A 57671-nucleotide genomic window follows, 5' to 3' on the forward strand; every position below is an offset into this window, starting at 1 on the left:
AATACGGCATTCAATAGCATGCCCGTTGATTGAAAGGTCTTCTTGTTTGAAAGGCAATTCTTTTCCTTCGGCTACTAAGATCTGAAGTGCAACCAGGTCTGTTCCGGTGATCATCTCCGTTACCGGATGCTCTACCTGCAGACGGGTATTCATTTCCAGAAAGTAAAAATTGAGATGTTTATCCACCAAAAACTCAATGGTACCTGCCCCAATATAATCACAAGCCTTGGCTGCTTTAATGGCTGCTTTTGACATCTCTTCCCGTAACTCAGGGGTCAGTAAAGCACATGGGGCTTCCTCGATCACTTTTTGATGCCGACGCTGAACCGAGCATTCCCGATCGTATACATGAAAGGTATTTCCATGAGTATCAGCGATGATCTGAAATTCCACATGACGCGGTTCTTCTAAATATTTTTCGATGTAAATGCGGTCATCTCCAAAGGCATTGCGTGCTTCCGACTTAGCGGCTTTTATGCTTGCTTCGAATTCTTCTTTCTTGTGCACAATACGCATCCCTTTTCCACCGCCGCCTGCAGCAGCCTTCACCAAAATGGGATACCCGATCTCATCGGCTACCCTCCGCGCTTCTTCAATATCCTTGAGTTCGCTCTTCAAGCCCGGAGGTGTGGGCACATTGTGCTGGCTCATCAACTCCCGGGCTTCGGTCTTATCTCCCATTAAGCTGATAGCCTTGGGTTTTGGCCCTATAAAAATGATGCCTTCTTTATCGCATCGTTCTGCAAATGCGGCATTTTCACTTAGAAATCCATAGCCCGGATGAATGGCATCTGCACCGGTTTGTTTTGCGGCATCTATGATCTTATCGATCACAAGATAGCTTTCTGAGGAGGCGGCCTCTCCAATAAATACAGATTCATCAGCATGGAGCACATGGGGAGAATGAGCATCCGGACGAGAATATACTGCTACTGTTTTAATTCCAAGTTCTTTACAGGTATGAATTACTCTGAGCGCAATTTCGCCCCTGTTAGCTATAAGAATCTTCTTTATTTGAGCCATAAAATCCGATTTTAGTTTTTTCTAATGATAGGACTTTACGCAATGATTCTCCACGTAGATTAGCGGTATTAACTGGCTGATTTCATTTCCATAAAAACACGGGGCAGAATAGACAGCTTCTCCGTGTAATTAAGATATGCCCGGGTATCAAAAACGTTGTATTCGTTTTCTTCGATCTTGTTCAGGATGCGGCTGTAATTATGGCGAGCAAGATAAACCGGCAGCCGGCTGTCACTTGAAAGCATAGAAATTCCTATATCCGCACGTCTGTAATATTCCCGGGCACGTTCGATCTGAAACTTCATCAACTCTATAAAGTTTTCATCTTTCCGGTTTTGAAAGAGTTGCTGTTCTGAAATATCAAATTGCTTTAATTCATCCTGCGGTAAATAAATTCGGCCTCTTTGCAAATCCTCCCCAACATCCCGGAGAATATTGGTAAGCTGCATAGCAATTCCCAAATCAACCGCATAATCAAGTGCCTTAGGATTCGTGTAGCCAAATACTTCGCTGGTCATCAGACCAACCACAGAGGCAACTTTATAGGAATAGTCATATACCTCTTCAAAATTCTCAAAACGTGATTTAACCAAATCGGTCTTTACCCCATCCATCAGCAGTAAAGGAAGTTCAATGGAAATATCATATTGAAGGAGCGTATCTGAAAATGCTTTAAGGATAGGGTCGTTTGCACATTCGCCGTTGTATACTCGAATGAGATGATCCTTGAAGGTGCTTAATTTTTCTTCAACCTGCTCCACCGTAATAGCCTTATTAAGAATCAAGTCTTCGGCCTCATCCACCAAGTCATCGAGATATCTGCAAAGCCCATAGATCGCAAAGATCCCCCTCTGCTTTTCATTGGGAAGAAATCTCGTGGCCATGTAAAAGGTCTTGGCGTGCTCTTTTGTGATAAGCCTGCAATGCGAGTAGGCTTGCTTCAAACCATCATCCTGAAGATCTTCGATCACCGACCGGTGAAAGGAAGTCTTCTCATACAGAGGTCTTAGTAGGTGATATGGAATACTCAGCAGGTTCGTCATAATCTTGATGTCTTTTAGCTAAAGCTCAAAAACATTTAAAAACGTTCCCGGCATTTATAATTATTTGGTAATAACATTTTCAGAAGGATATATTTATACTTGTTTATTGAAATGGTTATATTAATCGTTTAATATATCTTAATCTAATTAACCCATACAACAATTACAGCTAAATAATTAAGCCAAATGAATAAAAAAGTAACAATCTATGAGGTTGCTAAACAGGCTGAGGTCGCAATTTCTACTGTTTCGCGCGTATTGAATGGGTCAGAAAATGTATCAGAGAAGACAAAAGAGAAGGTCCAAAAAGCAATCAAGGAATTGAATTTCCGTCCCCAGGTTAGCGCCCGAAAACTGGCTAGCAAAGAGCCTCAAATGCTGGCAATTGCTGTTCCTTCATTCACCACCCCTTATTTTAATGAAGTACTGAAAGGTGTAAAGGATGAGATCAAGAAAATGGATCTCGATATCATTATGTACAATACCGGGTCGAAAGACCCGGAGGAAGGTGTTCAAAACTTTTTTGACAGAGGCACCGCCGACGCCGTTATCCTTCTTTCCATCAATGTGAGCGACCGTGTTCATGAATTGATGCAGGCTACCCAAACACCGGCCGTGCTGGTAAACTCATCGCACCCCTCCTATAATTACTTCATGCTAAATGATTACCAGGGTGGATACTTAGCCGGTGAACATTTGGTGAAGCAGGGATTTGAAAATCTTGGAATGATAACTACCATTGTGGAGTCTCAAAGTTCCAAAGAGCGTATGAGAGGCTTCAAAGATGCCCTCAAAAATTATAAAATGAAGATCGATGAAGAGCTTTTTATGAGTGGCGATACCACTAAGCATGGTGGCTTTACAGAAGAAGCCGGTTTCGAAGCCATCTACAAGTATGAAAAGCTGGGCAGGTTCCCGGATGCTATCTTTTGCTCTAATGATACCCAGGCCGTAGGAGCTATTTATGCGCTTTCAAAATTAGGCATGCGCGTACCAAACGATATTGCCATTATGGGTTATGATAATATCAAGCTCAGCAAATATCTTGACCTGACTACTGTTGATCAAAAGATGTATACCATTGGCGTTCAAGCAACGAAAAGGTTGGCAGAAGTGATTGAAAAACCAAGTGATGAGCTTTATCAAACGACTATTAATCCGGTTCTGGTACAGCGCGGTTCAACCCAAAACATGAAGAAATAAAAATAGTGAGCACCTCTTTTTCAGTTCAGGAAGCATTAGATAACTGCATCACCAAAACTTCGGTTCCCGGCTACCCAACCCCCTATAAAGGCAAAGTTCGGGAAGTGTATGATCTGGGGAATGAGAAACTCGGGATCGTAGTAACCGATCGGATTTCCGCTTTTGACTTTATCATGAAGCAGGCGATCCCGTTCAAAGGACAGATCCTGAATCAGCTTGCCGCCTTTTCGTTTGAGAAGATAAAGGATATTGTAGCAACGCATGTTATTGATGTGCCGCACCCAAACGTCACCATTGCCAAAAAGTGTGATACGGTTCCTATTGAAGTGGTTGTACGTGGTTACCTCACCGGACATGCCTGGCGAGAGTACAGATCAGGCAAGCGAACCCTTTGTGGTGTTGCAATGCCTGAGGGGCTTAAAGAACATGATAAATTCCCGACTCCAATTCTAACACCGGCCACGAAAGCGGAAGAAGGTCATGACGAAGATATTTCCGAAAAAGAGATCCTCTCCCGCAAGATAGTAGACCCGGAGCTTTGGAATAAGATCAAGGATACCGCCTTTAAGCTGTTTGAACGCGGAACAAAAGTTGCCGCTGAACAAGGATTGATCCTCGTGGATACGAAGTATGAATTTGGTGTATTCAATGGAGAACTAACGCTGATAGACGAAGTTCATACCACCGATTCTTCCCGGTATTTTTACCTGAAGGGTTATGAAGAACGACAGATAAAGGGCGAGCAACAAAAACAGCTTTCCAAGGAGTTTTTACGCGAATGGCTGATGGAGCATGACTTTCAGGGCCTTGAAGGTCAGGTCCTGCCCGATCTTCCCGACGAATTTCGTATGCAGGTTTTTGAACGGTACGCAGAATTATTTAAGATGCTGACCGGAAAAGAATTCCAGCCTGTAGTGGAAAAAAACCTGAACGAGAAACTAATCAAGATTTTTAAACATGCTCAAAGCTAACCTGAAAGAGAAATTTGAGCTTTTTGATGAATACTGGACTCCAAAGATCATCGGGGAATTAAATGATCAGTTTGTAAAAATCGCCAAACTGAAAGGGGAATTTATTTGGCATGATCATGAACAAGAGGATGAGCTGTTTTATATCGTGAAAGGATCACTCCTGCTTAAATTCAGGGATAGAAATGACGTTTTACTGAAAGAGGGCGAACTATTTATCGTCCCCGCAGGAGTGGATCACCTTCCCATTGCAGAAGAAGAATGCTGGGTGATGTTGATGGAACCAAAGTCAACGCAACACACCGGTTCAGCTCAAACGGAAAACACGGTTTCCATAGAAGATCAGGAATGGATTTAAGGAAAAGGAACTAAGCATGTATGATTTTCACAAGGATAAAGACCGGTATTTCAACATGCAGTACCAGACTTCAAAAGAATATATTCTTCCTTTTGTTAAGGATTTCCTTCCTAAAAGAAAACCTTTACGTATTCTTGAGATCGGCTGTGCGGAAGCCGGAGTTTTAAAAGCATTCACAGAACTCGGACATCACTGTGTGGGCATAGAACTTTCTCCACATCGCGTGAAACTGGCCAGGGAATTTCTTTCGGAGGAGTTTGAAAGGGGGCAAATTCGGTTTATTGCGGAGGATATCTTCAATATCGAGCCTGACAAAGAATTTGAGGAATTGTTCGACCTGGTGATCTTAAAAGATGTGATTGAACACATTCACGGGCACGAACGGTTTATTGTTGAGCTGAAGAAATTTATCAAACCTGACGGACACGTTTTCTTTGCCTTTCCACCCTGGTACATGCCTTTTGGGGGGCATCAGCAGCTGGCTGATAATAAATTTTTGAATAAGCTTCCCTACTATCATATTCTCCCGAATAGTTTATACCGGTTAATATTGAAAGCCGGAGGCGAAAAAGATGAAAAGGTTGAAGGACTGCTCGATATCAAAAGCACCCATCTTACCATTGAAGGGTTTCATAAGATCGTTCGCACTAATGGATGGAAGATCAATCGCAAAAAATATTGGCTCTTCAATCCCATTTATCAATGGAAGTTTGGGCTTCAACCAAAAGGATTGATAACTCCATTTCAGCATATTCCTTTCTTAAGAAATTTTTGGACTACAGCCGCATACTTCTTGATTTCAACGGATAAAAATCCATAATTAGCCGTTATGGAACAGCACATTAAGTTCAAGCGAATTCGCCCGAGAATTTATGTTGAAACTGATCTTTCAGTACAGGAGATCAACCTGCGGATCAAAGATTACCTCAATAAAGATGAATGCCGGTGTGGAGGAGAATCTACTGAAGGATATGCCACTTTTTGGCCTCCTGAAAATGAACAGCATTTTTGGTCTCCACAACTTACCATCACCTTAGATACTGAGGAAAGCTTAACCAAAGTACGTGGTCTTTATGGGCCAAAGCCTTCTGTGTGGACTATGTTTGTGTTCTTCTATGCTGTTATCGCTTTTGCGATACTCATTGTGTCTATGATCGGACTTTCTTTTTGGTCGTTAGGCCAACCCGCAACCGTCCTTTGGTTTGTTCCGATATTAACTTTGGTTTTTCTCAGCCTTTATCTTGTAGCCTACTCAGGACAAAAGTTGGGACACCGGCAAATGACCAATCTGCACCGGGCGCTGGAACATTGTCTGCAACGAGAAATAGAGCCGATCTGATTAGTATCTGCTAAAACAACTCTTTGGCTACCTCATACACCGATGCTGATTTCCCCATCGAGTAATAGTGAAGACTTGGCACTCCAAATTCCATCAACTCTTTGGATTGTTGGATAGTCCATTCTATACCAACTTGACGAACCTGATCGCGATCTTTACATTTTTCCACTTCTTTAGTGAGCTCCATCGGCAGATCCACATGAAACAGCTGAGGCAAGATCGTGAGCTGCTTGGAGGAAGTGATAGGCTTTAAGCCCGGGACGATCGGGAGTGTAATACCATTATCACGACATTTCTGTACAAAATTAAAATACTGTTGATTGTCAAAAAACATTTGGGTGACGATATAATCCGCACCCTTCTGCTGCTTTAGCTTCAGATATTTGAGATCGGTTTCCATATTGGGAGCCGCAAAATGTTTCTCGGGATAACCGGCTACGCCAATGCAAAAATCCGAAGGTTTAGCGTTCTCCAATTCTTCATCCAGATAAATGCCCTTGTTCAAGTCCACCACTTGCTCGATCAGCTCTGAAGCATAAGCATGCCCATCCGGCTCCGGAACAAATTCCCGCTCCGGTTTTCGGGTATCCCCCTGAATTAGTAACACATTATCGATGCCCAGGAAATTGAGATCGATGAGAGCGTTTTCGGTATCTTCTTTAGAGAATCCTCCACAGATAATATGAGGCACTGCATCCACTTTGTAGTGGTTTTGAATAGCCGCACAAATACCAACAGTCCCGGGACGTTTACGCACCGTTTTCCGCTCCAAAAGCCCGTTATCATGCTTTTTGTACACATATTCTTCCCGGTGATAAGTCACATCCACAAAAGGCGGATTGAATTCCATCAGCGGATCCATATGATCAAAAAGGGATCGAATGTTTTGTCCTTTAAGCGGCGGAAGCACCTCGAATGAAAACAAAGTGTTGCCATTCGCTTTCTTAATGTGTTCGGTTACTTTCATGATGAATAAGGGTCGTAGTCTAAATTAGGAGAAAGCCATTTCTCGACTTCCTCTTTCGTGCATGATTTTCGTTGAGCATAATCAATCACCTGATCCTCGCCAATATTGCCAACCCGGAAATAGCGTGACTCCGGATGCGAAAAATAAAATCCGCTCACGGATGAGGCCGGGTACATCGCAAAAGATTCAGTGAGTTTGATCGATGTGTTCTTTTCTACCTCCAGCAGATCAAATAGAATGCGTTTTTCAGTGTGATCGGGACAGGCCGGATAACCCGGAGCGGGACGAATTCCGGAATATTTCTCAGCAATCAATTCTTCGTTGCTGAAACTTTCTTCATCGGAATAGCCCCAGAATTCCTTTCGGACTCGCTCATGCATGCGCTCCGCAAAAGCTTCCGCAAGTCGATCGGCCACGGCTTTCACTAATATGACGTTATAGTCATCGTTCTCTGATTCAAACCTTTCGATAAGTTTTTCGATACCAATTCCGGCCGTGACGGCAAAAAAGCCAATGTAGTCGGTAATGCCCACTTCATGAGGTGCGATATAATCACTTAAACTTGAATTTGGCTGCCCCGATCGCTTCTTCGTTTGTTGCCTTAAAAAATGAAATTTGGTCTTTATTTCGGATAGATCCGCTCCTTCAAATAGTTTTATATCATCTCCGTAAGCTGTTGCAGGATAAAACCCTATAACTGATTTAGCTTGCAATAAATCCTTCTCAATGATCTCATCCAGTAAAGCCTGCGCATCATCAAAAAGAGACTGCGCTTGCTTTCCAACTTCGTCATCCTCCAGGATATCCGGATATTTACCCGTCAGCATCCAAGTTCTGAAAAACGGCGACCAGTCGATGTAATTTCTCAGTTCTGAGATCGGATAATCTTCAAATACCTTATTCCCAAGAAATGATGGCTTGGGCGGTTCATATCCTTCCCACTCTATCTTTGTTTTATTTGATCTTGCTTCTTCAAAGGGCAACAATTCCTTCTTATTCTGCCGATTTTCATGCAGTTCCCGCAGTTCGGCATATTCCTTTTTGATCTCCGCTTTCACTGCTTCCCTTTTCTTCGGGTTGATGATATCACCGGCCATAGCAACCGCCCGGGAAGCATCCAGCACATGTACCACGGAGCTGTCATATTCCGGGTCGATCTTCACAGCGGTGTGAAGTCTGGAGGTCGTGGCTCCACCGATCATGAGTGGCAGATCCATACCCCGCTTTTTCATCTCCCGTGCCACAGTGATCATCTCATCCAGTGAGGGCGTTATCAAGCCACTGAGTCCGATGGCATCCACCTTATGCTTTTCGGCTTCATCCAGAATTTTATCGGCAGGAACCATTACTCCAAGATCTATTACATGGTAATTGTTGCAGGCCAAAACTACGCTTACGATATTCTTTCCGATATCATGAACGTCGCCTTTCACAGTGGCCAGCAATACTTTAGGCTGATCACTTGTATCTTTATTTTGCTTCTTTTCTTCTTCTAAAAACGGAGTGAGATAGGCTACTGCCTGCTTCATCACCCGTGCACTTTTTACTACTTGGGGCAAGAACATCTTCCCGGCTCCAAACAGATCACCGACCACATTCATACCGTCCATCAGCGGACCTTCGATCACTTCCAGCGGACTCCCGATCTTCTGCCGGGCTTCCTCGGTATCTTCTTCCACAAACTCATTGATACCCTTAACCAGCGAATACTTCAAGCGCTCTTCCACCGATTTCTGCCGCCACTCATCGTCCTGTTTCTTTTTGACGGATGAACCTTCACCTTTATACTCCTCAGCAATTTCCAGCAGTCGTTCGGTGGCATCATCCCTCTTATCAAATAATACATCCTCAACACGCTCAAGTAGATCTTCAGGAATATCATCGTACACTTCAAGCTGAGTCGGGTTCACAATTCCCATATCCATTCCATGCTCGATGGCGTGATACAAAAAGGCAGAGTGAATGGCTTCGCGAACGCGATTATTCCCCCGAAAGGAAAACGATACGTTACTCACTCCTCCGATCACATGTGCACCGGGTAGATTTTCACGGATCCATTTGGCTGCCAAAAAGAAATCCAGTGCATTCCGCCGATGCTCTTCCATCCCCGTTGCCACCGGAAAAATGTTGGGATCGAGGATAATATCAGAAGGATGAAAACCAGCTTCTTCAGTCAGCAGTTTGTAAGCTCTTCCGCAAATTTCTTTTCGTCGCGGAAGCGTGTCAGCCTGACCGTCTTCATCAAAAGCCATGCAGATCACCGCAGCTCCAAACCGGCGAACGATCTTGGCTCGTCGCAGGAATTCCTCTTCCCCATCTTTTAAGCTAATTGAATTGACTACGCCTTTGCCTTGCATACATTTAAGTCCGGCAAGGATCACTTCCCATTTCGAGGAATCTACCATGATCGGGATCTTAGCGATATCGGGATCTGAAGCAATGAGGTTGAGGAAATTGGTCATTTCTTCGGCACTGTCCAGCATGCCTTCGTCCATATTCACATCCAGGATCTGCGCCCCGCCCTGCACCTGATCCAGCGCGATCTTCAACGCCTTGTCGTAATCTTTTTCTTTGATGGTATTCAGAAAGCGTTTGGAGCCGGTTACGTTGGTCCGCTCTCCCACATTCACAAAGTTCGAATCTTCGGTGATGATGAGAGGTTCAAGTCCGCTAAGCGTAAGAGGTAAAGTCTTCATTTAGTTACAACAATATTTAAAATTCCATCCCATCATCCGACGAATCCAGGTTCGTCTGACGATTTGTTGCCAAGGTCTGTGCCTTTTTGATTCATCGGACGACTTCTCGGCCTGTTCAGAATTTATGGCCTTAGCTTCAGTCGTCAGATGAAGCTCTTGGTTGTGTTTGCAATTCCAGCTCATCATCTGACGGCTCAAAGCCCCTCTGACGATTTGTTGCCACGAGCTTTGCCTTTCAAATCCATCAGACGACTCCTGCGCTTGATTCAACTTTCTTAACCTCACTTCAGTCGTCAGATGGAGAACGAAGTTTATTTCTTTTGGTTGGAAATTCATCATACCACCATACCTTTACTTTTAACTTTTCGGGGGTCGTAATCTTTTGCCAGTTCAGCCATTTTGGTGATGTGTGCCGGCGTGGTGCCGCAACAACCGCCGAGGATATTCACCAGGCCATCTTCTAGGTATTCTTTTACCTGACTTCCCATTTCATCGGGTCCTTCATCATATTCCCCGAATTCATTCGGCAGTCCGGCATTGGGATAGGCGCTAATGAAAAATGGAGATCGATCGGATAGATTTTGCAAATATGGCTTGAGCTGCTTGGCTCCCAACGCGCAGTTGAATCCCACACTTAAAATCGGTGCATGAGAAATAGAGATCAAAAACGCCTCTACGGTCTGTCCGGAAAGAGTCCTGCCCGAGGCGTCCGTAATGGTCCCGGAAACCATGATCGGCAATTCTTCTCCCCGCTCTTCAAACAATTCCTGAATGGCGAATAGTGCGGCTTTGGCGTTTAGCGTATCGAAAATGGTTTCTACCAGCAGTACATCTGCACCGCCATCCATCAGTCCGCGAGCCTGTTCTTTGTAGGCCTCCGCGAGTTCATCGAAGGTGACGGCGCGGTAGCCGGGATCGGTGACTTCCGGCGAGATCGAAGCCGTTTTATTTGTGGGTCCCATGGAACCGGCTACAAAGCGCGGTTTATCCGGGTTTTGCTGGGTGAATTTGTCCGTGGCTTTGCGTGCAATCTCGGCCGACTGCTTGTTCAATTCGTAGACAATGGATTCCAATCCATAATCAGCCTGAGCGATGCTCGTTCCGCTAAAGGTATTGGTCTCCACGATATCAGCTCCGGCTTCTAAATATTCTTCATGAATAGCCTGAATGATATCGGGCCGGGTTAGGCTGAGCAGGTCGTTATTACCCTGTAGGTCGTCGGGATGATCCGTAAATCGCTCACCACGAAAATCGGCTTCCTTAAGCTTATAGCGCTGAATCATGGTTCCCATGGCGCCATCAAGGATCAAAATGCGGTCTTGTAAAACGTCTTTAATGTTCACTCTTTTCCGTTTGAGATTGGCTTATACAGAAAGAGTCGGTGAGGGATCAGCTCGCTTATCTTTCCCCGCACCTAAGTTGTTTTGTGCGGAGTGGGATTTGGCACCTGTCCCGCCCATAAACTATTATGGCGGCATGGTTGCCAAGACGTCAAAGGGCCCATCCCTCGGTCTTTCTTTATAAGCATTCAATAAATTCGATCGGAATATAAAGCATGTAAGCACACAGAGCAACTCTTTTGAATTCCGAACACTCAATATTGAACAATGAATCTTGAACGGTTTTTGACAACGTCATTCCCGCAGAGGCTGCTTGGCGGCTAAGGCAGGGCGGGAAACTAATGGTTGGCCAAACTGAGCAACTTATATAAAACCCCAATGTTGTCACTCCGAGCGGTAGATACTGATTTGTGTTTAGAATGGTTTTCGCGAGGAGTCTCAAGAGCTAATTTAGCAAGATGTAGTAAACGTTGAGATCCCTCGTGATTGAAAGTAACTCCTTTACTACTCACTACGCACTCGGAATGACAACTTTGGAGTTATTGGTTTGCGAATTCGGCCTTAGAGAAAAGAGCAGAATGAAGACTGCTTTAGCTTTTTTTCGAAGCCGCCCCGACTGCTCAGGGTTGGTTCTTTTGTCGGTACATAAGAATATGAATATGAAGCTGGAGCTTCCAAGACTGCATTACGAAGCCGGAGCTTCGTAACGAGGTTAAGAAGTATGATTTGCTGGTCGTATTATCCCTGTTTGAAGTTTGAGGCTGAGCCTCAATTGGGCATTCCGGAGCGGAGCACCGGAACGAGATTAAGCTGGAGCTTCAAGGACTACATTACGCCATATGAATACCCAATCTACAACTCCGTCCTTATCCCAAAATGCACCTTCCCATTTGCAATGCTTTCCTCCGGAGAAACGGCATAAGTAAATTTCAGTCTACCAATGCGGGTTTGGTAGCTGAGGCCAAATCCTGTTGAGGTTAGCGTGTTTGTCGTTTGGAATTGGTTGTTGATTTCAGTCAGTAATTTAGGTCGATGATATCTTCCAACCGCACCGAAAACAAATAAGTAGGACTGCCGATCCAATAAGAATTGGTATTCTACATCTCCCCAAAGTAATTGTCCGGCCCGAAATTGTTCTTCGGCGTAGCCACGGAAGGAATTCGCCCCACCAAAGCGGATCAGGTCGTTAATAGTCACCCGGTCGGCTTCCAGCAAAAAGCCTTGCATCGACAATGCAATCACACTTTGATCAAAAATGGGAATATACTGCCGGGCTTCCAGGTGAAGGGTGTTTTGAATGAAAGATCCGGTTGAATCTTCCTGCAGGTTTTTGTTTGCGATACCATAACTCACCGAAAGCTGATTTCCTGAAGTCGGCACATCAAACCGGTTCAGATTGGTGTATTCGAACCCGAGTCGGGCCGTGCGTTTCCGGCCGTCGGGCTCTACGATCACCGGCACATTTCCTCCCGATGTACTCGCCTGAAACCCGATACCGCCCGTCAGCTTGAATCCTCCGGAAATGCGGTAATATCCTCCCAGCTCAAAATCGCGCGATTGATAGGTGGTATCATTCTGGTAAAACTGAAAACCTGCCGAAACCCCGACGGGAATCTCCCCGATCCAATCCTGGGAAACCCCCACTTCCAGCTCGCTGGTTTCCGGTCGCAGTCGCTGGTAGTGGAAATTGATTCCGTTCCCCTGCGTAAGCACATTCCACAACGAAAGCTCCACATCGCCCACAATTTGCCCGTTTCCGGCAGCATCGGGCACGTAGCCTAACAGTCCGTCAAACTGATTCAGCGAACGTTCCTGAACCTCAAATACGATGACCGGCTCACCTTCCCGTAACAAGATCTGTCCCTCTCCTACGAAATTAAACAACTCAGCCGCATTCAAGTTGGATCGCAAAAAACGCAGGTAATTCGGGGTGATGAGCTCTCCAGTCTGAAACCGTGATACTTTCTTCAAATACCTCCGGTCATTGGCTTTGGCTCCTGAAAAATAGATATCCGTAGCCATGGCTTTCTCTCCAGTTTCAATATTTACATACACTGAAACCGAACACTCTTCATACTGCGGGTTGAACCGGAGGATCTCTGCTCTTGCAAACGGAAAGCCTTCCACTGCTAAAACATAAAGCCGCGATTCGATCTGCCGCTGTAATTGCTGCTGTGTAAATCGGATTCCGATATTTTGAGTAATCGTTGTGTCTCGCTCCCCGGAATAACGCCACTGAATTTCCTGAAGATCAAATGCACAATTTCTGTTAATATAAGCTCTGTTTTGCCGGATAGAGTCGATCGAAGCATTCAAATATCCATCTGCGAAAAGCCATTGTAACAATATGACTCGCGGGGGATCTGACTGCGCCGATAGCTTTAGCTGAACCGAGTCAGGAAGAGCGATCTTGGAATCATTTTCATAGACATGGAATCCGGTTTCCTGGGCCTGAAGAAATCCCGATGCAAAAAACATCACTCCAAAAAGTAATCCGCATAATTTGCTGTGCATGGTCGAAATCTACGCCGATTTTTTGTTTTGTGCAGAGAGATTGGAGTACGGATGAGGCGGATTGTGCGGATAATCACGGATTCAATTAGGTTACTGCTCAACGAGATTGAATGCCCTGATTTTAGCTTTTGACCATCCGTATCAAAATTTCATTAGGTAAAGTAAATCGACTCTCCAGAGTCGATAGTAGTAAATAACATGCGAATCTGGAGAGATGCGCTACTTTGTTCTCTAAATCAATGATCAGAAAATACCATAAAAACCTCTATCCAGTTGTTATTTTAGTGATACTGTCTATCGGAGGTTGGGATTGGAATCACTAAAAAAAGTAGCATAAAAAATTTCACCTTACCATCAATCCATTGCAATTAACTCGTATATTTGTGTTCTTTTTAAACAATTATCTGACTAATTCCTCACGACCTATACTTATTGAATGAAGAATAATTATTTCGACCTAATCGACCAGACGTACCACTTCCCTCAGAATGGTTTTGAACTGGTTGACGGAACCTTGCATTTTAACGGCGTTGACCTCCAAAAACTGATCGAAAAATACGGCACTCCTTTTAAAGTGTCCTATCTGCCTAAAATTCGTGAAAAAATTAATAACGCACGCCAATATTTTAATAAGGCTATTCAGGAAAACAACTATTCCGGACGATATGAGTTTTGCTATTGTACGAAATGCTGTCACTTCAATCATGTGGTGCGAACGGCACTAAAGGAGAATGTATCGCTGGAAACTTCCTCCTCTTTCGACATCGACCTGATCGAAAAACTTCACCAGAAAGGTGTTTTTGATACCAGCAAAACCATCGTCCATAACGGCTACAAAACGGATGATTATATCAAAAAGATCGGCCGGTTAATAAGTAATGGATTTTCTAATTCCATCACCGTGCTGGATAACATCCGGGAACTGGATAAACTTATGGAACTGGAAATCGATCAACCCATTAAGATCGGACTGCGAATTTCAATTGAGGAAGACCCGCAGGCAGCATACTACACCTCAAGGCTGGGTATCAATAAGCGGGAGATCGTGGATTTTGTGAAGAAGAACATAGTGGGTAATGATCGCGTTGAACTTACCATGGTTCACTTTTTCGTGGATTCCGGAGTAAATGACACCATGTATTACTGGAATGAATTCAAGAAAGCACTAACCCAGTTTACGGCCATAAAGAAAGAATGTCCCTCGGTAACAGCCTTAAACATCGGCGGTGGATTTCCTATTCAAAACAGCCTCAATTTTGATTTTGATTACGAGTATATCACCGGGGAGATCGTGCGCAATATCCAGGAAGCTTGCAAAGATGCTAATGTCGATGAACCGGATATTTACACCGAGTTCGGGAAATTCACTGTGGGCGAAAGCGGAGCGGTGATCTTTCAGGTGCTGGAACAGAAACAACAGAACGATACCGAGCTCTGGTACCTGGTTGACAACAGCCTGATGAACACGATACCTGATGCATGGTCTATTAATGAGAAATTCATCCTGCTTCCGCTCAACAAATGGCAAAATCAGTATAAGCGGGTGAATATCGGAGGCATCAGCTGCGATCATTCCGATTATTACAACTCTGAAGAATTGAACCAACAAGTGCTTCTTCCTGCTTATGAGGATAATGAAGAAGAACCATTATACATCGGATTTTTCCATACAGGAGCTTACCAGGATTCCATAAGCGGATACGGTGGAATCAAGCACTGTCTCATTCCTTCCCCAAAACACATTGTGGTCGATAAAGATGAAAACGGCAACTTATTTGATTATGTATACCGCGATGAACAAACGGTAGATAACATGCTTAACATATTGGGATACAATGACTAAAGATAAACATATATTTGCCGGTATTGACGGTGATCATAATAAATATGAGAATGCCAAAGTTCTCCTACAATCTATCCCCTACGATGGAACCAGCACCTGGGGTAAAGGCGCGGATGAAGGATTTGAAGCCTTTCTGGATGCTTCCGAGAATATGGAGATCTACGATATTGAAACGGACAGTGAAGTTTATAAACAGGGTGTTCATATTATCGATCCCATTTTGGAAGATGCTTCACCCGAAGCTGTATTTGAAACCGTATATAAAAACACGCAGCAACTATTAGCTTCCCACAAATTTTTGACTTTTTTTGGCGGAGAGCATTCCATCAGTATTGGGATCATCAAGGCTTTTTATGAAGCACACCCCGATATCACCATTCTGCAATTGGATGCACATACCGACCTTCGGCCGGAGTATCATGGCTCCCCATACAATCATGCTTGTGCGGTTTACGATGCCTCACAGCACGCAAATTTAATACAAGTAGGTATACGAAGCATGGATTCCGGTGAACTTGAATATCTGGATCGAGACAAATGTTACTTTGCGGAAGAGATGTTTGGTCAAACCGATTGGATGGAAGACTCCATCAGTAAAATGACCGATAAGGTATACATCACCCTGGACCTGGATGTATTTGACCCTTCCATCATGCCTGCTACAGGAACACCCGAACCCGGAGGAATGCAATGGAATCCTATGATTCAGTATTTACGAAAAGTATTCGAACAAAAGAATGTATTGGGATTCGACATTGTAGAACTTGCTCCTATCGAAGGTTTAAGCGCACCGCAATTTCTTGCTGCCAAACTCTACTATAAAATGCTAAGCTATAAATTTGAAATTCATGAGTAAAAAAGGACCTGTTTCCAATTTTATAACCCATCACTACCGACATTTTAATGCAGCTTCATTGATTGATGCCGCAAAGGCTTACGAGGATCAGCTAAATAATAATGCAAAGATGATGATCACTCTGGCCGGGGCTATGAGTTCCGCAGAGCTTGGTCTTTCTCTGGCTGAGATGATCCGGCAGGATAAGGTGCATATCATCACCTGCACGGGTGCCAATTTAGAAGAAGATGTGTTCAACCTGGTAGCTCATGATCATTACAAACGCATTCCAAATTATCGGGATCTGAGTCCTGAGGACGAGCAGGAATTGTTGGATAATCATTTCAATCGGGTGACCGATACCTGCATCCCTGAAGAAGAAGCCATGCGAAGAATTGAGGACCACTTGGTAAAACGTTGGGTCAAAGCCTCCGAAAATGGTGAGCGATATTTCCCCCACGAATATTTTTATGATTTGCTTTTGAGCGGTGACCTGGAAAACGATTATCAGATCGATCCCAAAGATTCCTGGCTGCTGGCTGCTGCCAAAAAGAACATTCCTATTATTGTGCCCGGCTGGGAAGATTCTACCTGCGGCAATTTCTTTGCTTCTCATTGTATTGAGGGAGAAACCAAACCCAACGCCATGAAATCAGGGATAGAATACATGATGTTTTTGGCAGACTGGTACGAGAAAAATTCTGAAAATGGTATAGGATTTTTCCAGATTGGCGGCGGCATTGCCGGAGATTTCCCTATTTGTGTGGTCCCGATGATGGAGCAGGATCTTGGTAAGAAGGATACTCCTCTGTGGTCCTATTTTTGTCAGATCAGTGATTCCACCACCAGCTACGGTTCATACTCAGGAGCTGTGCCCAATGAAAAGATAACCTGGGGTAAACTGGGAATAGACACGCCAAAGTTCATCATTGAATCGGATGCCACTATTGTAGCTCCGCTAATTTTTGCGTATCTGTTGGATTGGTAACATTTGAACGAATTAAAACAACAGCGTGGCCATTACCGAAAAAAAGATATCTACCGAACAGGCGCTTTATATATATAAGAACCTCTTACTCCCCCGGCGAATTGAAGAACGCATGCTGATGCTGCTCAGGCAGAATAAAATCAGCAAGTGGTTTTCAGGCATTGGTCAGGAAGCCGTTGGCGTAGGCGTTGCTCTTTCAACAAAGCCGGATGATTACATCTTACCAATGCATCGTAATCTGGGAGTTTTTACCGGGCGCGAAGTCCCTCTCTATCCGCTTTTTTGTCAGCTTTTCGGAAAAGCCGATGGATTTACCCAAGGCCGTGATCGTTCGTTTCATTTTGGTATCCCGGAACACAAGATCATAGGAATGATCTCTCACCTTGCGGCAATGATGCCTGTGGCCGATGGACTCGCACTAGCCAAAAAACTGAAAGGAGAAGACGCTGTTGCGTTTTCTTTTTGTGGGGATGGTGCCACCAGCGAAGGTGATTTCCACGAAGCACTGAATCTCGCCGCCGTCTGGAAGCTTCCGGTGGTTTTCATTATTGAGAATAATGGTTACGGACTCTCCACTCCCACTTCTGAGCAATATGCATGCGAGCATCTGTCAGACCGAGCTATAGGTTATGGTATACACGGTTTTAACATAGACGGCAACAACATTTTTGAAGTGATGGAAACCGTAAGCAAAGCACGAGAACTTGCCCTAAAGGGTGAGCCGGTGCTCATTGAAGCCAAAACTTTCCGTATGCGAGGGCACGAAGAAGCCTCCGGTACGCATTACGTCCCCGATGTCCTGTTTGAAAACTGGGCTGAAAAGGATCCCATTCTCCGGTTTGAAAAATATATGGAGTCGGAAGGATTATTTGAAAAAGATGACTTTAAGAAGATCACCAAAGAGATCGATCAGTCCTTCAAAAAAGAACTTGATAAAGCTTTGGCTGCACCCGACCCCGAATTTGATGAAGCTCGTGAATATTCAAAAGTGTATGCTGCTGAACCTCAACAACTGCCGACACATAAGGACGGTGTGACTTACGAGCATCGTTTTGTGGATGCCATCCAAAGCTCACTCCGTCAAGCGTTTGAAGAAGAAGACCGATTCCTGATCATGGGACAGGATATCGCCGAATACGGTGGGGTATTTAAGATCACTGAAGGGTTTTTAGAGCAATTTGGTAAAGACCGGATTCGGAATACTCCGATCATAGAATCCGGGGCTCTTGGGGCCGCCATGGGTTTAGCTTTAGAAGGATTTAAACCTGTAGTTGAAATGCAATTTGCTGATTTCATTTCCTGCGGTTTCAATCAGATCGTGAACAATATTGCTAAATCCCATTACCGGTGGGCTCCTCCTCTCAATATCACCATCCGCGCGCCTCACGGCGGTGGCGTTGGAGCCGGGCCTTATCACTCCCAGTCGGTGGAAGGCTGGTTCATGCAAATTCCCGGTTTAAAAGTGGTGGTTCCCGGAACCGTTGAAGATGCCATGAATCTGCTGTATAGCTCGCTTTATGATCCAAATCCTGTGCTTTTCTTTGAGCATAAGAAACTCTATCGAAGCCTGAAATCTCAAATTCCCGATAAAGCAAACTACGAACCGCTTGGGAAAGCGAAAATCCGACGCGAAGGAACCGATGCCACCATAATCACTTATGGAATGGGCGTACAATGGGCATTGGAGATAGCTTCAGAATATGAACAGAAAGGCATATCGCTGGAAGTTTTAGATCTTAGAACGCTGCTTCCGTTAGATAAAGAATCTATCCGAAATACGGTTCAGAAAACCGGGAAAGTACTGTTGCTTCAGGAACCTTCGCTAACTTTAGGCCCTCTAAGTGAAATTTCTGCCATTATTTCCGAAGAATGTTTTGAGTGGCTGGATGCTCCGGTCATGCGCTGTGCCTCCATGGACACACCTATTCCCCACGATAAAAATCTTGAAAATGGGTTCATGGCCAGTGCCAAACTTGATCAACAGCTCCAAAAGCTTTTGAATTATTGATGTAGCAGAGATTCTGCAACAACCTTCATTGTTTCATTAATTTTGAAACATTATTATTTGTTTCATCTTTATTGAAACATAAGTATTATCTGATAAACAAGGATAAATCAATGGTTGACAAACAGTACATATTGATGGGCGATGTAGTCTCTAGCAAAGACTACGATTCAAATATGCTCCAAAAGCAATTGAAGTTCCTGACCAATAGCTGCAATGAGACTTTCGAAAAAGAGCTCCTCTCCCCTTACACCATCACACTTGGGGATGAATTTCAGGGCATACCGCAATCGCTGCAAACGTCCATAGAAACCTTGTTCTTTTACGAGGAAGAATGTCTGCGGCACTCGCTCGATTTCAAGCTGCACTACGTGGTTCATCATGGAGAAATTGAAACGGAAATCAACCCGGATATTGCGTATGAAATGATGGGACCGGGTCTCACCAAAGCAAGAGAATTACTAAGTTCAAAAAAAAGAGACCGCAAACGATTTCAGTTTTTGCTGGATGACGAAACCCTTTCGCTTCAGGTGAGCCGATTATTTGAAGTACTGGATAGCATAATATTGTCATGGAAGAAAGATGATTTCCAACTAATACTGGATATGATCAACAATGAGAACAATGCAGAAGTGGGTGAAAAGAATGACAAGAACCGGGATCAGATCTGGAAACGACGAAAAACCTTGATGATCCACGAATATAACTTATTGAAGAAAACCATTTTTACATTAATTGAGCAAACATGAATTGGGTCTTGCTATTTATTTTTGCTTATATAGCAATGGAATTGCTAACCAATCTTGCTTTCCATTTCATTGTGAAATGGTTAAAAGGAAGCAAAGACAGCAAAATTCAGCGCAGAAGAGAAGTTTTTAAAGGAATCTTAGAACGTTTATTCCTGATCACTGGACTACTTACCGGCTACCCGCAAGTCATCATCGCTTTTGGGGCTTTAAAGATTGGAACGCGGTTTCAGAAAAATAACAAAGTATCCAACGACTACTTTTTGATCGGCAACTTTATATCCTTATTGGTCGCTATTCTATTTGTGTTTCTAATCCCGAAATTGATCAGTTAAAAAATGGCAAATCAATTTTTAACTAAAACCCGAGAATTGGGTAAGTAAATGGATTTCCCAAGTAGGGCTTTTCTGAGATCATCTTATCATCCGGATTTAAAAAAGAATTGAATCGTATGACGTCAGCATCTCTTTTTGGAATGGAGATTGTATAATGAACCGAATCTGCTGTGCTTCTCACATTGGAAGCCATATTTACTTCTGCGGGAACGGTAAAATGTTCGAAAAATGAAGTTATGGTCCGTACCTGAATATCAGAAATACCCCTTTGCGTAAATGGTGTCAACTGAAAGTGATCGGCTCGGGGCTCTTTGGCTTCTCCCAAATCCCATCTCATGATCAAATCTTCAGGTTGTAGCCAGGTTTGGGTTGGATTCTCGTCATTGGTCAAAATTAGAATCCACTCCGATTTCTTTTCTAATGCCGAAGTTGATAGCACGACATTAATTTGATTTCCGGATTCGCTAAAGGCAAGATTATAGTTACCCCAATCTACTTTAAAAGAGATGTTATACTTAGCTACAGACTGAGCGTGAGAAACGGCTTCTTCAAAATCATTTTTTGTTTTTTCAAGGAAGGGTGACATTTCTTCTACAAATGCACTGACAAACATATTCTCGCTGAATTCTTTGGTTCTTAATGCCTCCAGGTTAGTCTCAAACTCTTTGATGGCATTTCGAATTTTTAAGGTATCAAAATCTTTTCCGGGGGTATAGATTGGTGTAAAAACATTATCCGTCCATCCGTAATCACTATATAGATCTACCACTGATTTCACATACGTAAATGCATCTTCTCCCGCTAAAAACTGAATTGCACTTTCGAGGGACTTCTCTGGATCATAGTTTTCAGGATCATTCCCATAATCTGCTACGGTATAAAGAGGGATCATGCTCGAGTATGGCAGATCCATGGGATTAGCAACAATTCCCTTTGCAACATCAGGAAGTTCCGTATCGCGGCCGGTTAACGGACCTAAGATCGGCCTCCACCCTTCATAATCATTCACAGGAAAGTTATCCCAGACCAAGGGTTTGCGGTTCATTAAATTACCCCATTCAAGTGTTTCATCTGCGGTAATTTCAGCAATTGCCACATCCTCGCCAGTCCAAAAAAGCGGAATTTCTTCTGAGATTCCTGAACCAAGTTTTTGAAGGTACTCACGACTTCCCCAAGCTGAAGTATACGTTGTAGGACAAACAACCAGCTGAATATCCTTTTCTTTCAGTCCTTCCCAAAGTTTATTAATGAGATCAACGTGAGCGTCGGCCAGGCTTCCATAATTTTGTTTATCCCGCTCATGTTGTAATTTTTGAGGAACGTCATCCAGGAAAAGTGCGATGTGTTTCACCCCCAGCTCTGTCATGTTTTGGAGTTTATTCTGAAGGGCGGCAAAATCCGACGAATCAGAATAAACGATATCTAGTCCCGGACTGATAGCAAAGTAAAGATCTACCCCAGCTGCCTTGCTAACTTCAAGTAGCTCTCGAAATTCATTCAATTTCTCACCTTCATAAGGCTCTCTCCATTTGGAACGATGAAATGGATCATCTTTCGGAGCATAGTAATACACATTCATATCTACTTGCCCCATAAAACGGATAAGATCAAGACGAGCTTCGTGACTCCATGGATCGCCATAAAAGCCTTCTACTACCCCAATTTGAGCAAAGTCTTTAGGCTGTTGACTACACCCGGTAATTAAGCTTAGTAAAGTGATCCAAAAAAAATGCTTGTACATCAACGAAATTTATAGATTCAAACTCCCTAAAAATATAGTGGTTGAGTCTATAAAGATTCGTAAAAAATTAACTTAAGAAATTGTGTAATCACTTAGAGGCAAACTACTTACCGTGTCAGATCGGGTTTTCAGCGTAAGCAGATTACTTCAAAGATAAATATAATTCCTGACATGAACGCTTATGCCTGTTATGCGCTTTGTGAAGATTCTAAACTTTAAGAATGGAGTAAGTATGATGATCAGATCTTGTCTAAGAGTCGATCGATGAACCCTTCCTTCGCTTTGATCTCACGAAATTGATCGAGTAATTTTTTTCCTTCTTTTGCAGAAAATGCCAGTTCACGAAGATCGTCATCATGAACCAGCACTTCTTCAAAAGTATCTCTCTCGACCGAGTCCAGTTTTTCATCCACATAATCCAGAATAAAATCTTCGATCACCGGATGATATTCTTTATCTAAAAAGTTTTTCATAAGGGGAGTTTGCTAAGTTATCCTTCACTCCCCTTTTAGTTCGGCTTTTAAGATTTTGTTCCCAATTGAACATAATCTTCAATCAACGCCTGAATTTGCGCTCTGCCTCGGTTAATACGAGATTTCACGGTACCCATTGGGATATCTGTGATCTCTGAAATTTCCTCATAGGTCAATTGTTGCAAGTCCCGAAGCACGATCACTTCCCGAAAATCTTCAGGCAACTCCATCAGAGCTTTTTCGAGCTGTTCCATGCATAATTTTTCATGGAGAGCATCATCCTGAAGGATATTCTCATCCTCCAGGAGAAGCTCTCGATCATCGGGGTCAGATTCATCTTTATGAATCGACACTTTATACATTCGCTGCTTCTTTTTGTATAAACTCTTAGCAAGGTTCAGTGCAATGGTGTACATCCACGTAGAAAACTTGGCAATACGCTCATAGGAATGCTTGCTTTTATGTACCCGCAGAAATGTTTCCTGAACCAAATCCTCACAATCCTGATGGTTGTGTGTATAACGGTACAGAAAATTATGAAGGCGATCCTGATAGCGGTAAACTAATTCATTAAAAGCGATCTCTTTACCATTTTGGAAATACTCCATGAGATCTTCATCGCTATAATTCTTTACTGATGCAGCTTGAAACGCATTCATTGTTAAACTCCAATTTTTTGATTTCGATTCTATTGGGTGCGAACCGTCTTACCCGATGATTCGCTTGACGAGAAAGAATAAAATCGAAGTGGAGTCTAATGTGCTAAAGCCTTTGATGGAGCGATCTGCATCCAAAAGAGCTTCAAATATCCGGGGCATTTCCGCATAGCGGAAATTTGAGGCATCGTCCCAAAGTTTATTGAAGTACCAATTGTTGTTGATACCCAATTCGCTCTGGACCTGATTCTTAGCAAACCCTTTCTCAGAGTACCTCAAAATCTGCCAGACATTTACAAACACACTGTTAAAGAACCCCACGGTTCGAATCAATTCTCCCGTGTCCGATTTAGTGTGTTGCAACATCTGTTCCGAGATGTAGAGTGCTTGTTCCAAATTTCGCGAAATGATGGCTTCTTTAAGCTCAATAGCCCCAAATTCGCGATATGAGCCAATTATTTTTTTTACATCGGCTTCTGAGACGGTATCAGAAGTGTCCACAAAAGTGCACACTTTATCTATTTCAGTGGACAGTAGCTGCAAATTATTGCCCACAAATTGAGCCAGTAACTGGGCTGCCGCCGGCTCTATATTTTTGGTGTGATGGCTGCGAACCCAATCAATCACCCAATCCGGAATCAGGTAATCCGGCATTCGCTCGAATTCATGGAAGCCAACATTTTTATTTTTTTTGAAGGCTTTTCCAATATTCGTGTTCCCCGCCGGTTTTTTTTCATCAAAACAAACCAACAGTGTTGTTGGATTTGGATTCTCTACGTAAGGAATGAAATCATTGATGTGTCCACGTGCCGAACCGTCTTCTCCTCCCCCTTTATTTAATTGAAGGAAATTGCGGATGATCAAAACGCGCTTTTCAGCCATCATGGGAAAACTCCGCGCAATGGACAGAGCCTGAGCCGGGGTTACATCCTGTCCGTAAAGCAGATCGAAGTTAAAGTCTTTCTGTTCGGGAGGAATGACTTTCGAAAACTGATCCAACAACCGATCGAGGTAAAATTCCTCTTCCCCAAATAGATAATATACCGGCTTTAGATTACCGGAGTTGAATTCCCTCAGCAGCTGCTGATAAATCTGATTGCTGTTTTGTTTTCGTGCCATCGCTGGCAAAGATAAGGAAAGTGAGGTTGAATGAAATGCTAAATTTATGTGAAAAAAGCTTAACTCCAGCCTAAAATTTCAGGAACATTCTGCTGGCTTTTCAATTCAAATGAACATGCTAAAACGACGAAACAACTCCGATAACAAAACATTGAGTTCTACTAATACCCCAAACAGCGGACCGGCTATTACCTACATCACAGAAACTTCAACAATTACTGGTGATATGAATTGTAAAGACGATATCCGAATAGCCGGCACCATAGAAGGCGAAGTCAAATCCGACAAAAAAGTGATAGTCGCTGAAACCGGATTGATAAAAGGCACCCTAACCTCTCCATTAGCCGATATCTCCGGTAAAATTGAAGGCGATGTAAATGCATCAGAATCACTTGTATTGCGTTCATCCGCGAATATCGAAGGTGAGATATCAACCGGAAAACTAAAGATCGAAGAAGGAGCACAGGTTAAGGGTAAATTTTCCGTAGGACCCAAAAACAGATCCGAAAAAAAAAGAACCTTCCCAAAAAACTGATTCTAAATTTTCCTTAAAAAAATAAAGCCCGATCATACATACCGGGCTTTAAAAATAAATTTGTACTGTCCTAATCTTTTTAAGGTGTCAACCGTCCCATCATTCGTGGGAAAGGAATGGTTTCCCGAACGTGTGAAAGTCCGCAGATCCATGCTACAGTTCGTTCCAGGCCAAGTCCATAGCCGGAATGAGGAACCGTTCCAAACCGCCGCAGATCCAAATACCATTCGAAGACTTCTTTATCGAGTCCTTCTTCCGCAATGCGTTCTTCCAGTACTTCCAGGCTATCTTCTCGCTGGGAACCTCCTACGATCTCTCCATAGCCCTCAGGAGCAAGTATATCCATTCCTAAAGCAAGCTTATCGGTTTCATCTCGCTTCATATAGAAGGCTTTGATCTCAGCAGGCCAGTGCGTTACGATGAGCGGAACATCAAACTGCATCATCAAAACTGTCTCATCACTCCCACCAAAGTCATTGCCCCACTCAAAATCACGAGCCGATTCTTTCCAGCTTGGGATATTTCGAAGGTCTTCTTCAATTTGATCAATTCGAGCTGAAATCTCTTTGATTCGCTGGTCGATTTGAGCTTTTCTCCATTTTTTAGCCTGACCACGTTCTTTTTTGATCTCTTCCCACTCATTTTCAAGATCAACCTGTTCCTGTCGGCGAGATTCTGCCATTTCATCCAGCATATCAGCCGTATCATCACTCGTTAGAATATCCACAGCCTCGGTGTAGGTCATCCGTTCGAACGGTTTCTCAGCCACTTTTTTCAATGCTTCGATATCACGCTCCAAAATCTCCAGTTCATTTGGACATTTCTCCAATACCTGAGATACAATGGCTTTGATCATATCCTCCGCCAGATCCATATTCATATCCAGATCATAGAAAGCCATTTCCGGCTCAATCATCCAGAATTCGGTTAAATGACGGCGTGTTTTGGATTTCTCGGCACGAAACGTTGGTCCGAATGTATAGATCTGTCCATGAGCCATCGCCATTGCTTCTCCGTATAACTGACCGGTTTGCGCGAGATAGGCTTTGTCCTCAAAATAATCCGTTTCAAAAAGCGTGGTACTTCCCTCGGCTGCATTTCCGGTGAAGATCGGGGAATCCATTTGTACAAATCCGCGTCCCTGGAAAAAGGTATGGATCGCAAAAATGATCTCATTCCGAACCCGCATGGCCGCCCACTGTCGCTGACTTCGAAGCCATAGGTGGCGGTTATTCATCAAAAACTCAACGCCATGTTCTTTTGGTGTGATGGGATAATTTTCCGCAATCTGAATCACTTTCACATCCGAAACATGGATTTCATGTCCGCCAACGCTTCTTTCGTCTGCTTTAACATTTCCGGTGATCTCCAGCGAGCTTTCTTGCCTCAGAGAATTTGCGGCTTCCCATGCATCCCCGGATACATCATCTTTGGCTACCACACATTGGGTAAGTCCGGTTCCATCTCTCATTTCAATAAATACCAGGCTTCCGCTGCTTCGAAAATTGTACACCCAGCCTTTTAAAGTTACTTGGTTATTGACGTGATCAGCAAGATCTTTGATATAGGTCATTTGGCTTTTAAAATGATTTTTTTGTTAGAGTAAAGGTGCAAGATTTTAGGTTCAAGGTGCAAGTTCTTGTGAGCTACTTGCGTCTTGAACCTTGTCACTTGCTCTTAATTTTCTGGTAGTAAGATGGCTTCCATGAATTGCTCTTCATCGAAAAACTTCTGCACGAACTCCTGAATTTGTTCGGAGGTCACAGAATCAATGTTTTCAACCAGCTCGTCTAAAGTTACAAAACGTCCAAAATATAATTCGCTTTTGGCAAGGCGCGTCATACGGTTACTTGTGCTTTCCTGAGAAAGTAACAATTTCCCTTTAAGCTGAGCCTTAGCTTCTGCAAGTTCTTTCCCGGGAACGAGGTCTTCCTGCATTTTTCTTAGTTCTGTTTTGATGAGTTCCCGAACATGATCCACGTAATCCTTATCTGTGCCCACGTATATGCCCCACAAGCCGGTATCAGTATAAGACTGATTGAAGGTTTGGATGGAGTAGCAATACCCATATTTTTCACGCACATTCTGGTGCAGACGAGAACTCATCCCTCCTCCCAAAACAGTGTTCGCCATCAAAAGCAGGTATTTGTCTTCGTGATCAAAATTGAGAGCTCTTCGGCCATAAATATAATGAGTCTGTTCGATCGGTTTTGTGAGATGCACGTCTTCATTTTTGAAAGCAGGAAGAGGCTGAGTTTCTTCAACTTTTTCCTTGGGTTTCAGGTCTTCAAAATATGACTTCACGATTTCCACGACTTTTTCGTGGTCTACATTCCCCGCTACCGAGATAAGCAAATTTCCCGGATAGTAACGGTCTTCCATATAGTCATAAAGATCCTGGCGAGAAAACCCTGAAACCGTTTCTTCATATCCCAAAACCGGGCGGCCAAGTTCATGTCCTTTAAACATTCTTGCATTAAATTCTTCAAACAGATAATCATCCGGAGAATCCCGATACATTTTCATTTCTTCGATGACCACTTTTTTCTCTTTTTCCACTTCCTCTTCCGGAAAAGACGGATGAAGTACCATATCCGAAAGTACATCAAGAGCCTTATCAAGTTGGGTATTCACACAACGCGCATAATAACAGGTGTATTCAGAGGATGTAAACGCATTCAGGTATCCTCCTACTGCCTCCATGCTCAAAGCTATATCGAAAGATGAACGGCTTTCCGTACCTTTGAATAACATATGCTCTAAAAAGTGGGTAATTCCGGCTTGTTGCTCCGTTTCATTTCTCCCCCCGGTTTTCACCCAAATTCCAACGGAAACACTCTTCACACTTTCAATGTGTTCTGTTACAATTCTCAGCCCGTTGGTAAGCTCGCTTTTGTTTACAAAATCAACTTCTTTAAGATTTTCCATCTGTAGATACTGCAATTTATAATTAGTTATAGTCGGCTCTGATAACGTTTGATATACATAGAAAGTTGGATATCAGTCCGCAAAAAAATGGCGCTCTTCCCTGTAAAGAAAGAGCGCCAAATATACTAAGCTTTTGGAGTAATGACTTATTCTTCTTCGTCGTTATCCAACAAAACTTTACGAGACAGTCGGAGTTTATTGCCTGGCTCAATCTTCAGGAGTTTAACTTCGATCTCGTCACCTACGCTCATGTAGTCATTTACATTTTTCACGTGCTTGTGATCAATCTCAGAGATGTGAAGCAATCCATCACGACCAGGGGCAATCTCAACAAAGGCTCCGAAGTCTTTGATAGTCTTAACGGTTCCTTTATAAACCGCTCCCTCTTCAAGCTGACCGGTAATCGCCTTAATTCTGTCTTGAGCATCTTTGGCTTTATCCAGGCTATCGGCAGAAATGGTGATCTTACCTTTTCCGGTTTCATCGTCCTCTTCAATCCAGATCTCCGTATCGGTCTCTTTCTGAAGCGTTTGGATAACTTTTCCGCCAGGACCAATAACTGCGCCGATCATATCGCCATCAATTTCCATATTAACGAACTGTGGAGCGAATTCAGAAAGCTGCTCTCTTGGGGTTGAAATGGTTTCAGCCATTTTACCAAGAATATGCATACGTCCGGTATGGGCTTGTTTCAGAGCTTCTTCCATTACTTCAAAAGAAATACCCTGTACTTTCATGTCCATCTGGCAAGCAGTGATACCATCAGCGGTACCGGCTGTTTTGAAGTCCATGTCGCCCATGAAATCTTCTTCGCCACGGATATCAGACAGTACAACGGAGTTATTCTCTCCAACGATCATTCCCATCGCAATACCTGCAACCGGTTTTTTGATAGGAACACCGGCATCCATCAGCGCCATAGAACCGCCACAAACAGAAGCCATAGATGATGAACCATTGGATTCGGTGATATCAGAGATCACGCGGATCACATATCCGAATTCATCGAACGAGGGCATCATCATTTTTAGCGCACGTTCTGCGAGGTGACCGTGACCGATTTCGCGACGTCCGGGGCCACGCAAGAATCCTGCTTCACCTACAGAGTATGGAGGGAAGTTATAGTGTAGCATGAACTGTTTGGCTTCTTCATCGAAAAGAGTGTCAACTGCCTGCTCATCTTTCTTGGTACCAAGTGTTACAGAAACCAAAGCTTGTGTTTCACCACGGCTAAAGATCGCAGAACCATGAGTACGGGCAAGGTAGCCTGCTTGAGTCCAAATGTCTCGGATGTCTTCAGGGGTACGGCCGTCGATGCGTCGTTTTTTCTCAAGAATCATGTTACGAAGTTCTTCTTTCTCGATATCGCCAAGAATGCTCTTCACGGTATCCAATTCTTCTTCGTACTCTTCTTCCAACTCAGCGACTACGCTGTCTTTGGCTTCATTCAGTTTTTCGCTGTACTCTTCTTTACCAAGACCTATGTTTACAACTTCTTTGATCTTGTCAGTCGCCATTTCACGAACTTTGTTTTCCAGCTCTTCAGGATATCCTTCAGCCGTAAACTCTCTTTTAGGTTTACCAAACTCTTCACGAAGTTCTTCCTGGAACTCACACAAGGTAATGATTGAAGCATGAGCCGCTTTGATAGCCCCCAACATATCTTCTTCAGAGATCTCACCCATTTCACCTTCCATCATCAATACAGAGTCGGCCGTACCGCCAACAATCATATCGATATCACTTTCTTTCAGTTCGGAAAGAGTTGGGTTGATAACATATTCTCCATCAACGCGACCTACTCTAACTTCAGCCATTGGGCCGTCGAAAGGTACATCGGAAATATGGAGAGCTGCGGAGGCACCAAATCCACCCAGCACATCGCCATCGTTTTCACCGTCTGATGACACCACACTGGAAATGATCTGTGTTTCATTATAATATCCTTTAGGAAACAAAGGACGTAAACTGCGGTCGATGAGTCGGCTTGATAAAATTTCTTTTTCAGAAGGACGACCTTCACGTTTCATAAAACCACCGGGAAAACGTCCTCCGGCAGAAAAACTTTCTCGGTGATCAACCACCAAAGGGAAAAAATTCTGGCCCGGCTTGGCCTCTTTTGCACTCACGGCAGTACACAATACTTGTGTATCTCCCATTCTAACTACAACAGCGCCATCGGCTTGCTTGGCAATCCGGCCTGTATCTACTGAAAGCACCTTACCCGGTGCAAATTCTACACTTCTTAAATCTTCTTTCATTGTATTGCTTTGTCTTTATTGATTTGCGAACCCTGCCAACAACAGAAAAGAAGTATAAGCGGCAGGATTAATTGAAAAAGGCTCCACAATGGAGCCTTTTATACGGATAAAACTTACTTACGGATACCGAGTTCTTTGATGAGTTCTCTGTATTTCTCGATATCGTTTTTCATCAAATAGTTTAACAACCTTCTTCTTTTACCAACCATTTTAAGTAGTCCACGGCGAGATGCATGATCTTGCTCATTTTCTTTCAGGTGTTCGGTAAGGTCATTAATTCTTTTGGTAAGAAGGGCAATTTGTCCCTCAGTGGAACCCGTATCGGTTTCACTGTTACCAAACTTCTTAAAGATTTCTTTTTTTTCTTCTGCGGTTATGCTCATTGCAATGTTTTAATTAATGCTTGTATAAATCGATTTATAGTTAACAAAGATATGGGTTTTTCAGGATATGAACAATGTTGGGATGAGTTAAAGTATTTTCAAAAAACTGTGCCTTAAATATAATTCCGGGTAAATACAATTTAACCCACTGATGTTTGATCTTTATCAGGAAGTTCAAATTTAATTTGCGTAGCCATTTACCTACACTTATATTAGTAGTCACTTAACTACACTTTTAAACCATTCTCCCCTATGAAATTACGCCGAGATCCCTTTCATGCCATTGCAGATCCAACCCGGCGAGCGATCCTGGTTTTACTGGTAGCACAAACCATGACCGCCGGAGCTATTGCCAAAAACTTTAATACTTCCCGGCCTACCATTTCTAATCATTTACAAATACTCACCGAATGCGACCTGCTTAAAAAAGAGCAGCATGGGCGAAAAATCTATTACCAAATTAAACCGGAGGGCCTAAAAGAAATAGCGAGTTTTATTGAACCTTTCCGAAAATTATGGGATGACCGTTTTAACAAACTGGAAACGATCATGAAAAACTACCAATCAGAAAAATAGAAAAAATGGAAAGGAAAACTAAGGTTCACGCAGAAGATAACCGCCATGATATCCTCATAAAAAGAGAATTTGAACTCCCCTTGAATTTACTTTTTAAAGCTTATACCGAGGCCGACATTTTTGAGCAGTGGATGAATACCAAGGTGGTAAAATTTGATATACAAAAACACGGCAGCTTCCGATTTGAGACCACAGACCCTTCAGGGAACAAGCATGGATTTAACGGCTCTATCCATGATTTCATCCCAAACCATAAAATTACCCGCACCTTTGAAATAGAAAATTCTCCTTTTCCTGTACAGCTTGAGTTCCTTGAATTTGAAAAAAGGTCGGCTGATACCAGCCAACTAACAATTCATATGATATTTAAGTCTGCAGAGGTCAGAGACCAGATCCTGAAATTACCATTTACCCAAGGCCTTTCCATGGCGCTAAATCGCTTGGAAAAAATTGTCAATAATTTATAATAGATAACCAAAATTTATGGAGATAAATTATGAATATAACGCTATGGACTCTTCAAATTCTTCTTGCTCTGCATACTTTAACAGGTTCAATATGGAAATTTACTAATCCTGCAGAAAAAGCTATACCCTCTTTAAAAGCAATTCCTCACGCTGTCTGGATTTCATTTAGTGGTATTGAGATCGTTTTGAGCGTGTGTTTGATTCTTCCTTTATTTAACCGCTCATTGGGTATTTTTGCCAATGTAGCCGTGATATGTATTGCAGCAGAGATGTTGTTTTATTGTATAGTCCATTTATTATCCGGTGAAACAAATCACAGCCCCATATTTTATTGGGGTGCGGTAGCTGTAATTTGTTTATTCATCGCTTATGGAAGATTTGTAATTCAACCCTTTAAATAAAATCCAGAAAGATGAATCGTATGAATCCCAAGGTGGACTGGTTTTTCGAGAAAGACACTAAGTGGCAGAAAGAATTCAATAAACTACGAACAATCATTCTTGATTGTGGACTTCAAGAGACATTGAAATGGGGACACCCCTGCTATACTTTCAAATCCAATAATATCGTATTGATTCACGGATTCAAAAACTACTGTGCCCTTTTGTTTCATAAAGGGGTTTTATTAAAAGATCCGGAGCATATCCTTATTCAGCAGACTAAAAACGTACAAGCAGCCCGACAGATCAGATTTACTGATCTGGAAGAAATAGTAGAGTTGGAAGCATCACTCAAAGCGTACATCTTTGAGGCTATTGAAGTTGAAAAGGCCGGACTGGAAGTGGATCTAAAGGAAACCAAGGACTTTGAAGTAGCAGAAGAATTTCAAGCCAAATTGGATGAGAATCCTAAACTGAAAAGAGCCTTTGAATCGCTGACGCCGGGTCGTCAAAGAGGATACCTTTTACATTTTTCAGGTGCCAAGCGGTCTGAAACCAGAACTCGCCGAGTTGAAAAATACATCCCACATATTCTGAATGGAAAAGGTTTAAATGATCAATAGGTGGGAAATTGGCCCTAAAAGTCAGCCTAAAATCTCTAAACTTTTTTGTTTATCTGAAGCAAGTTGAGCTTTGAGTTCTTCAATCCCATCGAACTTTTGTTCATCACGAATACGATCTACAAAACGAATCTGAATGGTGTCTCCATATATTTCCCAATCAAAATCAAAGATGTTTACTTCAATGGTTCTTTCCGGATCATCGAAGGTTGGGCGAACTCCTATGTTCATCATTCCACCAAACCACTCACCTTTGACACGGACTTTTACAGCATAAACTCCATTTTTCGGAATCACTTTATTTTCGTGTTCTGGTTTCAGATTTGCAGTGGGATAACCAATAGTTCTGCCCCGTTCATCGCCATGTATTACAATACCATTCAATAAATATTCTCTTCCGAGGTATTCTGCTGCTTTCTTTACATCACCGTCATCAGCCAGTGTTTTCCGGATCAAGGTACTGCTGATGGTAACTTCTCCCATTTCCTGTTTAGAAACTACATGAGAAGCAAAGCCAAGCTCCTTTCCTAATTTCTCGATGGTATCGATTGTACCTTTACGATCGCGCCCAAAATGGTGGTCGTAACCTATCACAAATTCACTTACCCCTATCTTCTCATGAATAATATCGCGGACAAATTCTTCTGAGGTAAGCAGGGAGAAGTCCCGGTCAAATGGGATAACAAGCAAAATATCTATTCCCAGATCTTCCAGAATCTCACAGCGTTCTTTTAATGTAGTAAGGAGTTTTATCCCCCCTTTACCGGGATTGATGATCTCTCGGGGATGGGGATCGAAAGTAACCACAACACTACGGGCATTACGCTTTTTCGCTTTTTTAACCACAGTTTCCATCAGCTTTCGGTGCCCAAGATGAACGCCATCAAAGGTGCCTACTGTAACTACAGTATTGGGTTCACGGGTACAATTTTTAAGCTCGATCAGCTTTCCCATATCTCCTTCAATTTATCTGCAAGGTCGTGTGGATGTAATGCATCATCCACTAAATAATGTCCGATGGCGGTCCGTTCCAATCCACTTAAATACGCTTTTGAAGCTAACGCTTCGCCAAGGTCTCTTGCAAGCGAGCGAATATACGTGCCTTTGCTGCACTGTGTTTTTAAGGTAAGTTTTGGAGGATTGAAATCAAGAATTTCGTGATTGTGAAAAGTGATCTGCCGGGGCGGACGTTCCACTTCTTCTCCCTTTCTGGCGAGTTCGTATAATTTCTTTCCACCGTATTTTAACGCCGAATACATGGGCGGAACCTGGTTCACCGTTCCGGTAAATTGCTCTGTCAAAACTTGCTTTACTTTTTCTTTGGTGATATGCTTCCAGTCGCCTTCTTCATGCGTCTCGCCTTCCGCATCATACGTAGTGGTAGATCGGCCAAAAGTAATTTCTGCTATATAAGTTTTTGGAAGGTCCTGTATCATAGAAATGGATTTGGTTGCCTTTCCACAACATAAAATCAGGAGCCCGGTTGCCAGCGGATCCAAAGTGCCGGCATGGCCTGTTTTTTTTACCCGAATGCGTTTTCTAAGAAATTTGACGACATCAAAACTGGACCATTCAAGAGGTTTATTGATCAAAAAGATCGCACCGGTTTTTAAGTCCGTTTCTTTATTGGGAAGGCTTTTTTTCCCGAAAACCGGAATATCATCCAAAGGAATAGCTCGGGCCATGCAGGTCAGCTTTCGCTTTCTGAGTCAGTATCTTCTTCAGGGATATCTACCTTTTTGAAGAGCTGTTCGATCTTGTTCACATATTCGGCAGTATCATCCTGATAGAAATGCAATTCAGGAATTTTTCGCACCTGATTTTTGATCTTCGAAGCCAATTCATACCGAATTTCATCAATATGTTCATTAATGAATTGATAGACGGGTTTTTCATCCCTTCCGGGAGAAAAAACACTCAAATAGACCTTTGCAATCGACAGATCATCAGTCATCCTTACATTTGTGACGGTCACAAAAGTGCCATCAGGTTGATAAGAACGTTGAATAATTTGTCCAAGGTCTTTTTTTATAACCGCTGCTAATCTCTCTGGTCTGAAACCCATGACTTCTAAATCTAAATAATTCTAATTCAAACCTGCCTGAAGTAATTTTAAAGAACCTTTGCCAGGTTAACGTTTTTATCCGGCAGAATCTTCGAGAGTACGTTTCTGCTCAATGATCTTGTAGCTTTCGATCTGATCGCCAACTTTGATATCGTTATATCCCTGAATACTAATACCACATTCATATCCGGATGTAACTTCTCTAACGTCATCTTTGAACCTCTTAAGAGTATCGATCTCACCGTCATAGATCACAACCCCTTCACGAACCAAACGGATTGGATTATTGCGTTCGATTTTACCTTCAGTTACATAACAACCCGCGATAGTGCCTACTTTGGAAACTTTGAAGGTTTCCCGGACTTCAACAACACCCATCATTTGCTCTTTCAATTCAGGTGATAGCAATCCTTCAAGGGCATCACGGACTTCATCAACAGCATCATAGATAACACTGAAGAGTCGAATATCGATTTCCTCTTCTTCAGCCAGCTTACGAGCCTGTGAAGTTGGGCGAACCTGGAAACCAATGATAATCGCGTCCGAAGCAGAAGCCAGAAGAACATCTGATTCTGAAATTGCCCCGGCTCCGGTGTGGATGATGTTAACGGCAACTTCATCAGTACTTAATTTTTGAAGTGAACCGGATAGTGCTTCAATGGAACCGTCTACATCCGCTTTCACAATCACATTAAGTTCAGAAACTTCACCAAGCGCAAGGCGACGTGAAATATCGTCAAGCGTCATATGCTTGGTCTTACGCATGGCCTGTTCGCGGCGAATCTGCATACGCTCATTAGCCACTTCTTTAGCAATTTTTTCATCCTCAGCAACAACCAGTTTATCACCGGCTTGAGGCATTTCATCAAACCCCATAAGCTGTACAGGTGTTGAGGGGCCAGCTTTTTCAACGCGCTGACCATGTTCGTTTTCCATTGCTCTAACCCGACCAAAACAAGGTCCGGCCACAAAAGGGTCTCCTACTTTCAAAGTACCGCCCTGAACAAGAATATTGGCAACAATTCCTTTTCCTTTATCCAAACGTGCTTCAAGAACAACACCGTCAGCGCGGCGATCAGGGTTCGCTTTAAGTTCAAGCAATTCTGATTCGATCAGTACTTTTTCAAGCAAATCTTCGATGCCTTGTCCGGTGTGAGCCGAAACTTCAGCGTACTGAACCTGTCCGCCATATTCCTCAACAATTACATCATGCTCAGCCAATTCGGCTTTAATTCGATCGGGGTTAACACCCTCTTTATCCATCTTGTTGATGGCAACTACGATAGGCACACCGGCAGCTTTAGCGTGGTTGATGGCCTCAATGGTCTGAGGCATCACGGAATCGTCACCGGCAACCACCAGAATAACGATATCCGTTGCTTGAGCACCACGAGAACGCATTGCGGTAAAGGCTTCGTGACCCGGAGTATCAAGGAAAGTGATCTCATTATCATTATGTACTACCTGATATGCACCTACGTGCTGGGTAATACCACCGGCCTCACCGGCTGCCACTTTTTCTTCACGAATGTAATCAAGCAAAGAAGTTTTTCCGTGGTCAACGTGTCCCATTACCGTAATAATTGGAGCACGTGGTTTAAGTTCTTCTTCGGAATCTTCAGGAATGGTTAATTCTTCATCAAGTTCTTCCGCATCAATAAATTCAACTTCTTTGCCGAATTCTTCGGCTACAAGTTCGATGGTACCTGCATCCAGTCTCTGGTTAATGGTAATCATCAACCCAATGGACATACACACAGAAATAATGTCATTCACACCAACATCCAGCAGATCAGCTAACTCATTAGCTGTGATGAACTCAGTAGTCTCTATAACATCAGACTCGAGTTCCTCCATTTCCTGCTGCTTTTGCAGTTCTTCCTCACGTTCTTCTTTTCGCTCCCGGCGACGTTTTTGACGCTTACTTCCAACCGTTTTGGAAGACTTCATTTTCTTCAGCGTCTCTTTCATCATTTTATCAACGTCGGTCTCGTCGATCTCACTCTTACGCTTTTTCTTCTTACCGCCTTTTTTAGATTTTTTGGATTTCTTATCCGTATCACCGGAATCGTCGTCCTTACGATCTTTACGACGCTTACGTTTTTTACGTGGCTTACGATCGCTTGTAAAAGAAGCTTTTCCTAATACTTTGGTACCCTTTAATTTACCGGCGGAACCACGAATTACTTCCTTATCCTCTTCATCATCTTCGTCTTCGTCATCCTCTTCTTCGTCCGCTTCAGCCTCTTTTTCTTCAGCTTTAGCCTTTTCTTCTTCCTCTTTTCTGGCGGCTTCTTCAGCTTCTTTTTTCTTTTTGGCTTCGGCTGCTTCTTTTTCCTTCCGGGCTTTTTCTTCGGCTTTGCGTTTCTCTTCTTCCTCTTTTGCTTTCTTAGCTTCGGCCTCTTTTTTCTCTGCTTCTTCTTTTTTCTTTTTGGCTTCGGCTTCTTCTTTGGCTTTAGCCTCGTCTTCGGCTTCATCCAGAGGCTCAAGACTTTCTATGTCTTCTTCCGGTTCAAGTTCCGGGGCTTCATCTTCAGGTTCCAAACCAATGGTCTCTTCAATAGGCTCCAGCACATTATCGAGCGTCACACTATCGTTACGCTGATTCATCATTTGACTGCGCCGGCTTTCGTACTCTTCACGAGCTTTTTCGTGATCAGCACTCTTTGCCTTATCCTCCCCATACACTCCTTCCAGAACCTCATACATATCAGGCTGTATCTTGAAGTTGGGACGGTTGGCTACATCAAAGCCCTGATCATTCAGCGTATCTACGATAGACTGGGTAGCTACGTTAAACTCGGATGCAACTTTAAAAAGTGGTTTTGGTCTTTTAGACGACATATAAGTGATTTAAATGTGAGCTCTTTAAACTAAGGATTTTTAAGTGGAATTGCCGACTCAGACTTTAATCTTCGTCTTCAAACTCGTAGGCAATTACGCTCATAATCTTCTCAGCGAGCTCGGGATCTATTTCTTCGTTCGTTCTGCTTACTAATTCATCTGCATTCAGCTCCAATACTGCACGAGCGGTATCACAGCCAATATCATGTAGAAGTTGAATAACTTCAGGCCCGAAATCGACTTCAAACTCGTCGATATCAATATCATCTTCGGCTTCTACTTCACGATAAACATCAATTTCTACTCCGGCTAATTTGGAAGCGAGTCGGATATTAACCCCTCCTTTACCAATAGCTTTTGATACTTCATCGGCCGGCACTAATACATTAGCATGCTTAGTATCTTCATCTAGTTCAACTTTGAGAACTTCTGCAGGCTGTAAAGCGCGTTTAATAAACTCGATCTTATCCGGGGTGAAATTGATCACATCGATGTTCTCATTTTGAAGTTCCCGAACTATTGCATGGATACGAATTCCTTTCATCCCAACACATGCACCAACTGGATCAACTCTTTCATCGTGAGAAAGAACGGCCACTTTGGATCGATCGCCGGGAGCACGGGCTATTCGCACTAACTCGATGATTCCATCAAATACTTCCGGAATTTCATTCTCGAATAATCGCTCCAGGAATAATTCTGAAGTCCTTGAAATAATTACTGTGGGATTACCATTCCGCATGCGTACTTCGGTAACCACTGCACGTATGGTGTCTCCTTTCCGGTAACGATCTTTGTAGATCTGTTCACTTTTTGGAAGTAACAGCTCTACCCCGTTATGATTAACCAGGATATCTTTGTTGTGGCGAACCTGATAGACGTCACCAAGAATGATCTCGCCTACACGGTCGGTATAATCTTCATAAATATTGTCTTTTTCTATCTCTCGAATACGCTGCGCCAACTGCTGTCGCGCCATAGTAACTGCACGGCGGCCAAAGTCAGTGATCTGTATTTCCTGTGCCAATTCATCATAAAGCTCGATATCAGGATCAACCTTTTGAGCATCTTCCAACGAAATCTCAGCAACAGGGTCGGTAAGTTCATCAGATGGAACCACTTCCTGCACGTGTAAGATCTGAATTTCTCCCCGGTCTGCATTCAGGATCACCTCAAACGCATCGTCCGTCTCATATTTCTTTCGAATCATAGTTCGGAACACATCTTCCAAAATGGAAAGAAGCATATCTCTATCAATGCCTTTCTCGTGTGCGATCTCAGCGAACGAGGAGATGATCTGTTTTGATAATTCGTTTTGCATTTGTTTTAGGGACTTAAATTACGGGGATTATTTTGGTTTCAACGATGGCTTCGAATGGAATTTTGGTTTCCACTTCATCTTCGTCTGTAACAGCCACCATCTTTTCCGAAACTCCGGTGATGACACCTTCAATTTTTTTATATTCGCCTGCCGAATTCTTGAACTTTACGGTAGCAACGCGTCCTTCGTTCTTTTTGTATTGACGCTTATCACTTAACGGCCGGCTCAAACCGGGAGAAGAAACATTCAAGCGATATTTCTTATCAAACATATCATGGGCGTCAATTAAAAAACCCAATTCCCGGCTTATTTCCGAGCAATGGTCAATGTTAACTCCGCCGGATTCATTATCCAAAAGCACCCAAACTTCTGTTTGACCACCTCCGGTTTTGATCTCCACATCCACTACAAACAAATTATGCTCATCTGCAAGCGGTGCAGCTAAATCCTTAATATTTTGTAAGATATCAATTTGCATTTTCATCGAATTCTGAGACAAAAAAAAGTGAGTGCCTTTCGACGCTCACCGAGATTCAAAGGTAGCTCTATTTCGCCTAAATTTCAATGTAAACAAAGTTATTCCAACAGATTCATTTTTGGTTTCATCGGATTTGCTATTAATTTACTGATCTCTCTTTCGCAATATCACAATCCACACAAAAATATATATTCAATGCATCTTCTATTACGTGTTTTACCTGTGCTTATATTGGTAAACTTTTCATTTTCCGGTTGTGCAGAAAAGAAAGATGCACCTTCCGGGAAATCCCAAACCAAACAGGGGCGCACTCTTGAATTTACTGAACAGATAACGTTCCTAAATTCTCAAGGTGAGGAAATTTCAACGATCAGGGCTGCTCTTGCTGATGAACCGGAAGAGCGAAACCAAGGACTCATGGATGTTAATGAACTCCCCTCAGATGCAGGCATGCTTTTTATTTTTCCTGATGAAGCACCCCGAAGCTTTTATATGGCTAACACTCCGCTTCCGCTTGATATCATGTTTGTGAGCAGCGACAGCACTATCGTCCGTATCCATCAAAATACTACTCCTTTTAGTAGCGCGCAGTTACCATCAGGAAAGCCGGCCCAATATGTAGTGGAAACCAATGGCGGGTATGCCGTTTCACATGATATACAAGAAGGGATGAAAGTCCGGTTCTAACCCAACCTATCAGGCTTCTACCTGGGCGTATTCCTTCAAAAAATCCATCACGGTTTGTACATTTTGTTTCGAACCGATGTAAATAGGTGTTCGCTGATGAATAGCTTCCGGCTGAAGTTCCAAAATCCGTTTATGTCCATCCGTTGCCATTCCTCCCGCTTGCTCAACGATAAAACTCAAGGGATTACATTCGTACATGAGACGTAGCTTGCCGTTGGGATATCTTTTGCTGTGAGGGTAAATGAATATGCCTCCTTTAATAAGCGTCCGGTGAATATCAGCAACCATGGATCCAATGTACCTTGCAGAATATGGACGGCCAGTTTCGGGGTCTTCCTCCTGACAATATTTGATATATTTTTTGAGACCAAGATCCCACGAATTATAGCTCCCCTCATTAATGCTATAAATACCTCCGTGGTCCGGAATTTTGATTCCCCGGTCGCTGAGAATAAACTCGCCAATGCTTGGATCCAGAGTAAAAACAGAAACGCCCAACCCGGTTGTATAGGCTAAGATTGTACTTGAACCGTACAGCACATATCCCGCAGCAACCTGACGAACCCCCGGTTGGAGTGCATCGTCTTCCCTTACAGCTGGATCGAAACGAGCTTCGCGCATGTAAACGGAGAAAATACTACCAATGGATACATTCACATCAATATTTGAAGATCCGTCGAGAGGATCGAGATACACAATATATTTTCCGCCTTTGCTGCTGAGTTTAACGATTCCGTCATTTTCTTCAGATATCACCATGCAGGTAATCATAGACCGGTCCAGGGCAGAAATAAGTTGCTGATCAGCAAAAAGATCCAATTTCTTTACCGATTCTCCATGCACATTCTTTGAACCGTCGTAGCCAAGAATATTCGTAATGCCTGCTTTATTTACTTCTCGTGAAATGATCTTAGCTGCAAGCCCTATATCACGAAGTAGTTGTGAAAGTTCTCCTGTTGCCCCGGGAAACCTATTTTGAGACTGAATGATGTATTCCTCTAAAGTTTCCAATCTCGAATTACTCTTATTTGTCATAAATCAATTATTGTATTTTGGAAGCGCTTTTCTAAAAGATAAGGATGTTTTTTTGAAAAAATCTTCCCGAATTTTCTGATAATTATTTACCCGAAATATCCTGAATTGTTCTCAGAGTTTCTTCTGCTTTTTCCTGAAGTTCTTGTAAGGTTCCACTGTTCTCAATCACAAAATCAGCTAATGAAAACAGCTCTTCAAAATCGGGTTGTTTGTCCATACGATCTTGTATTTCCTTTTCAGAAACTTGATCTCTTTTAGATGTGCGGTGCAATCTTTGTTTTTCATCAGCGGTAACAATGACAACGTAGTCAAGCCAATCCGGCCGGCCTTCATTCAATAAAATAGCAGCTTCATAAGCAAATATTCCTGTTCCTTCCCGTTCTTTTTGATCGGCATATTCTTTCAACTTCTTTCTTAAAACGGGATGAACCAACGCATTTAATTCCTCAACCCGGTTTTTAGCAAAAGCTTCCTCAGCAAGATAAGCGCGGTTTAAGCTTCCATCAGAGTCGTAAGATGCTTCTCCGAATACTTTTGTGATATTCTCTCTCAGGTTCGGGTCTTCATTCATTAATTTTTTTGCGAAATCGTCTGCATATACTATTTCAACCCCATTTTTCTCCCATTGCCTGCAAAAGGTAGTCTTTCCAGATCCAATACCTCCGGTTATGCCTATTTTGATCATGTTTAAACCGTTGATCTGTACGTTAGCATGTACAGATTTTTTTAATTGATGATGGTTGAAACCAACTCATCCGAAGTTTCCGGATAATCGGTAGTATAGTGCAAACCGCGACTTTCTTTTCGTTGCAGTGCCGATCTCACAATTAGATAGCCAACAGAAACCAGATTTCGAAGTTCACACAACGGTACATTCACTTTGGTGCGATGATAAAAATCTTCTACTTCCTCATTCAAAAGTTCAACCCGACGCATGGCGCGTTCCAGCCGCAAATTACTGCGCACAATGCCCACATAATTCCACATCACCTGTCGTAATTCCTGCAGGTTGTGAGATACCAACACCCATTCTTCCGTGTTCACCGTACCGCTTTCATCCCACTCAGGTATGTCATCCCGATAAGAAAGCTCATCTAGCTCTTTGAAAGAATGATGATAAGCTTGATCTGCAAACACCAATGATTCCAGTAAACTATTGGAGGCTAAACGGTTCGCTCCGTGCAAACCTGTGCTCGCCACTTCCCCACAAGCATACAAATTTTTGATGGACGTTCGGCCCTGCAGATCCGTTTTCACTCCACCGCACGTATAATGGGTAGCGGGAACAACGGGAATCTGATCTTTAGTGATATCAATGCCGTATTTCAGACACGTTTCATAAATAGTAGGAAATTCTTCTTTGACCTTTCCAGCATCCAAATGTGTGACATCAAGAAATACGTGGTCTTCGCCTCGCTTTTTAAGCTGATCATCGATAGCGCGAGCCACGATATCTCTTGGGGCCAGTTCTTTACGTTCATCATAATTTTTCATGAATGCTTCGCCGGATGCATTTCGAAGAATACCTCCAGCCCCGCGAACGGCTTCTGAGATCAAAAAAGAACCGGCTTCGGGAATGGCTAAGCTTGTAGGGTGAAATTGTACGAATTCCATATTCTCGATCTCCGCTTTGGCCCGGTATGCCATTGCAATTCCATCTCCCGTTGCCACCGATGGATTAGTGGTATGCTGATATACCATCCCGGCTCCGCCAGCTGCTAACACTGTAACTTTAGCCAGCATTCTTATCACTTCGTTTTCCGGCTCATTCAGCACATAAACTCCAAAACAATGAATATCATCAACTGACTTTACATCCATTCCAAGATGGTGCTCAGTCAAGAATTCCATCGCAAAATGGTGCTCAAAGATTTCAATATTCGGATGATTTTTAACCTTCTCTACCATCACCGAAATGATCTCGTATCCCGTGGCATCGGCAGCATGGACGATGCGGTTCTCGGAATGGCCTCCCTCGCGTCCCAAATCCAATTGTCCGTTCTTTTGGGTGAATTGTACGCCGTAATCAATAAGTTCGCGGATCATTCTTGGGCCTTCTTTCACCACCAATTCCACGGATTTACGGTTGCAAAGTCCTGCACCGGCTTCAAGCGTATCATTGATATGTTTTTGGAAAGAATCGTGTTTGGTGAGAACCCCGGCTATACCGCCTTGTGCATAGGCGGTATTTGCTTCCATCATCTCTTTTTTAGTGACAATAGCTACGGTTCCATGTTCAGCTGCCTTCAGCGCAAAAGTCAATCCTGCGATGCCGCTGCCAATCACCAGAAAGTCGTAGCTATGCTTCTTCGACATCCTGAAGGAGATATGCTTTTATAAATTCATCGAGATCGCCATCCATGACACCGCTGACGTCGCTGGTTTCGTAATTTGTGCGGTGATCTTTCACGCGCTGATCATCAAATACATAACTTCGGATTTGAGACCCCCACTCATTTTTACTTTTAGAGCCTTCCAATTTAGCCTTTTCCGCTTCACGAATTTCTTTCTCGAGTTCGTAGATACGGGATTTCAGCAACACCATAGCCTTTTCCCGGTTTTGAAGTTGCGAGCGCTCCTGTTGGCATTCTGCCACCACGCGCTCTATACTTCCATCGGAAAGCTCTCCTTCCCAAATCAAACGTACACCGGTTTCCACTTTGTTCACGTTCTGTCCTCCGGCTCCGCTGGAGTGAAAACGCTGAAGCTCAACTTTACTTTCGTCAATATCCACTTCAATGGTATCATCGATCAGCGGAGCTACAAATACGGAACAAAAAGAAGTATGCCGGCGAGCGTTGCTGTCGAATGGAGATACCCGCACGAGACGATGAACACCACTTTCGGCCTTCAAAAAACCGTAAGCATTATCACCGGAAACTTCGATGGTAGCACTTTTGAGTCCGGCTACATCGCCGTCTTGGTAGTCAATGACCGAAACCTTAAAGCCTGATTTTTCGGCCCACCGGGTGTACATACGATACAGCATTTCAGCCCAATCCTGACTTTCGGTTCCGCCAGCTCCGGGATTAAAGGTGACGATCGCATCGCGATGATCATCTTCCCCACTCAACATATTTCGAAGCTCCATCTCCTCAAGTGCTTTTTGCAGCTTCTTGTACTCGGCCTGAAGATCACTTTCCACATCTTCGCCCATTTCCTGGAATTCAAGAAACACGTTGATGCTCTCGCGGAGTGAATCCAGGTTATCCCAACCTTCTACCAGGCTTTTTTCCTTGTCCAGCTCTTTCATTATAGATTGAGCTTTGTCCGGATCATTCCAAAAGTTGGGGTCCTGAGTATGTTCAGTAAGTTCTATTATTCTGACTTTGCGTTTTTCGTAGTCAAAGATACCCCCTGAGCGCATCTATGCGCTCGTAGAGTTCGTTGAGGCGATCTGTATTTATTGCCATGTATATCTGTAGATTCTGATTTTTTTAGCGACGGGTTAGTATAGCGCCCACTACAAGTCCGGCAACGAATGCCAAACCTAATCCTTGTTCGGGGTGGGCACGCACATAGCGCCGTGCATTTCTGTATTCGTGACGGAGTTCCCTTTCCAAACCATCTCTTTCATATCTGAGACGATCAAGAAGTGCATCGTATGTTTCTTCAGCTTTGTCTTGCAGTGCTTCAGTGGTATGTTGAAGTCTGTCTTCTATACCTTGTCTTACATTGTTTTTTTTTGTTGAAGTTGCCATGGTTTCTCCGTTTTAAGTTGACTGGAAAATACAAATTCACTGTTTAAGTGTTAGTAATTTACACTAATTAAACACGGAAGTTTGTAGGGTTTGTTCCATTATTTTTATGCCCAATTATCCCTTGGTTTACTCATCCCCAAACACTGAAAAAGTTTGATCAGGCTGCATCGCCAACACCGTTTCTACCATCATATCGATCAGGGTATTCACATCCTTCATGGAAACTACTTCCACCGGTGAGTGCATATACCGAAGAGGAGTAGAAAGCAGTGCACTTGGAATTCCGGTTTGCTGATAGAAAATACTATCGGTATCGGTTCCGGTTCTAACACTGGTGGCTTCATGCTGAATATCAATTTTATTCTTTTCGCACACTTCCTCAATGAAATCCACCACTTTAGGGTGATTTGCACCGCCATGCTGTACGGTCGGGCCTTTGCCTAATTCCACTGTTCCATGTTCTTTCTGGTCAATTCCGGGTGTATCGGTAGCATGTGTCACATCAGTAACCAAAGCCACATCCGGCATAAACCGATAGGACATCATCCTGGCTCCAAATCCACCAACCTCTTCCTGCACCGAGTTTAGTGCAATCACATTCACTTTCAAATCTTTTTTGCGCTCGCTGATCTTACGCATGGCTTCAGCGATCACATAACCTCCGATTCTGTTATCCAAAGCCCGCGCCGATAGCAGATCATCGTTTAAGAATTCGGTATCCGTTGCGTATGTAATAGGATCTCCGACTTGCACTAATTCGAGGGCTTCTTCCTTAGAACTAACTCCGATGTCAACATAAATATCTTTCCATTCCGGTTGTTTTCCACCGCCGTTCTTTTTGTCCTGAAGATGTATGGCTGTGTTTCCGGTAACCCCCACCACACGTCCTCTTTTATTGTGAATAAAAACTTTTTTGGCTCGCGCAATGGTAGAATCACTTCCTCCTAATTTGTTGATGTAAATAAATCCCTGTTCGGTGATATGTTGTACTACCATTCCAATTTCATCACAATGAGCCTCCAGCATCACGGTTGCTACGTCACCACTCATATTGATCTTAGCGGCACATGAGCCATAGGAATCTGTCACTACTTCATCTGCAAACTGATCGACATATTTTTTCCAGACTTTAACGCCCTCTTTTTCATATCCGGTAGGACTTGGAGTGATCAGTAGTTCCTCTAAAAAATCGCGCTCGTTTTGTTTGGCCATTGGTGTTTAATTTGGATTAAAAATTGATGGGTGTGAATATAATAAATCTATCGTGTAGAATGTTCCCTTTCGATTTGTCATTTGGTTTAGACAACCGCATCTTTGGAACAAAAAATTACGCCATGTTTAGACCTGAATACGACCCACATCTATTTTACCACTGGACTGAAATTCCTGTTCGTTTCCGGGATCTTGATCCTCTTAACCATGTGAACAATGCGCTTTTCAATACCTATCTGGAAGAAGCCCGAATTCGGTTCCTCGCTGAAGTGGGGCAAATGCAAAGTGAATTTTCACACGGAAAAACCTTCGTACTCGTAAAATGTACCATAGAATATCTCAAACAAATCAAATTTCCCGCTACAGTGTTAGTTGGGACGGGTGTTAAAGAAATAGGAAATACCAGCATAACCGCTATACAGGCCATCTTTGATAAAGAAAGTAAGAACCTGGTATGTATGGGGCAAACCAAGGGAGTTTGGTTTGATATTAAAAATCAGCGTCCCACCCGACTCCCTGAAATCGAGAATTTGGATGATATGATGGTTGAGTGATTAAGCATATTTTATAGAATTTTATAGCCTTTTTCATCTACCTCATCACTTGATTACTTCATCACTATATCACCCATTTTTTTAATATCTTCGGGGCGCTTCAAAACACGAGTATTTTCAAGCATGGATAAAAGCACACGCTATAAAATTTTTAACGACCCCATCCATGGGTTCATCACCGTTCCAAAAGGGAATATCCTGCGGCTGATCGATCATCCCTATGTACAGCGGTTACGCCGAATCCGTCAGTTGGGTTTGGGATATCTGGTATTTCCTGCGGCAGAGCATTCCCGCTTTTCCCATGCATTAGGAGCACTTGAATTGGGACAGCGCGTATTAAGCAATTTGCGTGAAAAGGATACTACCATCAGTCAACCTGAATATGATGGAACGCTGATGGCCATTTTATTGCATGATGTAGGACACGGCCCGCTTTCCCATACGCTGGAACATTCGCTCATCAAAGATTTCAATCATGAGATGATGAGCCTGGCTATCATGAAAGAGCTGAATCAAGAATTTAGCGGAGAACTCGACACAACCATTCAGATCTTCACCAATCAATACAAAAAGAAATTTCTGCACCAGCTTATTTCCTCACAGCTTGATCTGGACCGATTGGACTATTTACGGCGCGACAGTTTCTTTACGGGTGTTTCAGAGGGAACTGTTGGTATTAATCGCATTTTAAAAACAATGCGGGTTTTCAAAGGAAATATTGTTATCGAGAAGAAAGGGATCTATGCCATTGAAAACTATATTATTGCCCGCCGGTTGATGTATATGCAGGTATATCAGCACAAAACTGTATTAAGTGCAGATTTCCTTTTGCGCAGCATTTTTAATCGCGTTCGTATGCTCATTGATTCCGGTCAAAACCTTCATTTTGCATCACCGGCTTTAGAATATTTCCTGACGGTTCAACCTTCTGCAAAAAAATCCATTTCTAAAGAAATGCTCTCGCATTACACCGATATGGATGACCACGATGTGTTTCTGAACATTAAATTATGGGAAAAGTCAGAAGATCGGATTCTCTCTGAGTTATGTAATCGGTTTCTCAACAGGGGCTTATTTCGCACTACCTTTTTAGATAAAAAACCGACCGATTCCCAAATAGAAGAGATCCGAAAGAAAACCCAAAAAGCACTTAAAAAACTCAAACTACCTGCTGATGAAGAAAGTATAGACTATTTCCTGAGCTTTGAACGCAGCTATTCCGAAGCTTATAAATATAAGAATGAGAGCATCTGGATCCTGGAAAACGAGAAAGCGATCGAGTTTTCTAAGGCTGCAGAAACAAAGAACATAATTGCCCTGACTGAGCCGGTTGTAAAACATTATTGTGTACACCTGAAGCAGGTTTCGATCTAACCTACACCACCTGCGATTTCAAAGGAGCGGCTGAAGATTTGCTTTTTGGAAAACTCTGGGACGCAGGCAAAAACATAGATAGTTTTTCAAACAACTCTTTTTCTTTGAATGGTTTCTGGATGTACTCTGAAAATCCACTCTCGATCAGTTCATTGCGAGTACCTCCGTGCCCCCCTGCCGTTACTGCAATAATGGGAATATTTTTTCCCGATCCATTAACACCCCGGATTTTTTTCATGGCTTCAACCCCATCCATTACCGGCATAGAGATATCCATTAAAACGACATCCGGCTTATTGGATTGATAACACTTAAGGGCTTGCTTGCCATTTTCTGCTTCAATGATCCTGAAATTTCTCATCTCCAGCATGATCCTTGCAAGAGTACGGTTTACAGGGAGATCATCTACAACTAAAGCCGTTAAGTTGGAATCTTGATCCAAGGTTTGTTTATTAGCTGACTCTAAAAATTTGGATGACTTTTTTGATGCTTCTTTAACGGGAATTTCAATGCTCGCCTTTGTCCCCTTATTAAAGACACTGTCAATCGAGATAGTACCACCTAATATTTCAACGAGTTTTTTACACGTTGTTAAACCCAGCCCGGTTCCTGAACGCCGGTCATTAGCCCCTTGCCAAAAAGGATCAAAGATCTGACCGAATTCTTCTTCTCTGATCCCAATTCCGGAATCAGAAACGACTACTTTGAGTAATTTTTCTGAAGAATTTCCTGCCATATCAAACTTAACTTCGATTTTACCGCCTTCCGTAAACTTAATTGCATTATTTACTAAAGAATAAATAATGGTTTTTAACTTTTTGCCATCCGCAACAAAGTACTTTACCCTTTGAGAAGCTACATGAACCTTAAAATCAATTTCTTTGAACCGTGCCTGTACTTTAAATTTCGTTTTCAGTTCAGAAACTATATCTGAAATACATATTGTCTTCTCTTCAATGTCAGTCTTACCTGATTCCAGATTCGATATTTCTAAGATGTCATTGATCACATCCAGCAACTGGCTGCCGCTGGTAGATATTTTTCGGAGATGACTTTTTTCATCTTCATCAAGATTGGCACTTTTCTCCAACAACTCTGAGTAGCCTAAAATTGCACTTAATGGTGTTCTGAGCTCGTGGGAAAGTTTTTCTACGAGCTCAGATAGCTTAAACTGATATGAGTTATACTTTTCGTTCACCCTTTCTCTCTGTAATATGGCTGCGTTGGCAAGGCATTGAAAAATTGCTGCTATTTGTAACTATGGCAGCATGTCTCTTTTTTGGGAATAGATTTGAAATTTTACCCGTACAAAGGGATTCATCAGAGACAATATGATATAAAGTGCTTGCTGCTTCCAACTTCTGTTCAAAATTATTTGATGAACAAAAATTATCAAAATACAGCCGCTCTTACAGGTTAATCTTTCCTAATTAATAATTGTAAAGAATTTATTTCTTCATATACACGACAAACGAAAGATCTTCTTTATCCTCTCTTTCTGTTTCTTCCCAAACCGTACCAATATCATCCCTGTAGTCCGGAAAATAGGTATCCCCGTTATATTCTTTATGAATTTCCGTGATGATCATTTTGTCTGCAACATCAATGGCATCCCTGTAAAGTACCCCTCCCCCTATAATAAATACTTCTTCTTCGTTAGATGATCTTAATGCCTCGTTCAGCGAATCAAAAGTTTCAACATTATCATACGTCTTGGTGGTTGAAAGAACGATGTTTTTTCGGCCGGGCAGGGGAATTTCATTTAGCTCTTCAAAGACTCCTCTTCCCATAATAATGGTACCCCCCATGGTTGTTTGTTTGAAATGCTTTAAATCTTCAGGGTAGCGCCATGGAAGTCCCCCATCTTTTCCGATCACTAAGTTTGGGTCGTGTGCAGCAACAAGAGTGATGGTCATACGGCAACCTCAAATTTGATCACCGGATCAGGATTGTAGTTTTCAAGCGTGAAATCTTCGTAAGTAAGTTCATCTACCGGTTTTTTTGCAATTTTGAGAGTAGGCAGTGGTTTTGGTTTTCGTTTCAATTGTTCTTTTAGTCCATCCACGTGATTCACGTATATATGAGCATCTACAATCGTGTGTGCAAAAACACCGGGTTCTAACCCAACTTCCTGTGCAATAGCCATGGTAAGGGCTGAATAGCATGCCATATTGAAAGGAATTCCTAAAGCTATATCTCCGGAACGTTGGGTAAGATGGCAATTTAACTTTCCGTCCTGCACATTAAAGATATACATGATATGGCATGGAGGAAGAGCCATTTCGTCTAAAAGTCCGGGATGCCAGGCACTTACAACTATGCGTCGGCTATTCGGATTATTTTTAAGCATATCGATGGCTCTTTGCACCTGGTCAAATTCCTTTCGTACCCATACCTCTTTATCTAAAGCCGAACCATTTCCTTCAAACCGAACCTCTTCTTTTTCAAAGTAGGGAAATCGCCTCCAAAGAACGGGATAAATGGGACCAACATGACCTTCTTCATCAGCCCAGGCATCCCAAATATGGCAATCTTTTTCATCGCGCAACCACCGGATGTGATCCTCTCCCCTCAAATACCACAACATTTCCAATATCACGGAACGAAAATAGACTTTTTTGGTTGTGAGAAGGGGAAATCCTTCCGAGAGATCTACTTTATAGAATTCAGAAAAATTTGAAATCGTATCCGTTCCGGTACGGTTTTCTTTTCTGACACCGTTTTCTAATACGCTTTTAACAAGATCGTGGTATTGTTTCATAGTTTAATAAGAGCTTATAATAAGGTTCCGCTTAGCAATAAAATGGCCACTGAAAAGTAAATGATAATTCCCGTAACATCTACCAAAGTTGCTACAAATGGCGCAGAAGTTACAGCAGGATCCAAGTTAAATTTGGTGAGAATAAAGGGTAACATGGAACCGCTAAGGTTTCCAAACATAATTACACCAAGCAGGCTTAAACCGATGGTACAGGCCGTCAACACTAAGCCTTCATTAAATACTTCTCCCTGGGAAATCCCCCATAAAATGGTCATCCCGACACCGATCAAGCCAATCATGGTTCCTAACATCAGTCCGGAAAGTAATTCCCGCTTTAGTATTTTCAGCCAATCAGAAGCTTCGATATCGTCGGTAGCTAGTGCACGAATAATTAAGGTTGCTGCTTGTGAACCGGAGTTACCGCCGCTTGAAATGATCATGGGGATAAAAACCGATAGCAAAACAGCTCCGGCAACCACCGATTCATACGAACTCATCGCAGTGACCGTAAACATCTGTCCAATAAATAAAAGTACCAACCACCGCACACGTTTTTTTACCATGCTGAAAACCGATGTCTGCGAATAGTAATCATCCAGAGCATCCATACCCGCCATTTTCTGCATATCTTCGGTAGTTTCTTCTTCGGCTACATCAATTACATCATCAGCCGTCACAATTCCTACCAACACTCCATCTGAGTCAACAACAGGTAGTGCCACACGGTCGTATTTAGCTAACATTTTTACGGCCTCTTCCTGATCATCATAAACCGACAATGCCTCATAAGAGCGATCCATAAGGCTCTCAATATGTGCTTCAGGATCTGCAAGGATCAAATAATTGATGCGAAGGTCATCAATAAGGTGTTCTTTATCATCAACTACATAAATTACGTTGATGGTTTCAGCCGTCTCTCCATACTTTCGGATATGTTCCATACTGCGAGAAATCGTCCAGTTTGATTTCACTTTCACGTAGCGAGGGGTCATCAAACGGCCAACACTCTCCTCGGGATACCCCAAAAGTTTCTTAAGCTGACGCTGATCTTCCAGCTTGATGGAATTCATAACCCGTTGCGTAAGGTGCCCGGGAAGCTCCTCCAGTATAGATACCTGCTCATCCGGTTCCAGGTTACCCATCACATCACTCAATTGCTGCCTGTTAAACAATTCAAGCAGTTCTACACCTTTGGTGGATGGGAGTTCGGCAAAAACATCCGCAGCAACCGGCTTTTTTAGTAAGCGAAAAACAACTACCGCTATATCTCCGGGTAATTCAAGTAAAAGGTCTGATATATCTGCAGCCGGCACATCATTAAGAACCTCTTTAAGCGCAACCCAGTCCTTATTGGAGATAAGCTCCTCAAATTCCGGTTTTATAAGTTGAACAAACATGGGTTTTTGCATTGGATCAGCCTAAAATGAACGTGCTAAGAATCGGGCTAAATCAACCAAAAAACAAGTTTAACAGGCTGTAATTTGAAAAATAACCTATTCTTTGACCTGAATTTTTTTCAGAGCTTCTTTAGCCGCTTTTTGCTCTGCTTTTTTCTTACTCTTCCCTATTCCAGTACCCAGTTGTTTATTCCCGATCAATACTTTAACCTCAAAAGTACGGTTATGCCCGGGACCACTTTCTTTGATCAATTCGTACTTTGGAATATCCATTTTTTCTGCCTGGGCATACTCCAACAGGGCACTTTTATAATTATCGACGGTATTGATGAGCTCTTCGATCTCGATATGATCTTCAATGACCTTATCTACAAAATTATAAGCATCATCATATCCTTTTGTAATATAAATGGCAGCAATTATGGATTCGAATGCATCAGCCAGAATACTTTTTGAGATCTTGCCCCCTCCATTTTCCGCCAGCTCCATCAGGTCTTCAATTCCAAGTGCTTTTGAGAAAATGGTGAGAGTATCACCCCTTACAAGCTTTGCACGAACCTTTGTCAAAAAACCTTCATCTTTCTCGGGATATTTATTGAAAAGAATTTCAGCTGCTATGAGGTCAAGAACGGCATCCCCTAAAAATTCAAGCCGCTCGTAAGAATCGTAGGTTTCGTATTTTTCCTGGGAAAGAGTTGATCGATGACGAAGAGCTTTTAAAAAAAGTGAAGGATCGTCGATTCGAAAACCAACGATCCTTTCTATTTTTTCTATTCTACCTAAAAAATCAGGGTTAAGTTCTGAGGTTTTCTTCTTACTGAAAAGTGAACTGAACCAACCCGGCATTGAGCTTAATCCTGGTATTTTTGAAATACGAGGGTTGAGTTATGGCCACCAAACCCGAATGCATTATTCAAAGCAATATTAACATCACGTACCACCGCTTCATTAGCTGTGTAATTAAGATCACATTCGGGATCCTGATTTTCGATGTTAATGGTTGGAGGAACCATGCCGTGATAAATAGCTAATAAAGCCGCAATCGACTCGATTGCTCCCGCAGCTCCCAATGTATGACCATGCATACTTTTTGTGGAGTTGCAGTTGATTTTTTTGGCATGATCTCCAAATACTTTTTTAATAGTATTTGATTCTGCTACGTCACCCAATGGAGTGGAAGTTCCATGCATGTTGATGTGATCCACATCTTCCGGTTTGATGCCCGCAGCTTTTAAAGCATTGGTCATCGCCAGAATTACGCCATTTCCTTCAGGATCTGGAGCAGTAATGTGATAGGCGTCAGCAGAAAAACCATATCCTTTGATTTCTCCATAGATACGAGCACCACGATCGAGAGCCGATTCTAATTCTTCAAGAATGAAGATTCCGGCTCCTTCTCCGAGCACAAATCCATCCCGATCTTTATCAAAAGGCCGAGAGGCTGTTTCAGGGGAATCATTCCGTGTACTCATGGCTTTCAGGCTGTTAAACCCGGAAATACCAATCTGAGTAACAGGTGCTTCGGTTCCTCCGGCAACGGCATAATCAGCTTGGCCATAACGGATTGCATCATAAGCCAAACCAATGTTATGAGACCCGGTTGCACACGCAGATACTGCACAAAAATTAGGGCCTCTGAATCCATATTTAATGGAAATTTGCCCGGAAACAATATCCGGAATCAGCATGGGGATAAAGAAAGGGGAAACTCCACGAGGTCCATTTTCATGAAATGAAACAGATTGGTTGTAGAACGTTTCCATACCGCCAATACCGGTTCCCACTAAAACGGCAACATGGTCCTTATTGATTTTTTCCAGATCGAGCTTACTGTCTTCGATCGCTTCGCCGGAAGCGATAAGGGCAAATTGTGCGACCTTATCTAACCTCCGGGCTTCTTTGCGATCGAAATATTTACTTTCGTCGTAATCTTCAATCTGAGCAGCAAATTTTGTGGCAAAATTGGTGGTATCAAAGTGTTCCACCATGCGAACCCCGTTTTTGCCGGAAACTAATCCGTTCCAAAAATCAGGTGCACTTTTCCCAAGGGGGGTGAATGCTCCGATACCCGTAACTACTACTCTCCGAGTGCTCATAGAAGTAAGTTTGTAAAATTTAAATTAGGAAAGTTTTCCTGAGAGATATGTTACTGCATCACCTACAGTTGCAATGTTTTCCGCGTCTTCATCCGGAATGCTGAGATCAAATTCTTTTTCAAATTCCATGATCAATTCAACAGTATCCAGAGAGTCTGCTCCCAGGTCGTTGGTGAAGTTAGCATCAGCAGTTACTTCTGACTCATCCACACCAAGTTTATCTACAATGATAGCTTTTACTTTTGATTCTACGTCTTGTGACATTTTGTGTCCTTTTCGATGGTTAGTTGATAATTATAATTTTGAGAAAATAAGTGTTTTCAACTTAAAAATTCAGTTGAGTATCTGCAATTCATTTAATCACATTGCCATACCGCCGTCAACACGGAGTACTTCACCTGTAATGTACGAACTCATATCTGACGAGAGGAAAACAACGGCATCTGCTACTTCATCGGCCTCGCCGGCTCGCCCAAGCGGCGTTTCCGCTTTGATGCCTTCCAATACTTTTTCATTCAATTCGTCTGTCATATCGGTGAGAATATATCCCGGAGCAACTACATTTGCCCGAATATTTCTGGAGGCCAATTCCTTGGCATATGATTTAGTAAAACCGATGATTCCTGCTTTTGAAGCCGAGTAGTTACTTTGGCCTGCATTTCCGGAAATACCAACTACAGAACTGATATTGATAATGGAGCCGCCCCGGTTGCGCATCATAGGCTTTGCAGCCGCTTTTGAGTAATTAAACACACTCTTCAGGTTTGTAGTGATCACGTCATCCCATTGCTCTTCACTCATGCGCAGGATCAAATTATCTTTAGTAATGCCTGCATTGTTGACGATCACATCAATTTTTCCCCAGTCATCTACGATCTCTGCAAGTACTTCTTCTGCACGTTCAAAACTTACTGCGTCTGCCTGAATGGCTTTGGCTTTACAACCTTTTTTTTCGATCTCGGCCTTCACTTCTTCGGCGGCATCAGCTGAGCGGGCGTATGTAATAGCTACATCTGCTCCAAAATCAGCCAGTTTAAGTGCAATGGCTTTTCCAATACCACGGCTTCCACCGGTTACAAGGCATGTTTTTCCTTCTAATGATAAACTCATAGTTCTGTTATTGATGTCCTGAAATTTCTACGTTTTTGAGAGTGCGCTTAACTAAACCCTGAAGCACTTTACCGGGGCCAACTTCAATAAAAGCATCTGCCCCTTTCTCACTCATATTATTTAAAGTCTGTGTCCAACGTACCGGGTTCAATAATTGATTCAATAAATTTGATCGTATTTGTTCCGGATCAGTAGTTGGTTCTGCGGTAAAGTTACTGTAAATCGGGCAGTTTGGCTCGTTAATCTCAAGCTGTTCAAGTTGTTCCTTCAATCCATCATAAGCAGGCTGCATCAGTGTGGAATGAAAAGCTCCGGATACGGGTAATAATTTTGCTAAACGAGCTCCATTTTCCTTGGCAAGCTCCACTGCTTTTTCAACGCCTTCTTTATAGCCTGAAATCACCAGCTGTCCGGGACAGTTATAATTAGCAGCTATAACTTCTTTGCCTGAAACTTCGGAAGCTTCAGCACATACTTTCTCTACAGCGTCATCATCCATACCAATTACAGCAGCCATAGTGCCGGGATTTTGCTCTCCGGCTTGTTGCATTAATTCGCCTCTGCGGCGAACGATCCTGAGTGCATCCTCAAATGAAACTGCACCACAAGCAACCAATGCTGAAAATTCACCGAGACTATGCCCTGCTACCATATCAGGCGTAGCATTGAGGGTCTTATAAAGAGCTACTGAGTGAAGAAAGATAGCAGGTTGAGTGTATTCAGTTTGCTTCAGTTTTTCTTCGGGACCATCAAACATGATCTCTTTCAGGGAAAACCCAAGAATGCTATCTGCCCGATCAAAATATTCGGCTGCTTCAGGATTGGATTCATAAAGCTCTTTTCCCATTCCTACGAATTGCGATCCCTGTCCTGGAAATAAATAAGCTGTACTCATTATTTGATCCCCCATTTCAGATAAATGGCGCCCCATGTAAAACCACCGCCAAAGGCAGCTAATACTATGTTATCGCCATGATTTAGTTTGTCTTTCCAATCATATAAACACAATGGGATTGTAGCCGCAGTTGTGTTTCCGTATTTATCAATGTTGATCATCACTTTCTCATTAGAAAGCCCCATTCGTCGCGCGGTGGCATCAATGATCCTCAGGTTAGCCTGATGTGGTACAAGCCAAGCTACATCTTCAGGCTCAAGGTTGTTGCGCTCCATGATTTCCAGCGAAACATCAGCCATACCCAATGTCGCTTTTTTGAATACGGAGCGTCCATCCTGACGTACGTAATGTTGCATATTCTCGACCGTTTCTTTGGTAGCGGGATTTAAGCTTCCCCCTGCCGGCTGGTATAAACTACATTCCTCATCGCCTTCTGAATACAGTCTTTGATCAATAATACCGGTTCCATCGTCAGATTCTTCCAGGAGAACAGCTCCTGCCCCATCACCAAATAAAATACAGGTTGTTCGGTCTGTGAAATCCAAAATGGAACTCATCTTATCTGTTCCGATCACCAATACCTTCTTGGCTCTGCCGGATTCAATATACATCGCTCCGGTACTCAGAGCATATAAGAAGCCTGAACAGGCAGCAGAAAGATCGAATGCAAATGCATTTTTAGCGCCTATTTTCTTTTGAACCAAACAGGCTGTAGCAGGAAAAAGATAATCCGGAGTTACGGTTCCCAATACAATAAGGTCGATCTCTTCCGGATCAACACCTCGTTGCTCAAGGGCTTCCTTTGCTGCCTCCGCTCCCATAAAAGCAGTTGCTTTGTCGGAATCTTTTAAAATTCTGCGTTCTTTAATTCCGGTTCGGGTACGAATCCACTCATCGTTTGTATCCACCATTTTTTCGAGGTCATGGTTTGTCAAACGGTCTTCGGGCAGATAATGTCCTACCGCAGTAATCTTCGCTCTTTTTACTTCCATTTAATAAGAGTTTAGCTCAGTTAAGAGATGCTACAATTTTACCATTCACGTCGTTTTCGACAGTTTGAACAGCACTTTTGATCATATTTTTGATGGCTAAAGGTGAGCTGCCACCGTGGCCTACTATACTTACGCCATTTACGCCAAGAAACGGGATTCCCCCTACATTCTCATAGTTAAAAGGAGATAATGCGGTATGCAGAACCTTCTGAAGGTTTTTTGTTTCTTCTTCAGATAATTTCATTTTTTTAACAGCAGCTCCAATCATTTGCTGAAGGATCTCCGGAATAGATTCGCCAAATTTTAGCACAATATTACCGACCAGCCCATCACAAAGGAAGACATCTGCTTTGCCCGGAAGGATATCCTTTCCTTCTAAATTACCGACAAAATAATCTTCGTTCTTAAGGACAGAATAGATTTCTTTGAGTTCCTCAGTACCTTTTCCTTCTTCTTCTCCTACATTTAGCAAACCAACTTTTGGTTGCTCAATATTCAGGATCTGCTCACTGTAAATCTGGGCCATTTTTGCAAACTGCAAGGCTGTATCAGGTTTGATGTCGAGATTTGCCCCGGCATCTACCAAAAGCCTGAATCCTTTTATTGTTGGATAATATGCTGCAATGGTAGGTCTTAGAACGCCTTCAAGTTTGCCAAGTATAAACATGGATGCAGCCAATAACGCCCCGGTATTACCGGCACTTACAAACGCATCGCATTTACCTGCTTTATGAAGACCAAGCCCTACAACGATAGATGATTGTCGCTTGGTTTTAACAGCTTGGGATGGAGATTCTTCCATACCGA

General features: G+C 42.8%; 58 protein-coding genes and 1 riboswitch (2 of these 59 only partly in view). Of the genes, 20 read left to right on the plus strand and 38 right to left on the minus strand.

Annotation, left to right across the window (positions count from 1 at the left end; genetic code table 11):
- Together accC and B151_RS0107785 are read right to left on the minus strand one after the other, a co-directional pair.
- On the minus strand, positions 1-1023 hold the 5' portion of the coding sequence (gene accC, locus B151_RS0107780) for an acetyl-CoA carboxylase biotin carboxylase subunit (protein WP_020403055.1). 474 nt of this gene lie to the left of the window's left edge; the window shows 1023 of its 1497 coding nt (coding positions 1-1023); the start codon lies at positions 1021-1023; its stop codon lies off the left edge, out of view.
- A 68-nt stretch (positions 1024-1091) separates the two neighbouring features.
- Positions 1092-2066 carry a phytoene/squalene synthase family protein gene (locus tag B151_RS0107785; protein WP_020403056.1) on the minus strand — a complete coding sequence of 325 codons (975 nt, stop codon included), beginning with the start codon at positions 2064-2066 and terminating at the stop codon, positions 1092-1094.
- A 186-nt stretch (positions 2067-2252) separates the two neighbouring features.
- Between B151_RS0107785 and B151_RS0107790 the strand changes: the two genes are divergently transcribed.
- From B151_RS0107790 to B151_RS0107810, 5 genes are read left to right on the plus strand one after another with little or no spacing between them, the layout of a single operon-like run.
- Entirely contained in the window at positions 2253-3269 is a 1017-nt protein-coding gene (locus B151_RS0107790) for a LacI family DNA-binding transcriptional regulator (RefSeq protein ID WP_020403057.1), read from the plus strand.
- 5 nt (positions 3270-3274) lie between these two features.
- Positions 3275-4240, plus strand: a complete 966-nt coding sequence (locus B151_RS0107795; protein WP_020403058.1) for a phosphoribosylaminoimidazolesuccinocarboxamide synthase — start codon at positions 3275-3277, stop codon at positions 4238-4240.
- The gene (locus B151_RS0107800; protein WP_020403059.1) at positions 4227-4595 is read left to right on the plus strand and encodes a cupin domain-containing protein; all 369 of its coding nucleotides are present in this window, start codon (positions 4227-4229) and stop codon (positions 4593-4595) included. The genes B151_RS0107795 and B151_RS0107800 overlap by 14 nt, the downstream gene beginning before the upstream one ends.
- 16 nt (positions 4596-4611) lie before the next feature.
- Positions 4612-5415 (plus strand): class I SAM-dependent methyltransferase, encoded by an 804-nt coding sequence (locus B151_RS0107805; RefSeq protein ID WP_020403060.1) that lies wholly within the window; start codon positions 4612-4614, stop codon positions 5413-5415.
- Positions 5416-5424: 9 nt separating this feature from the next.
- Positions 5425-5934: a hypothetical protein gene (locus B151_RS0107810; RefSeq protein WP_020403061.1), complete on the plus strand. Its 510-nt coding sequence runs from the start codon at positions 5425-5427 to the stop codon at positions 5932-5934.
- 10 nt (positions 5935-5944) lie between these two features.
- Here B151_RS0107810 and B151_RS0107815 read toward each other — a convergent pair whose 3' ends face one another.
- Genes B151_RS0107815 through B151_RS0107830 form a run of 4 tightly spaced genes read right to left on the minus strand, consistent with a single transcriptional unit; the run spans position 5945 to position 10940 of the window.
- On the minus strand, positions 5945-6901 hold the full coding sequence (locus B151_RS0107815) for a methylenetetrahydrofolate reductase (protein ID WP_020403062.1): 957 nt from the start codon (positions 6899-6901) through the stop codon (positions 5945-5947).
- Entirely contained in the window at positions 6898-9597 is a 2700-nt protein-coding gene (gene metH, locus B151_RS0107820) for a methionine synthase (RefSeq protein ID WP_020403063.1), read from the minus strand. Before metH ends, B151_RS0107815 begins: the two co-directional genes overlap by 4 nt.
- Positions 9598-9936: a hypothetical protein gene (locus tag B151_RS0107825; protein WP_020403064.1), complete on the minus strand. Its 339-nt coding sequence runs from the start codon at positions 9934-9936 to the stop codon at positions 9598-9600.
- A complete protein-coding gene (locus B151_RS0107830; protein ID WP_020403065.1) occupies positions 9933-10940 on the minus strand; it encodes a homocysteine S-methyltransferase family protein in 1008 nt (335 codons plus the stop codon). The genes B151_RS0107825 and B151_RS0107830 overlap by 4 nt, the downstream gene beginning before the upstream one ends.
- A gap of 52 nt (positions 10941-10992) precedes the next feature.
- Positions 10993-11124, minus strand: a riboswitch (SAM riboswitch).
- 391 nt (positions 11125-11515) lie between these two features.
- On the opposite strand from B151_RS0107830, the gene B151_RS20400 reads away from it, so the two are divergent.
- Entirely contained in the window at positions 11516-11644 is a 129-nt protein-coding gene (locus B151_RS20400; protein ID WP_281103932.1) for a hypothetical protein, read from the plus strand.
- Positions 11645-11789: 145 nt separating this feature from the next.
- Here the strand turns inward: B151_RS20400 and B151_RS0107835 are convergent, their stop codons facing one another.
- Entirely contained in the window at positions 11790-13451 is a 1662-nt protein-coding gene (locus tag B151_RS0107835; RefSeq protein ID WP_020403066.1) for a BamA/TamA family outer membrane protein, read from the minus strand.
- A gap of 436 nt (positions 13452-13887) precedes the next feature.
- On the opposite strand from B151_RS0107835, the gene B151_RS0107840 reads away from it, so the two are divergent.
- The 6 genes from B151_RS0107840 (at position 13888) to B151_RS0107865 (ending at position 20203) form a co-directional block, all read left to right on the plus strand.
- On the plus strand, positions 13888-15294 hold the full coding sequence (locus tag B151_RS0107840; RefSeq protein WP_020403067.1) for a type III PLP-dependent enzyme domain-containing protein: 1407 nt from the start codon (positions 13888-13890) through the stop codon (positions 15292-15294).
- Positions 15287-16150, plus strand: coding sequence for an agmatinase (gene speB, locus B151_RS0107845; RefSeq protein WP_020403068.1), 864 nt, complete (start codon positions 15287-15289; stop codon positions 16148-16150). The genes B151_RS0107840 and speB overlap by 8 nt, the downstream gene beginning before the upstream one ends.
- Positions 16143-17117, plus strand: a complete 975-nt coding sequence (locus B151_RS0107850) for a deoxyhypusine synthase family protein (protein ID WP_020403069.1) — start codon at positions 16143-16145, stop codon at positions 17115-17117. Before speB ends, B151_RS0107850 begins: the two co-directional genes overlap by 8 nt.
- 25 nt (positions 17118-17142) lie before the next feature.
- Complete coding sequence (locus tag B151_RS0107855) at positions 17143-19125, plus strand: alpha-ketoacid dehydrogenase subunit alpha/beta (RefSeq protein ID WP_020403070.1); 1983 nt, start codon at positions 17143-17145, stop codon at positions 19123-19125.
- A gap of 110 nt (positions 19126-19235) precedes the next feature.
- Complete coding sequence (locus B151_RS0107860; RefSeq protein ID WP_020403071.1) at positions 19236-19871, plus strand: SatD family protein; 636 nt, start codon at positions 19236-19238, stop codon at positions 19869-19871.
- Positions 19868-20203, plus strand: coding sequence for a hypothetical protein (locus B151_RS0107865; RefSeq protein ID WP_020403072.1), 336 nt, complete (start codon positions 19868-19870; stop codon positions 20201-20203). The genes B151_RS0107860 and B151_RS0107865 overlap by 4 nt, the downstream gene beginning before the upstream one ends.
- Positions 20204-20225: 22 nt before the next feature.
- On the opposite strand, the gene B151_RS19485 is transcribed toward B151_RS0107865, so the two are convergent.
- From B151_RS19485 to holA, 4 genes are all read right to left on the minus strand, one after another.
- On the minus strand, positions 20226-21944 hold the full coding sequence (locus B151_RS19485) for a protein O-GlcNAcase (RefSeq protein ID WP_020403073.1): 1719 nt from the start codon (positions 21942-21944) through the stop codon (positions 20226-20228).
- Between the two features lie 239 nt (positions 21945-22183).
- The gene (locus B151_RS0107875; protein ID WP_020403074.1) at positions 22184-22417 is read right to left on the minus strand and encodes a hypothetical protein; all 234 of its coding nucleotides are present in this window, start codon (positions 22415-22417) and stop codon (positions 22184-22186) included.
- A gap of 47 nt (positions 22418-22464) precedes the next feature.
- Positions 22465-23076: a sigma-70 family RNA polymerase sigma factor gene (locus B151_RS0107880; RefSeq protein ID WP_020403075.1), complete on the minus strand. Its 612-nt coding sequence runs from the start codon at positions 23074-23076 to the stop codon at positions 22465-22467.
- A gap of 48 nt (positions 23077-23124) precedes the next feature.
- Positions 23125-24192 (minus strand): DNA polymerase III subunit delta, encoded by a 1068-nt coding sequence (gene holA / locus B151_RS0107885; protein WP_020403076.1) that lies wholly within the window; start codon positions 24190-24192, stop codon positions 23125-23127.
- A 115-nt stretch (positions 24193-24307) separates the two neighbouring features.
- On the opposite strand from holA, the gene B151_RS0107890 reads away from it, so the two are divergent.
- Positions 24308-24727: a bactofilin family protein gene (locus B151_RS0107890; RefSeq protein ID WP_026166563.1), complete on the plus strand. Its 420-nt coding sequence runs from the start codon at positions 24308-24310 to the stop codon at positions 24725-24727.
- 79 nt (positions 24728-24806) lie between these two features.
- Here B151_RS0107890 and B151_RS0107895 read toward each other — a convergent pair whose 3' ends face one another.
- The 4 genes from B151_RS0107895 to rpsO form a co-directional block, all read right to left on the minus strand.
- A complete protein-coding gene (locus B151_RS0107895; RefSeq protein WP_020403078.1) occupies positions 24807-26300 on the minus strand; it encodes an asparagine--tRNA ligase in 1494 nt (497 codons plus the stop codon).
- A 104-nt stretch (positions 26301-26404) separates the two neighbouring features.
- Positions 26405-27655, minus strand: coding sequence for a M16 family metallopeptidase (locus tag B151_RS0107900; protein ID WP_020403079.1), 1251 nt, complete (start codon positions 27653-27655; stop codon positions 26405-26407).
- 146 nt (positions 27656-27801) lie between these two features.
- A complete protein-coding gene (gene pnp / locus B151_RS0107905) occupies positions 27802-29916 on the minus strand; it encodes a polyribonucleotide nucleotidyltransferase (protein WP_020403080.1) in 2115 nt (704 codons plus the stop codon).
- A 113-nt stretch (positions 29917-30029) separates the two neighbouring features.
- The gene (gene rpsO / locus B151_RS0107910; RefSeq protein WP_020403081.1) at positions 30030-30299 is read right to left on the minus strand and encodes a 30S ribosomal protein S15; all 270 of its coding nucleotides are present in this window, start codon (positions 30297-30299) and stop codon (positions 30030-30032) included.
- Between the two features lie 252 nt (positions 30300-30551).
- Between rpsO and B151_RS0107915 the strand changes: the two genes are divergently transcribed.
- From B151_RS0107915 to B151_RS0107930, 4 genes are read left to right on the plus strand one after another with little or no spacing between them, the layout of a single operon-like run.
- Complete coding sequence (locus B151_RS0107915) at positions 30552-30875, plus strand: ArsR/SmtB family transcription factor (RefSeq protein WP_020403082.1); 324 nt, start codon at positions 30552-30554, stop codon at positions 30873-30875.
- 5 nt (positions 30876-30880) lie between these two features.
- On the plus strand, positions 30881-31342 hold the full coding sequence (locus B151_RS0107920) for an SRPBCC family protein (protein WP_020403083.1): 462 nt from the start codon (positions 30881-30883) through the stop codon (positions 31340-31342).
- Between the two features lie 29 nt (positions 31343-31371).
- On the plus strand, positions 31372-31743 hold the full coding sequence (locus B151_RS0107925) for a DoxX family protein (RefSeq protein WP_020403084.1): 372 nt from the start codon (positions 31372-31374) through the stop codon (positions 31741-31743).
- Between the two features lie 20 nt (positions 31744-31763).
- Positions 31764-32345 (plus strand): YdeI/OmpD-associated family protein, encoded by a 582-nt coding sequence (locus tag B151_RS0107930; protein ID WP_026166564.1) that lies wholly within the window; start codon positions 31764-31766, stop codon positions 32343-32345.
- A 21-nt stretch (positions 32346-32366) separates the two neighbouring features.
- Here B151_RS0107930 and B151_RS0107935 read toward each other — a convergent pair whose 3' ends face one another.
- From B151_RS0107935 to B151_RS0107960, 6 genes are all read right to left on the minus strand, one after another.
- A complete protein-coding gene (locus tag B151_RS0107935) occupies positions 32367-33296 on the minus strand; it encodes a bifunctional riboflavin kinase/FAD synthetase (protein ID WP_020403086.1) in 930 nt (309 codons plus the stop codon).
- The gene (gene truB, locus B151_RS0107940) at positions 33284-34027 is read right to left on the minus strand and encodes a tRNA pseudouridine(55) synthase TruB (RefSeq protein WP_020403087.1); all 744 of its coding nucleotides are present in this window, start codon (positions 34025-34027) and stop codon (positions 33284-33286) included. The genes B151_RS0107935 and truB overlap by 13 nt, the downstream gene beginning before the upstream one ends.
- A 5-nt stretch (positions 34028-34032) precedes the next feature.
- A complete protein-coding gene (gene rbfA / locus B151_RS0107945) occupies positions 34033-34407 on the minus strand; it encodes a 30S ribosome-binding factor RbfA (protein ID WP_020403088.1) in 375 nt (124 codons plus the stop codon).
- Between the two features lie 75 nt (positions 34408-34482).
- Positions 34483-37251 carry a translation initiation factor IF-2 gene (gene infB, locus B151_RS0107950; protein ID WP_020403089.1) on the minus strand — a complete coding sequence of 923 codons (2769 nt, stop codon included), beginning with the start codon at positions 37249-37251 and terminating at the stop codon, positions 34483-34485.
- A 64-nt stretch (positions 37252-37315) separates the two neighbouring features.
- A complete protein-coding gene (gene nusA, locus B151_RS0107955) occupies positions 37316-38572 on the minus strand; it encodes a transcription termination factor NusA (RefSeq protein ID WP_020403090.1) in 1257 nt (418 codons plus the stop codon).
- Positions 38573-38585: 13 nt separating this feature from the next.
- Positions 38586-39050, minus strand: a complete 465-nt coding sequence (locus tag B151_RS0107960; RefSeq protein WP_157470775.1) for a ribosome maturation factor RimP — start codon at positions 39048-39050, stop codon at positions 38586-38588.
- A gap of 195 nt (positions 39051-39245) precedes the next feature.
- On the opposite strand from B151_RS0107960, the gene B151_RS18245 reads away from it, so the two are divergent.
- Positions 39246-39737: a DUF192 domain-containing protein gene (locus B151_RS18245; protein WP_020403092.1), complete on the plus strand. Its 492-nt coding sequence runs from the start codon at positions 39246-39248 to the stop codon at positions 39735-39737.
- A gap of 9 nt (positions 39738-39746) precedes the next feature.
- Here the strand turns inward: B151_RS18245 and fbp are convergent, their stop codons facing one another.
- From fbp to B151_RS0107995, 6 genes are all read right to left on the minus strand, one after another.
- Positions 39747-40772: a class 1 fructose-bisphosphatase gene (gene fbp, locus B151_RS0107970; RefSeq protein ID WP_020403093.1), complete on the minus strand. Its 1026-nt coding sequence runs from the start codon at positions 40770-40772 to the stop codon at positions 39747-39749.
- Between the two features lie 82 nt (positions 40773-40854).
- Positions 40855-41457: a dephospho-CoA kinase gene (gene coaE, locus B151_RS0107975; RefSeq protein ID WP_020403094.1), complete on the minus strand. Its 603-nt coding sequence runs from the start codon at positions 41455-41457 to the stop codon at positions 40855-40857.
- 41 nt (positions 41458-41498) lie between these two features.
- Positions 41499-43088: an L-aspartate oxidase gene (nadB, locus tag B151_RS0107980; RefSeq protein ID WP_020403095.1), complete on the minus strand. Its 1590-nt coding sequence runs from the start codon at positions 43086-43088 to the stop codon at positions 41499-41501.
- Positions 43072-44185, minus strand: a protein-coding gene (gene prfB, locus B151_RS0107985; protein ID WP_157470779.1) for a peptide chain release factor 2 whose coding sequence is annotated in 2 segments (ribosomal slippage) — positions 43072-44118 and positions 44120-44185 — 1113 coding nt in all. Because the reading frame shifts where the segments join, the coding sequence is not laid out codon by codon here. The genes nadB and prfB overlap by 17 nt, the downstream gene beginning before the upstream one ends.
- A 24-nt stretch (positions 44186-44209) precedes the next feature.
- Positions 44210-44473: a DUF883 family protein gene (locus B151_RS0107990; RefSeq protein ID WP_020403097.1), complete on the minus strand. Its 264-nt coding sequence runs from the start codon at positions 44471-44473 to the stop codon at positions 44210-44212.
- A 126-nt stretch (positions 44474-44599) separates the two neighbouring features.
- The gene (locus B151_RS0107995) at positions 44600-45685 is read right to left on the minus strand and encodes a M42 family metallopeptidase (RefSeq protein ID WP_020403098.1); all 1086 of its coding nucleotides are present in this window, start codon (positions 45683-45685) and stop codon (positions 44600-44602) included.
- 122 nt (positions 45686-45807) lie between these two features.
- Here B151_RS0107995 and B151_RS0108000 point away from each other — a divergent pair, with 122 nt between their 5' ends.
- Positions 45808-46239: an acyl-CoA thioesterase gene (locus B151_RS0108000; protein ID WP_040516769.1), complete on the plus strand. Its 432-nt coding sequence runs from the start codon at positions 45808-45810 to the stop codon at positions 46237-46239.
- A 123-nt stretch (positions 46240-46362) separates the two neighbouring features.
- Complete coding sequence (locus B151_RS0108005; protein WP_020403100.1) at positions 46363-47613, plus strand: HD domain-containing protein; 1251 nt, start codon at positions 46363-46365, stop codon at positions 47611-47613.
- Between the two features lies 1 nt (position 47614).
- Here the strand turns inward: B151_RS0108005 and B151_RS0108010 are convergent, their stop codons facing one another.
- From B151_RS0108010 to plsX, 11 genes are all read right to left on the minus strand, one after another.
- Positions 47615-48811 (minus strand): response regulator, encoded by a 1197-nt coding sequence (locus B151_RS0108010; RefSeq protein WP_026166565.1) that lies wholly within the window; start codon positions 48809-48811, stop codon positions 47615-47617.
- A 250-nt stretch (positions 48812-49061) separates the two neighbouring features.
- Entirely contained in the window at positions 49062-49529 is a 468-nt protein-coding gene (locus tag B151_RS0108015) for a dihydrofolate reductase (RefSeq protein WP_020403102.1), read from the minus strand.
- The gene (locus tag B151_RS0108020) at positions 49526-50374 is read right to left on the minus strand and encodes a thymidylate synthase (RefSeq protein WP_020403103.1); all 849 of its coding nucleotides are present in this window, start codon (positions 50372-50374) and stop codon (positions 49526-49528) included. The genes B151_RS0108015 and B151_RS0108020 overlap by 4 nt, the downstream gene beginning before the upstream one ends.
- A 14-nt stretch (positions 50375-50388) precedes the next feature.
- Complete coding sequence (gene mgtE / locus B151_RS0108025; protein WP_020403104.1) at positions 50389-51771, minus strand: magnesium transporter; 1383 nt, start codon at positions 51769-51771, stop codon at positions 50389-50391.
- A 96-nt stretch (positions 51772-51867) separates the two neighbouring features.
- Positions 51868-52617: a ribonuclease III gene (gene rnc / locus B151_RS0108030; protein ID WP_020403105.1), complete on the minus strand. Its 750-nt coding sequence runs from the start codon at positions 52615-52617 to the stop codon at positions 51868-51870.
- A gap of 5 nt (positions 52618-52622) precedes the next feature.
- Positions 52623-53867 carry a beta-ketoacyl-ACP synthase II gene (gene fabF / locus B151_RS0108035; protein ID WP_020403106.1) on the minus strand — a complete coding sequence of 415 codons (1245 nt, stop codon included), beginning with the start codon at positions 53865-53867 and terminating at the stop codon, positions 52623-52625.
- Between the two features lie 24 nt (positions 53868-53891).
- Complete coding sequence (locus tag B151_RS0108040) at positions 53892-54131, minus strand: acyl carrier protein (protein WP_020403107.1); 240 nt, start codon at positions 54129-54131, stop codon at positions 53892-53894.
- Positions 54132-54227: 96 nt separating this feature from the next.
- Complete coding sequence (gene fabG, locus B151_RS0108045) at positions 54228-54977, minus strand: 3-oxoacyl-[acyl-carrier-protein] reductase (RefSeq protein ID WP_020403108.1); 750 nt, start codon at positions 54975-54977, stop codon at positions 54228-54230.
- A gap of 7 nt (positions 54978-54984) precedes the next feature.
- Positions 54985-55872 carry an ACP S-malonyltransferase gene (gene fabD, locus B151_RS0108050; RefSeq protein ID WP_020403109.1) on the minus strand — a complete coding sequence of 296 codons (888 nt, stop codon included), beginning with the start codon at positions 55870-55872 and terminating at the stop codon, positions 54985-54987.
- The gene (locus B151_RS0108055; RefSeq protein WP_020403110.1) at positions 55872-56864 is read right to left on the minus strand and encodes a beta-ketoacyl-ACP synthase III; all 993 of its coding nucleotides are present in this window, start codon (positions 56862-56864) and stop codon (positions 55872-55874) included. The genes fabD and B151_RS0108055 overlap by 1 nt, the downstream gene beginning before the upstream one ends.
- Before the next feature lie 16 nt (positions 56865-56880).
- Positions 56881-57671, minus strand: partial view of a phosphate acyltransferase PlsX gene (gene plsX / locus B151_RS0108060; RefSeq protein ID WP_020403111.1) — the 3' portion only. The gene runs 193 nt beyond the window's last position; only the last 791 of its 984 coding nucleotides appear in the window; its start codon lies off the right edge, out of view — the gene reads right to left on this strand; it ends in the stop codon at positions 56881-56883.

This window comes from Gracilimonas tropica DSM 19535 (genome assembly GCF_000375425.1).
In the GTDB taxonomy this organism is placed as follows: Bacteria; Bacteroidota; Rhodothermia; order Balneolales; family Balneolaceae; genus Gracilimonas; species Gracilimonas tropica.

Bases quoted from the DNA above. Each gene is read 5' to 3' on its own strand.
- fabD (WP_020403109.1), bottom strand. From the start codon at position 55,872: ATGAGTACAGCTTATTTATTTCCAGGACAGGGATCGCAATTCGTAGGA.
- metH (WP_020403063.1), bottom strand. From the start codon at position 9,597: ATGAAGACTTTACCTCTTACGCTTAGCGGACTTGAACCTCTCATCATC.
- B151_RS0107960 (WP_157470775.1), bottom strand. From the start codon at position 39,050: ATGCAAATTGATATCTTACAAAATATTAAGGATTTAGCTGCACCGCTT.
- B151_RS0107900 (WP_020403079.1), bottom strand. From the start codon at position 27,655: ATGGAAAATCTTAAAGAAGTTGATTTTGTAAACAAAAGCGAGCTTACC.
- B151_RS0107880 (WP_020403075.1), bottom strand. From the start codon at position 23,076: ATGAATGCGTTTCAAGCTGCATCAGTAAAGAATTATAGCGATGAAGAT.
- B151_RS0108015 (WP_020403102.1), bottom strand. From the start codon at position 49,529: ATGACCATCACTCTTGTTGCTGCACACGACCCAAACTTAGTGATCGGA.
- B151_RS0108000 (WP_040516769.1), top strand. From the start codon at position 45,808: ATGTTTAGACCTGAATACGACCCACATCTATTTTACCACTGGACTGAA.
- speB (WP_020403068.1), top strand. From the start codon at position 15,287: ATGACTAAAGATAAACATATATTTGCCGGTATTGACGGTGATCATAAT.
- infB (WP_020403089.1), bottom strand. From the start codon at position 37,251: ATGTCGTCTAAAAGACCAAAACCACTTTTTAAAGTTGCATCCGAGTTT.
- mgtE (WP_020403104.1), bottom strand. From the start codon at position 51,771: ATGTTTGTTCAACTTATAAAACCGGAATTTGAGGAGCTTATCTCCAAT.
- B151_RS0107860 (WP_020403071.1), top strand. From the start codon at position 19,236: ATGGTTGACAAACAGTACATATTGATGGGCGATGTAGTCTCTAGCAAA.
- B151_RS0107785 (WP_020403056.1), bottom strand. From the start codon at position 2,066: ATGACGAACCTGCTGAGTATTCCATATCACCTACTAAGACCTCTGTAT.
- rpsO (WP_020403081.1), bottom strand. From the start codon at position 30,299: ATGAGCATAACCGCAGAAGAAAAAAAAGAAATCTTTAAGAAGTTTGGT.
- rnc (WP_020403105.1), bottom strand. From the start codon at position 52,617: ATGCCGGGTTGGTTCAGTTCACTTTTCAGTAAGAAGAAAACCTCAGAA.
- B151_RS0107850 (WP_020403069.1), top strand. From the start codon at position 16,143: ATGAGTAAAAAAGGACCTGTTTCCAATTTTATAACCCATCACTACCGA.
- fbp (WP_020403093.1), bottom strand. From the start codon at position 40,772: ATGACAAATAAGAGTAATTCGAGATTGGAAACTTTAGAGGAATACATC.
- B151_RS0107925 (WP_020403084.1), top strand. From the start codon at position 31,372: ATGAATATAACGCTATGGACTCTTCAAATTCTTCTTGCTCTGCATACT.
- B151_RS0108020 (WP_020403103.1), bottom strand. From the start codon at position 50,374: ATGAAACAATACCACGATCTTGTTAAAAGCGTATTAGAAAACGGTGTC.
- B151_RS0108040 (WP_020403107.1), bottom strand. From the start codon at position 54,131: ATGTCACAAGACGTAGAATCAAAAGTAAAAGCTATCATTGTAGATAAA.
- B151_RS0107895 (WP_020403078.1), bottom strand. From the start codon at position 26,300: ATGACCTATATCAAAGATCTTGCTGATCACGTCAATAACCAAGTAACT.
- fabG (WP_020403108.1), bottom strand. From the start codon at position 54,977: ATGAGTTTATCATTAGAAGGAAAAACATGCCTTGTAACCGGTGGAAGC.
- B151_RS0107815 (WP_020403062.1), bottom strand. From the start codon at position 6,901: ATGAAAGTAACCGAACACATTAAGAAAGCGAATGGCAACACTTTGTTT.
- B151_RS0107800 (WP_020403059.1), top strand. From the start codon at position 4,227: ATGCTCAAAGCTAACCTGAAAGAGAAATTTGAGCTTTTTGATGAATAC.
- B151_RS20400 (WP_281103932.1), top strand. From the start codon at position 11,516: ATGAAGACTGCTTTAGCTTTTTTTCGAAGCCGCCCCGACTGCTCAGGG.
- coaE (WP_020403094.1), bottom strand. From the start codon at position 41,457: ATGATCAAAATAGGCATAACCGGAGGTATTGGATCTGGAAAGACTACC.
- rbfA (WP_020403088.1), bottom strand. From the start codon at position 34,407: ATGGGTTTCAGACCAGAGAGATTAGCAGCGGTTATAAAAAAAGACCTT.
- B151_RS0108005 (WP_020403100.1), top strand. From the start codon at position 46,363: ATGGATAAAAGCACACGCTATAAAATTTTTAACGACCCCATCCATGGG.
- B151_RS18245 (WP_020403092.1), top strand. From the start codon at position 39,246: ATGCATCTTCTATTACGTGTTTTACCTGTGCTTATATTGGTAAACTTT.
- B151_RS0107810 (WP_020403061.1), top strand. From the start codon at position 5,425: ATGGAACAGCACATTAAGTTCAAGCGAATTCGCCCGAGAATTTATGTT.
- B151_RS0107865 (WP_020403072.1), top strand. From the start codon at position 19,868: ATGAATTGGGTCTTGCTATTTATTTTTGCTTATATAGCAATGGAATTG.
- B151_RS0107920 (WP_020403083.1), top strand. From the start codon at position 30,881: ATGGAAAGGAAAACTAAGGTTCACGCAGAAGATAACCGCCATGATATC.
- B151_RS0107930 (WP_026166564.1), top strand. From the start codon at position 31,764: ATGAATCCCAAGGTGGACTGGTTTTTCGAGAAAGACACTAAGTGGCAG.
- B151_RS0107840 (WP_020403067.1), top strand. From the start codon at position 13,888: ATGAAGAATAATTATTTCGACCTAATCGACCAGACGTACCACTTCCCT.
- B151_RS0107990 (WP_020403097.1), bottom strand. From the start codon at position 44,473: ATGGCAACTTCAACAAAAAAAAACAATGTAAGACAAGGTATAGAAGAC.
- B151_RS0107935 (WP_020403086.1), bottom strand. From the start codon at position 33,296: ATGGGAAAGCTGATCGAGCTTAAAAATTGTACCCGTGAACCCAATACT.
- truB (WP_020403087.1), bottom strand. From the start codon at position 34,027: ATGGCCCGAGCTATTCCTTTGGATGATATTCCGGTTTTCGGGAAAAAA.
- nadB (WP_020403095.1), bottom strand. From the start codon at position 43,088: ATGTCGAAGAAGCATAGCTACGACTTTCTGGTGATTGGCAGCGGCATC.
- B151_RS0107805 (WP_020403060.1), top strand. From the start codon at position 4,612: ATGTATGATTTTCACAAGGATAAAGACCGGTATTTCAACATGCAGTAC.
- B151_RS0107890 (WP_026166563.1), top strand. From the start codon at position 24,308: ATGCTAAAACGACGAAACAACTCCGATAACAAAACATTGAGTTCTACT.
- B151_RS0107875 (WP_020403074.1), bottom strand. From the start codon at position 22,417: ATGAAAAACTTTTTAGATAAAGAATATCATCCGGTGATCGAAGATTTT.
- pnp (WP_020403080.1), bottom strand. From the start codon at position 29,916: ATGAAAGAAGATTTAAGAAGTGTAGAATTTGCACCGGGTAAGGTGCTT.
- B151_RS0108055 (WP_020403110.1), bottom strand. From the start codon at position 56,864: ATGGAAGTAAAAAGAGCGAAGATTACTGCGGTAGGACATTATCTGCCC.
- B151_RS19485 (WP_020403073.1), bottom strand. From the start codon at position 21,944: ATGTACAAGCATTTTTTTTGGATCACTTTACTAAGCTTAATTACCGGG.
- B151_RS0107835 (WP_020403066.1), bottom strand. From the start codon at position 13,451: ATGCACAGCAAATTATGCGGATTACTTTTTGGAGTGATGTTTTTTGCA.
- B151_RS0107825 (WP_020403064.1), bottom strand. From the start codon at position 9,936: ATGATGAATTTCCAACCAAAAGAAATAAACTTCGTTCTCCATCTGACG.
- B151_RS0107790 (WP_020403057.1), top strand. From the start codon at position 2,253: ATGAATAAAAAAGTAACAATCTATGAGGTTGCTAAACAGGCTGAGGTC.
- fabF (WP_020403106.1), bottom strand. From the start codon at position 53,867: ATGAGCACTCGGAGAGTAGTAGTTACGGGTATCGGAGCATTCACCCCC.
- holA (WP_020403076.1), bottom strand. From the start codon at position 24,192: ATGGCACGAAAACAAAACAGCAATCAGATTTATCAGCAGCTGCTGAGG.
- B151_RS0107995 (WP_020403098.1), bottom strand. From the start codon at position 45,685: ATGGCCAAACAAAACGAGCGCGATTTTTTAGAGGAACTACTGATCACT.
- B151_RS0107915 (WP_020403082.1), top strand. From the start codon at position 30,552: ATGAAATTACGCCGAGATCCCTTTCATGCCATTGCAGATCCAACCCGG.
- nusA (WP_020403090.1), bottom strand. From the start codon at position 38,572: ATGCAAAACGAATTATCAAAACAGATCATCTCCTCGTTCGCTGAGATC.